Source organism: Flavobacterium sp. YO12 (genome assembly GCF_004119495.1).
Lineage (GTDB): Bacteria > Bacteroidota > Bacteroidia > Flavobacteriales > Flavobacteriaceae > Flavobacterium.
On sequence record NZ_NRQU01000023.1, the window covers coordinates 1 to 57,671 of the forward strand.

Sequence of the window (57,671 nt, forward strand, 5' to 3'; positions counted from 1 at the left end):
ATGCTTTTTTTTGGGTTTAATTTTTCTTCTTAAATAATCCATTCAATAAGTCGCTGGCTTTTTTAGTAACCTCTTGAGTTTTTTGTTCTTTTTCAGTTTTTGCAGCCTGAGTCGTATCTTTTGCTTTAGTGTTTTTATTGATTAAATCAGTCAAAGCAGCAGTACCCTTTTGCGTCAGCTTTTCTTTCTGCTGATTTGCTACTTGTGTGGCTAAACTAGAAACTGCAGTTTTCATATCTGTAGTAATTTTTGGATTAGAAAAATTACCAGTAATCATTGCATTTATTGGTATGTTTTGCAGTTTTGCAGCATCTGCAGGAGACATTTTAGCAATAAAGGCATTTGCTTCATTTCCTAAATATTTAGCAGGAACATCAAGTTTTAAGTTGTAGTTCATCGTTTGATCAAAACCGTGAGTTCCGCCAACGGTAATTTTTATGTCTTGATATTTAATGTCAAATGGTTTTACGTTTACTTTTCCATTATCAAAAGTCAAAGCCGCTTTAATATCATTCAAATTGACTTTATTCATGTCAATAAATTTGATGTTTGAACCTAAAGCATTCAATAAAGTAGAGTTTTTGGAGTTTATTGTAGTCGAAAGCAACTGCCCTAATAAATCTCCTGAAATTGATTTTAGATCTGGAGTAAGTTCATTTGCATCAAGATTACCGTTTAGTTTTACAGTCGAATTTAATTTTCCATTTATGATTCCTGCAATTGGAGCAATTTTTTTCATCATGTCCAATTGCGTAAAAGTCTGCGCAATATCAACTTGGTTAAAGCCTAAATTCATATCAAATGTGGGAACTTTAGTTTTAGTCGAAACAGCACCAGTTAAACCAATTGTTCCGCCAAAAATTGATGTTTTAAAGTTTTCCAATAAAGCTTTTTCATCTTTGATGATTAATTTTCCAGAAACATCTTTAAGCTTCAAATTGTCGTATAAAACAGTTGTTGCTTTTGCATTCAAAGTACAGTTTAAAAAAGCTGGAATTTTCATTGCCTCTGCTGGTTTTGCTGCAGTTTTTGTTTCTGCTTTTGCAGGTTCGCCCGCAGTCATAAAATCATCAACAGCCAATTGATTTGAACTCATATTAAAGTTTCCTTTTAATTCCTGTTTTTTGAACATAAAACCATAGAAGTTTTCAAGAACACCATTTATTGCAAGATCACTTTTTCCAGTAGTTGCATTAAATTGTTTCAAATTAATCGTACTTGGATTGAACTCAACTAATGCTGTGCTGATATTCATCGATTTATTGTTTTCATCAGTATATTTAAATCCTGATAAACTCATTGTTCCAGCATTTTTAATGTTTTGATACTGACTTTTTTCTACAGAAGCCATATCAAATTGTGTAGTAACATCCGCTTTTAAAATACCAGCCAAAGGTTTATCCATCTTAATAGGATATGCTTTTGATAGATTAGCTAAGTTGATTGTTCCTTTTAAAGCGGCATTAACAAAAGGGTTTACAGTAATATTTCTGATATTTGCTTTAGCGTTAAAAACATCCTGATCAATTCTAAACGATAGTTTGTCTAGATTAACATAAGTATCATTTAAAATCCCAGTTTCATTTATAATTTTAGTATCGATTACAATATTTTGAACTGATTTTGGCAAGTTAGGATATTGAAATGAAGCATTATTTGACGCGATCGCAATATTAAATTTTGGTACAGTTGTATCTGTTAATTGCCCTTTTGCAAAACCTGCAACCGTAAAGTCTCCCGTTGTTTTTACACCATCAAGACTTGATGAATAGGCTGACGGAATTAAACCTAAGAAATTAGTAAACGATGAGGTTGGTGTTTTAAATTTTAAATCATAAATCTGTCCCGCTTCAACCATTTGTATAAAACCGTCAAACTCTAATGGCAATTGATTAATTAAAGCTTTGTTTTCTTTAAAAGTGTATTTGCTTTGGTCTAAATCAATTCCTAAAACTGCGTCTAAAGTCAATTTCACATTTTTCATGTAATTGATTTTATCCATATCTAAAGATACTTTAGCAGTCGATTTTGTTGTTAAATCCAATTTGGAATTGGTAAAATCACCAGTTCCTTCGTGGTTTAAGCTGTCAATAACCATTTTTATTTTTGATCCTTGATCAATGTATCTGAACGTGAAGTTTTCGATTTTATAATTTTGAATTTTTAACGAAAGCGGTTTGCTTGCATTATCCTTAGCAGTTTCTTTCTTGTCTTTCAAAGCAATATCAAAGTTTCCTACGCCGTCTTTATTAAAGATGATATTTACTAAACCATTTTCAGAAGTAATTCCCTGAATGTTCAATGGTTCATCTTTTCCTTTAAAAAGTTCTTTAATGCTCATTTTTAAATTCAACTCGCCTAGCGAAACAAGCGTATCACCTTCAAAAGGAGCTTTGTTAATGATTACTAGTTTTTCAATTCCTACCGCTGCATTTGGAAAGTTTTTAAACAAACTCAAATCAGCATCAGCAAAACTTACTTTAGCATCTACACTTTCATTTATAGCATCGGCAATTTTTGCTTTGATTTGATCTTTAAAGAAATAAGGAATGGCGAATAATGCGGCAACAAAAAACACAATTACAATGGCGCTTATTTTTAAAATTTTCTTTAACATATTTATAGATTTGAGATTGAATTTGAAATTAGGACTCTTGCAAAAATAGTTTTTTTGAATGAGACAGACGATAAAGTTTTCTTAAAAACTGTAAGAAATAGCTGTAAAACGGAAATAAAAAAAATCCGTCTGATAATTTTCAAACGGATTTAAATTTATGATATTGCATTTATTTTTTAATAAAGGAGACTATTTTTTCAATCAACACCTCCGAAACTGGCAGGGTTTCATTATTGTAACTGTCCATATTTGCCTGCTTATCGCCGTCAATAATTTTCATAACATGATTCATTTTATCAATGATTGCCAATTGCGAGTTTTTATTGGCTTGAGCCAAACTTTCGGCATCTTTAACGCCTACTTGCATATCGTTGTTTCCTTGTAAAACTAAAACAGGAACGGTTAATTTTTTAATCTCAGTTTGAGGATCATATTTAAACCATGAAATTAAGTAAGGCTGAATGCTTGGTCTAAAAAGAGAATTTAGAAGCGGATCAACTTTATTTACTTTATTGCCGCTTTTTAAACTGTCAATAATAGGAAACGTCATATCCTCCAATTGCTTATTTGATTTAGAAGCTATTTGAGATTTTATAAGTTTATCTGCAGATTCTCCTGCGCCTGCAATAGAAACAAATTTATTCGCTTTTGCTCCCGCAATCATTCCAATTAAGGAACCTTCGCTGTGACCAATAACAGTAAGTTGTGTAAAACGTTTGTCAAGTTTCAAAAAGTTAATCCAGCTTTTTACATCTTCAGTATAGTTTTCAAAAACCAAGCTCGATTCTGTTATTGCAGAAGCTTTACTTTCTCCAATTCCTCTTTTGTCAAATCGTAATGATGCAATTCCGTTTTTTGCCAAAGCTTCTGCCAGCATTTTTAAGGAATTATTTTTCATCATCGGATTGTTCCCATTTCGGTCAGTTGGCCCTGAACCTGCAATTATCAAAGCAACCTGACATTTTTTGACTTCATCAGGAACAGTCAGCGTTCCGTACAGCTGATCAACATTTATTTTTAAAGTTACATTAGTTTCTTTAAAAGTATGCTGCGTTGTACTTTGTGCATTTGCAATTGTCAGGAATAAAGCGGAAAAAAAGAGAAATATAGTTTTCATTTTTTTAGATAGCATTACTTAATGTTTATTCCAAACGGCATCATTGCCTGTACACCTTTTTGTCTTTGAAATCTTTTAACTTGCTCGATAAGCAGATAATTTTCTTCTCCGATTTCTTCTTTTATAAACGCCTCTTTTGATTGTGCAAAAGGAAGATTAGCCATTAAATCGCTAAAAGTTTTTTCGTACTCAGGATAATTTTGTGTGCTGTAATTTTTAATCTTAGCAATTTTAGCAGCTTCAACAATAGCGTCATTAAGACCGCCAATTTTGTCTACTAATCCAATTTTTACAGCCTCAGATCCAGACCAAACTCTTCCTTGAGCAATAGAATCAACCTGTGCAAAAGTCATTTTTCGACCTTCGGCAACATGCGTAACAAAATTTTTGTAGATCTGTTCAACTCCTTCAAGCGTAAAAGCTTTAAATTTTTCATCAAGCGGCACAAACGGACTGTAATTTGCTGAATTTTCGTGGGTTTTGACCTGTTCTGTATAAATTCCTAATTTAGTAGCCAACGGCGTGAAATTTGGCAATACTCCAAAAACACCTATAGAACCCGTAATCGTGTTACTTTCGGCAAAAATCTTATTTGCATTACAAGCAATATAATAACCTCCAGAAGCGGCATAATTTCCCATTGAAACCACAACTGGTTTTACCTTTTTAGTGATTTCAATTTCTCTCCAAATTAAATCTGAAGTTAAAGCGCTTCCGCCTGGACTGTCAATTCTAAGAACGATAGCTTTTACATCTTCATTTTTTCGAGCTTCTTGCAGCGAACGACGCATTGAGCCTTCGCCAATTACAGTTACATCACCTTCGCCGCCAATAATTTCTCCTTGAGCATAGATAATCGCAATTTGATTATCAGCAGTATTTGTTAATGCAGTAGTAATATTGTTTTGAGTATAATCTAGAATAGAAATTTTGTTATAGTCATCATCTCCAGTCACTTTCAAAGCTTTTTTGATGGCATTATGATAAACATCTTCATAAGCAATAATGTCAACTAAACGTTCTGCTTTTGCCATTGCAGGAGTTCTAGCTAATAAACCATTTGCTATTTCATTTAATTTCGCAACAGGAATATTTCTGCTTTTTGAAATATCGCTGCAAACCGTTGTCCAAATAGAATTTAAAAGTGCAGTAACTTGTTCTCTATTTGCATCGCTCATTTTATTTTCTAAAAATGGCTCAACAGCACTTTTATATTTTCCGTGACGGATAACTTCCATATGAATCCCTGATTTTTCCTGAAAATCTTTAAAGAACATAACTTCAGACGAAAGTCCTTTAAAATCTAAATCTCCGGCTGGATTCAAATAAACAGTATTAGCAACAGAATTTAAATAGTATTCTTTTTGAGAATAAGTATTGGCATAAGCCCAAACAAATTTTCCTGATTTTTTGAAGCTTTCAAGAGCATTTCGCAAATCTTTATATTGAGCCAATCCTAAAGATGATTCATCATTTAAAATCGAAATTCCCTTAATATTACTGTCTGTTTTTGCTGCTTCAATAGCATTAATAACATCCGTTAAACCAATTCCTTTTTTTTCTGAAAAAACAGTTACCCACGGATCTTTATACTTACCTGCATAATCATTATTGATTTGTTTTAGATTTAATTCTATAACTGAATCATTTTTTACAGAAACCTTGTCTTCTCCTCCAAAAATGGCTCCAATTAGAATAACTCCAAAAAAGAAGATCATAATAAATACAAAAATACCAATAACAGTGGCGATTACATTTCCTAAAAATTTCATATGTATATTTTTTTAATAAGTAGCAAAAAGACGGATTTGTTACAAATATAATCTAAAATCGATTTAACTTTTGTATCCGCATCAGCGAAATATTTGTAGTTTTCACATTTTTAATCGTCTAATTAAAGATAGCATAATTTGTAAGATAAGTATGGTTTGAGGTTGGAATATTTTATATTTGATAAAAATAAATACTGCAATATGAAAGATAAAATTGCCTTGTTGAGCCTTTTTTTTCTCGTTGGTTTTTATGCCGAAGCACAAAAAGTACAAACTAAAAAAGTGGTGGTTGATAAAATGACAAAACTGCCATTGGAAAAAGTAAATGTTTATAATCAAAAAGATAACTCTATAACAAATGAAGAAGGTTATTTTTCTTTTATTACAGATTATAATGAATTGAATTTTAGCTTGATTGGTTATGAAAATCTAAAACTTAGTTTTGAGGAAGTAAATAAACGAGATACAATTTTTTTACAAAGCAAAACAATTGAACTTGAAGAAGTGGTAGTAGGCGGTGAAATGGCTATAATGAAAAAGGCATATGCTAAAATGAAGGAAAATTATATACTCGAACCTTATAATGAAAATTTCTTTCTGCGATGTGTTTTGAAAAGAAATGACGAATTAGTCAGGCTGCAGGATATTTATGGAAAAGTATCAAGAAAAAGTATTTTTAAAACCAAAACCCAGCCGGATAATAAATGTGAAGTTGAGATTTTGAATATGAGAAAAGTTGGAATTAAGGATAAAGAAGATTTTATTTATTTTGAATTTCAAAGCTTTGAAAAATTATTTGATATCAATGCAATGATATCTATAAAGTTGGAAGACTTCGAACTTACACAGGAAAAAAATGCAGCGAATAATTTTTTTAAAATTAGTTTTAGTAAAAAATTAGATAATGCTGTCGGGCAAAAAACAAGCGGCTATTTTATAATTAATAAGGAAGATTATGCAATTGTCGAAACACACTTTGATCTTTATGATGATGGAGAAAAAGTGCCGTTTCAAAAAAAGGGTAATGTAGAATATCGAACAACGATTTTTAAAACAACATCAAATTATAGAAAGAACAGCAGTACCAATAAATATTATTTAAATAATGCAAAATCAGATGTTAGAGTAGAGCTGCTTGGTAACGAAAAGGTTCCAAAAGCTTTTTATGATTATTCGACCAATTTTTTTGTAACGAATAGTTTTATTGCCGAGAAAGCAAAATCAAATTTGTCTATGGATAAAGATATTTTTAAAGTAAAATATCCATATTCAGAACAATTTTGGAAAAGTCAAAACCAATTACCTCTAACGAGCGATTTAAATGCATTTTTAAAACGTGTTTCAGAAAATAAAGACAATAAGAAAGAGTTTGAAGTGGTTGGAAACTTCTAATTCTTGAAACAAATAATGTGGTTAATTCTAAAATAGTTTTAGTTAATTTGCATTTATTATGAAGTCACAGCATCAAGTCGTTTTATCTATAGGCAGCAATCAAGGAAACAGGTTAGAAAACATCGAAAGCTGTATCAATTTGATACATCAAGAAGTGGGAACAGTAATCAAGGTTTCAAAATTGTATGAAACACCTGCCTGGGGTTTTGAGAGCGATGCTTTTTATAATTGCGCTTTACTTTTGCATACGGCTTCATCTGCACAAAAAATACTAAATCAAGTTTTAAAAGTCGAAAAACAATTAGGCAGAATTCGATCTAATAAAGACGGATATCAATCTAGAATTATTGACGTTGATTTGATTGTTTATGATGATGAAATTATCGAATCTGAAAAACTTCAGGTTCCGCACCCATTAATGCAGAACAGAAATTTTGTTTTATTACCAATATCAGATTTAAAATTGGATTGGAAACATCCGGTTTTTCAGAAATCAATTTCGGAGTTAATTGCAGTTTCTCCAGATGACAGCGTTTGTACAGTAGTTCAGGATCTAAAAAATCCTTTGCAGGAAATTGCACTTGAAAACTATAATTATATTGCTTTCGAAGGTAATATTGGCGCAGGTAAAACTACTTTGGTACATAAAATTGCCGACGATTTTAATGCGAAAACAGTTTTAGAGCGTTTTGCGGATAATCCGTTTTTACCCAAGTTTTATAAAGACCAAAACAGATATGCGTTCCCGCTCGAAATGTCTTTTCTAGCCGATCGTTATCAGCAATTGTCAGATGATTTGGCACAGTTTGATTTGTTCAAAGACTTTATCGTAGCCGATTATCATATTTTTAAATCGCTGATTTTTGCTAAAATTACATTGGCAGAAGATGAATATCGCTTGTACCGAAACTTGTTTGATATTATCTATAAAGAAATGCCTAAGCCGGATTTGTATGTTTATTTATATCAAAATACAGAACGACTTCTTCAAAATATAAAGAAACGAGGCAGAAGCTATGAACAAAATATAGAAGCCGAATATTTAGATAAAATCAACAATGGTTATTTAGAATATATTAAATCCCAGTTTGATTTGAATGTTTTGATTATTGATGTTTCTAATCGTGATTTTGTAAAAAAACAAGAAGATTATTTATTTGTTTTAGACGAAATTAGAAAGAAATTGAATTAAGATAATTAGAAAATGTGCCAATTAGATAATTTTCTAATTGGTACATTTTCTAATTGACATATTCTTTCTAATTAGAAATTATCTTTTCAGTGAAAAATGACCTCTTAAAATAGGTTGTGTATTATCTATTTTTAAAGCATACCAATAGTCAGAAGCAGGCAAGAGAGTTTTGTCGAATGTTCCGTCCCAGCTCATTTTAGATGCATTTAGCTGTGCAATCAACTTCCCGTATCGGTCAAAAATAGTAACCTGCGCCTCAGGATAATTTTCCATTCCAGTAACTTCCCAAGTGTCATTATAAGAATCATTGTTCGGAGTGAAAAATGCTGGAAAAATAAGAACAACAAAATTTTGCATATCCAATCCACAACTATTTTTATCTCGAGTATACGCCGTTTGCAATCCGCCCGGAACATCATAAAAAGTATTTGAGTCCTGAAAGTTTATTCCATCAACAGAATATTCAAAATAAGCAGTTTCTTTTTTAAGATAAATCACAACTTTTGTTCCACTGACGCCAATTCGATCTATTTGTGGAATCTCATGTTCTTCAACCGTAATTGTCTTTCGGCTTGTACAATTTTCAGGAGCGGGACTGCTTACATCAACAGTGTAAATACCGCCTTGAGTAATGTCCGTAGTCTGCGTTGTTGCTCCATTAGACCATAAATAACTCATTCCTGTAATTCCAGCATCTAATGTTATAGTTTGAAATTGGCATAAAGGCAAAGTTTCATCTGTAACAACAGGAGGAGTGTAGATAGTAATGGCAACTGGAATACGATTCGTGTTAATGCAGCCGTTATTTGAAGCTTCTGCGTAATACGTTGTATTTGTAGAAATAGCAGGAGTTTGAAAACTATTGCCTGTAAAAATACTTGTGCCGCCAGTTGAGTTTGCATACCAATTAATAAGCCCAATATTTGAACTGGCTTGCAAAGTTACACTTCCAACACCACATCTTGAAACATTCGAAGAAACAGCAGTTGGGATATTTGGAGTTTGATTAACCGTTGCAATTACCGATTTTCTATTTATTTCACAGCCCGCATCGGCATAATAAGTTGTAGTTACTGTTATTGGTGATGGAGTTGTGTAACTGTTTCCTGTTCCTAATAAAGTTCCACCTGTAGCTGAATCGTACCAGCTAATAGTGGCGCCTGCAGTTGCAGTCGCATTAAAAGTAAAGTTTCCTGAGTCACAAACTGGACTTGGAGTAAGTAAACTTGCGATTTCAGGAATTGTGATTTTTGTGCTTGAGGCAATTTGTAAAGGAGCCTCTCCAGGCATTCCGCCATATTCAACAACATAGCCTTTAGGTTGATAAGCATCACCTGTAGTTAATGATCCCGTATTTGATAAATCGTTCCAAGAACCTTTTATTCCTACGCCAGGCTGCGTAATATGCGCATAATCTTCATTTCCTTGATTGTTTGGTTCTCCAGTGTTCCAAAAAGCAAAATTTGGTGTTGAGCCATTTGCAGTTCCGTTCCAGAAAACAGTGCCTGCTTCAGGACCGGTAACCCATTTCCAAACACCTTCTGTTTCTGCATCGCTTCCTCCAATCCATCCCGTTCCAGAGGCTTGTTCACCAATTAATTTAGCTTCGTCAGCAGATAAAATAGTTGCAAGATAACCTTGTAATCCATAATAAGTACTTGATTCGGCTGCTGTTTTTGCACTCGACCACGTGATGCCAATACTTGGTACAAATAAATAAAAATGTTGTGTTGAAGGAAGGTAATTGGCTTGGCCAATCGTTATAGAAAAAGTTCTAGTGCCAGAGGCTGTAGCTGAGGAATTAGAATATACAACATCCTTAATTGCATTAACAAAATCAGAGTATAAGATATTCGCTCCTGTTGAACTGTATAATCGTAATTTTCCAGCAGTCGCATCCCAGCTTGTTGTAATTGCAGGATGAGAAGCTGGGTTTGAAAGTTCTAGTTTGTCAAGACCACTTGAATAACCAGATGAAATTTGAATGTAAACTGCCTGAGTTGATGGTTCAGCAGGATCGTGAGTTATGCTAATAGTCTCAACAATTTTTATAGTGCTTTGCGGACAGTAAAATTGATTTCCAGTTGCAGTTATAACGGGAGGTGTGATAGCAAAATCTAAGGCTGTATTTCTTTTTTTATTCGTTTTAAGACTGTCATGTAAGCATATGTCTGCATACTTATTTTTAGTTTTAAAATTCTCATTTGCATGAGTTTTTGCCACATTTAAAAGAAGTAGTAAAAGCGTTATTTTGAAGAAATTAACATTTTTCATTTTATAAAAGTATCAATTTTATAAGAATAAAAAAATATATTTAAAAATCTAACATTTACAGCTGTTTTTCGATTTAAAAATCACAGTTTTTTGTAAAAGAATAATTTCTTAATCGTTATTTGGCCAGTTTAGTTTTTGAAACAAATCCCAAACTACAATTCCTGCGCTAACTGCTATATTCAAAGAATGTTTTGTGCCTAATTGAGGAATTTCGATACAGCCGTCGCAAATAGCTACAGCTTCTTGTGCAACACCGTATACTTCATTCCCAAAAACCAAAGCATATTTTTGATTTTTTTCCACTTTAAAATCTTGAAGAAAAATAGAGCTTTCCACTTGTTCAATGGCTAGTGTTATTACATTTTCTTTTTTAAGATTCTCGATAACTTCTAATACATTTTCGTGGTGTTCCCAAGCAACAGTTTCAGTAGCGCCAAGAGCTGTTTTGTGAATCTCTTTATTTGGAGGTGTTGCAGTGATACCGCATAGAATGATTTTTTCGATCAAAAAAGCATCCGAAGTTCTAAAAACAGATCCAATATTGTGCAAACTACGAATATCATCCAAAACTAATATTAAAGGAGTCTTGTCTGATTTTTTAAAATCTTCAATTGATTTGCGCTCTAGTTCGCTGTTTTCTAGTTTTCTCATTTGTATAAATTCAGGTCATAAAAAAAGCTTCCAAAGATAAGGAAGCTTTTTCGATTATTTTATTGTTTTTCAGATTAGCTTTTTACGGGATCTGGTAAAACTGTACCTTTAATAGTAAGTACTTTTGTAGGTTGTCCTTCAGCGTTAGAAGTAACAGTTACTGTTTTTGTAAAAGCACCAACTCTATCAGTAGCATATTTTACACCAATAATACCTTTAGCACCAGGAGCAATCGGCTCTTTTGGAGTTGTTGGCACAGTACATCCACAAGATCCTGTTGTGTTTGTAATGATTAACGGTTTTGTTCCGTTGTTAACAAAAACAAACTCACGTTTTCCATCAGCATTGTGAGCGATAGTTCCGTAATCAATAGTTTCAGTTTCAAAAGCCATTCCAGCTCCTTCAATTTTAGCTACTTTGGCAGCTTTAGCAGCAGCTTTTTTTGTGCTTTGAGCGTTAGAAGCTGTAATACCAACAACTGCTAACATAGCGAATAAAATTATTTTTTTCATCTTTTTAGATTCTTAGTTTAAATGATTGAACAAATCTATATAAAATTCTTAAAAGTGAGCTTAAAAATAGCTTAAAATATTTTAATTTTTGAAGTCTTCAATATGCCGTTAAAAAATTATAAATTCGCTGTCTTAATTTTCATTTAAAATATATCAATTTTGGCAGCTAAAGAAAAAGTAGTGAAGGAAACACCTTTAATGAAACAGTACAACGAAATCAAGAGAAAATATCCTGATGCCTGTCTGCTTTTCAGAGTAGGAGATTTTTATGAAACATTTGGAGAAGATGCCATTAGAGCTTCAAAAATTCTTGGCATTACTTTAACAAAAAGAGGCGCGGGTTCAGATACAGAAACAGCGCTGGCAGGTTTTCCTCATCATTCTGTTAACACCTATTTGCCAAAATTGGTTAAAGCAGGACTTCGTGTTGCAATCTGCGATCAGCTGGAAGATCCCAAAATGACAAAAACTATCGTAAAACGTGGTGTTACAGAACTTGTAACGCCAGGAGTTTCTTTAAACGATGAGGTTTTGCATTCTAAAACAAATAACTTTTTAGCGTCAGTTTATTTTGCTAATAAAAATATCGGAATCTCTTTTTTGGATGTTTCAACAGGAGAGTTTTTAACAGCTCAAGGAAATGCTGAATATATCGATAAGTTATTGCAGAATTTTAATCCGAGTGAAGTTCTAGTTCCTAAAAATAATAAAAGCGATTTCAGAGATGCATTTGGCGATGATTTTCACAGTTTTTACTTAGAAGATTGGATTTATAAAGAAGATTATGCACTCGAAACGCTTACCAAACATTTTCAAACCAACTCTTTAAAAGGTTTTGGAGTAGAAGAATTAAAAGAAGGAATTATTGCTTCTGGAGCGATCTTGTATTACTTGTCCGAAACGCAGCATAATCGTGTGCAGCACATAACGGCTATTCAGCGAATTGCAGAAGATGCCTATGTTTGGATGGATCGTTTTACAATTCGTAATTTAGAATTGTATCATAGTTATAATCCAAATGCTGTTACGCTTTTAGATGTTATAGACAGGACGCTTTCTCCAATGGGAGGGAGATTGTTGAAGCGTTGGCTGGCTTTGCCTCTTAAGGACAGTAAAAAAATAAAAGGACGCCATGACGTGGTTTCATATTTGAAATCAAATCCAGAAGTTTTACATAATATTCAATATCAAATTAAACAGATTTCAGATTTAGAACGTTTGATTTCTAAAATAGCAGCGGGAAAAGTTTCTCCTCGCGAAATTGTTTATTTAAAAGAATCTTTAGATGCGATTATCCCAATTAAAACCTTAGCGCTGGAAAGTAAACAAGAAGCGGTAAAAATTATTGGAGACAGTCTGCATGCTTGTGATTTACTGCGAGAGAAAATCAAAATAACTTTAAATCAAGATGCGCCAGTTGCGATTGCAAAAGGAAATGCAATTGCTAAAGGTATAAGTGAAGAATTAGATGATTTACGTGCTATCTCAACTTCAGGAAAAGAATATTTAGAAGGAATTGAAAGAAGAGAGTCGGAAAGAACGGGAATTTCGTCTTTAAAAATTTCATTCAATAATGTTTTTGGGTATTATATCGAAGTTAGAAATACGCATAAAGATAAAGTTCCAGAAGAATGGATTCGTAAGCAGACACTTGTAAATGCGGAACGTTATATTACTGAGGAATTAAAAGAATATGAAACAAAAATATTAGGTGCAGAAGAGAAAATTCATAAAATTGAAACAGAGCTTTTTGAGCAATTAATCGCTTGGATTGCAACTTATATTAAGCCTGTTCAAATGAATGCAAATTTGGTGGCGCAACTAGATTGTTTATGTTCGTTCACTCAGTTAGCTGTAGAAAATCAATATGTGTGTCCAGAAATTGATGAAACTTTTGAACTTGATATAAAAAACGGAAGACATCCTGTAATCGAGAAACAATTACCGGTTGGAACACCTTATATTGCAAACGATGTTTTCTTAGATAGAGAAACGCAGCAGATTATTATGATTACTGGTCCTAACATGTCTGGTAAATCGGCTATTTTAAGGCAAACCGCTTTAATTGTCTTACTTGCTCAAATGGGAAGTTTTGTTCCTGCAGACAGCGTAAGAATGGGAATTGTCGATAAAATTTTTACCAGAGTTGGAGCTTCTGATAATATTTCGATGGGAGAATCTACTTTTATGGTAGAAATGAATGAAACAGCTTCGATCTTGAATAATTTATCAGATAGAAGTTTAGTGCTTTTGGATGAAATTGGAAGAGGAACTAGTACTTATGATGGAATTTCAATTGCGTGGGCGATTGCTGAATTTTTGCACGAGCACCCTGGCAGAGCGAAGACTTTGTTTGCAACGCATTACCATGAATTGAATGAAATGACAGAATCTTTGTCTAGGATTCAGAATTATAATGTTGCTGTAAAAGAGCTAAAAGATACTGTTCTTTTTGTTCGTAAGCTTGTAAAAGGAGGAAGCGCACATAGTTTTGGAATTCACGTAGCAAAAATGGCGGGAATGCCGCAAATTGTGATTTTAAAAGCACAGAAGCTTTTAAAGAAGTTAGAAAAAAATCATTCTAATGAAGCTTTAAATGGAGTGAAAGAGGTTAATGATGAAATGCAGATGAGTTTCTTTAATTTAGATGATCCTTTGTTAGAAGAGATAAAAGAGGAGATTCTGGGGCTTGATATAAACGCGATTACGCCTGTTGAAGCACTGATGAAGCTTAACGAGATAAAAAGAATGTTGGTTAAAAAATAATTTCATATTTAAAGTTTAGGTTATCAGAAAGTTATAAAATAAGTTGATTTTTTTTTGAAAAAACGCTTGTGTAATTGAATAAATGTCCTAAATTTGCACTCGCAATACAAGACAAGTCAAGTGTTGCGGTTCTTAATTAGAATTTGAAATGCGAAAATAGCTCAGTTGGTAGAGCGCGACCTTGCCAAGGTCGAGGTCGCGGGTTCGAGCCCCGTTTTTCGCTCAAAACCATACAATGCTCGGATGGTGAAATTGGTAGACACGCTGGACTTAAAATCCAGTGAACAGCAATGTTCGTGCGGGTTCAAGTCCCGCTCTGAGTACTAAAGCCTCTTCTTTTGAAGAGGCTTTTTTTGTGGTGTAAACTCAATGATAAAATCAGTTTACAGAGTAGATTGATTTTGAAGATTCTAAGGAAATCTAAAATCAATAATTTAAAATCTAAAATCAACAATCAAAATATGGGGGCTTTTGTAATTAGCAAGCGGTTTAATGATGAGTATAAGTTTGTGTTTACATCTAGGAAGGGAAAGGTTATTTTTACGAGTTTGAGTTATGAGTTGAGGTTTGAGTGTGAAGAAGATATTGAGAAGTTTAAAAAGACAATTGAGCTTTCGAGGTTTTTAAAATTTAAAGGCTCGGGAGGGAAGTATTTTTTTAAATTGATGCTGGGTGATGTTCACTTTGCAACAAGTCGAAAATACACTACGGAATTGCTTCTTCAAAAAGGAATTAAGGAAATTGTGACTTATGCTTCGAGATCGGAGATTTTAGATTTCTCATCGGGCGAATCTATTTTTGGGGATGAAGAGATTCCGGTTGAGGAAGAAGTAGAAGAATAAAAAAAAAGCGTTCACCAGGGTGAGCGCTTTTTTTTAGTTGTAAAATCCAAAGGTTGAATTTTGGTCAAAAAAAACCATCGAATCGATGGTTTTAAAATTTTTAGAATTTAGGTTCTAATTATTTTTTACTTCTTTAGCAGCTTCTTCTACTTTAGTAGCAGCAGAATCAACTTTAGCAGCAGCAGAATCAACAGTTGCAGCAGCAGAATCAACTACAGTAGCAGCAGAATCAACAGCAACAGCAGTAGAATCTACAGCTTCAGTAGCTGCAGCGTCAGCTTTTTACAAGATACAACAGTTAAAACAGCAACAACAGCTAAACTTAAAAATACTTTTCATCTTACTTTATTATAAAAGGTTAATTATTAATTCGTGGCAAAGATATAAATTTTTAATATGTAAAATATTTTTATTTTTTAAATATTTTCATCGCTCACGTTTATCTTAGTTAACAAATAATGTGCCAGAATGATAAAGTTATCTTAAATTGTTTATTTTTCTGTGCAAATTATTATTTGCTGAATATTCTTTATGGAAATAGGTGGTTTTGATCCTCTTGGTTAAAGTTTATTTGTTTTCTTAGTGAATTTATAAGATGGTAAAAAAGAACAAAATGGGTAAATTGGTGTATGATGTGAAAATAAGAGCCATAATAATGAATAAAGAAAAAGATTGTTTATGAAACGATCCTCATTATAGTATCTGTTGCGCCTTTGTTTTCTTGAATAAACGACTTGCAGATTTTGCTTTTTTCTTTATAAAAGATATCATCATTTAATAAACGATCAAAAACAGTCTTCAATTCGTTAAAAGTAGATACAGATATGCATCCTTCAAGTTCTACTAAAGAAACAGCTTCTGCAAAATTTGCAAAATTTGGTCCAATCACAATTGGAATTCCAAATGTGGCTGGTTCTAGAATATTATGAATTCCTGGATTTCCAAAACCGCCGCCCACATATGCAATTGTAGCATAGCTATAAATCTTTGTTAGAAGTCCAACAGTATCTATTATAAAGACATTGTAATTTAATAGGTCTTTCTCTTCTTTTTCAGAATACAAAATAGTAGATTTTGTAAGGAGCGATTTCAATGCATTAATTTGATCGGTCTTAATATTATGAGGAGCAATAATGAATTTTATATTGTCTGGTGCTTGATTGATATATTCGGCTATTAAAGCTTCGTCTTTTGGCCAAGAACTTCCTATAACAATCGTTGGCTGATTGTTTTTGAAATTTTCGATATAATCAAGTGTGTTATCTCTTTCTAAAATTGCTGCGACTCTGTCAAAACGAGTATCGCCGGAGAGAATTACATTTTTAAAACCAATTGTTTCTATTTTTTGTTTTGAACTTTCGTTTTGAACAAAAAAGTAGGTAAAAGCTTTGAGAGCATTTCTATAAAAACTTCCATACCATTTAAAGAACATCTGACTGTCTCTGAAAATTCCCGAAATCAAATAAGTTGGTGTTTTGCTTTTCTCCAGTTCTTTTAAATAGTTCAACCAAAATTCATATTTAATGAAAAAGACAAATTCAGGATGAACGAGTTTTAGAAAACGTTTTGCGTTGCTTTTAGAGTCTAATGGCAAATAAACAGTAACATCGGCAACAGTGTTGTTTTTACGCACTTCGTATCCTGAAGGCGAAAAAAAGGTTACAACAATTTTGTGAGATGGATATTTTTCTTTGATTTTTTCAATTACAGGCAGACCTTGTTCGTATTCGCCAAGTGATGCAGAATGGAACCAAATAGTTTTGTCTGAAGGTTTTATTTTTTCTTCTAAAATTGAAAAAACGTTTTTTCGTCCCTCAATGAAAAGCTTAATTTTCGGACTAAAAAGGGCGGCAATTTTCAGAAAAAAGCCCGCAATAGAAATAACTAAATTATATAGAAAAAGCATCTGTTTATTTTTGTGGCTAAAATACATTTCTTTCGACTATTTTCATGGTTTGAAGTTATTAAATAACTATTTTTGTTCCTCCTTTTAGAGAATCTGATAGCAAAACAGATCTTTAATTTTAAAATATATTGAAAATGAAAAAAATTCAAATGGTTGACTTAAAGAGTCAATATGAAAAAATAAAAACTACTGTTGATGCTTCGATTCAAGAAGTTTTAGATACTAATACTTATATAAACGGACCTTTAGTACATCAATTTCAAAAAAATCTTGAAGATTATTTAGGAGCAAAACACGTAATTCCGTGTGCAAATGGAACTGATGCTTTGCAAATCGCTATGATGGGATTAGGTCTACAGCCAGGAGACGAAGTTATTACTGCTGATTTTACTTTTGCAGCAACTGTTGAGGTTATTGCACTTTTGCAATTAACACCAGTTTTAGTTGATGTTGATATGGTAAATATGAACATCGATATTGAAGCAATTAAAAAAGCAATTACGCCAAAAACAAAAGCAATTGTTCCAGTACATTTATTTGGACGCGCAGCTAATATGGATGCGATTATGGAAATTGCAGCTGAGCATAATTTATATGTAATTGAAGATAATGCTCAGGCGATTGGCGCTGATTACATTTCTAAATCAGGAACAAAAAGTAAAGTTGGAGTAATTGGTCACGTTGCCGCAACTTCATTTTTTCCGTCTAAAAACTTAGGTTGTTATGGAGACGGTGGAGCAATCTTTACAAACGATGATAAATTAGCACACATAATCCGCGGAATTGTAAATCACGGAATGTATGAGCGTTATCACCATGATGTTGTGGGGGTAAATTCACGTTTAGACAGTATTCAAGCTGGAGTTTTAAATGCAAAACTGCCTTTGTTGGACGAGTATAATAAAGCACGTCGTTTAGCGGCAACAAAATACAATGCAGCTTTTGCTGGAAATGCACATATTATTACGCCAGATTTTGATGCAAACGAAAACGATCACGTTTTTCATCAATATGTATTAAGGATTTTAGATGCTGATAGAAATGCTTTGATGCAGCACTTATTAGATAAAGGAATTCCATGTGCAATTTATTATCCAATTCCGCTGCACTCTCAAAAAGCATATGTAGATTCTCGTTATAAAGAAGAGCAATTTCCAGTTACCAATCAATTAGTAAAAGAAGTTATTGCTTTGCCAATGCATACAGAACTTGATGACGAACAAATTAAATTTATCACAGATTCTGTTTTAGAATTTTTGAATAAATAAAATAATTAAACCAAATAAACAACAGCGCAAAACAACCACAAAATGAAAGTATTAGTAACAGGAGGATTAGGATTTATTGGTTCTCATACCGTAGTCGAATTGCAAAATGAAGGCTTTGAAGTTGTGATAATTGATAATCTTTCAAACTCTACCGAAGATGTTTTAAAAGGAATTACGACAATTACAGGAATAACGCCTTTATTCGAAAAAATTGATTTAAGAGAAAAAAGTGCTGTTCAGGATTTCTTTAAAAAACACAACGATGTTACAGGAGTAATTCATTTTGCAGCGTCAAAAGCAGTTGGAGAAAGTGTTGAAAACCCATTGCTGTATTATGAAAACAACATTAACACTTTAGTTTATCTTTTACAAGAATTGCAGCAAAAACCAGAAGCGAGTTTTATTTTTAGTTCGTCTTGTACGGTTTATGGTCAAGCCGAAAAAATGCCAATCACAGAAGATGCTCCAGTGCAAACCGCGATGTCTCCTTATGGAAATACTAAGCAAATTGGAGAAGAAATTATTTCAGATACAGCCAAAGTAACTAATATCAATGCTATTTTATTACGTTATTTTAATCCAGTTGGAGCACATTCTACAAATGAAATTGGCGAATTACCAATTGGTGTTCCTCAAAATTTAGTGCCGTTTATTACACAAACTGGAATAGGGCTTCGTAAAGAATTGTCTGTTTTTGGAGATGATTATCCAACTCCTGACGGAACTGCTGTTCGAGATTACATTCACGTGGTAGATTTAGCAAAAGCACACGTAATTGCATTACAGCGTTTGTTGAATAAAAAGAATTTAGCAAAAGTAGAAACTTTCAATTTGGGAACAGGAAAAGGAAGTTCAGTTCTAGAAGTAATTCATAGTTTCGAAAAAGTAAGCGATAAAAAACTGCCTTATAAAATTATGCCGCGTCGTGAGGGTGATATTACCGAAGCTTATGCAAATACAGATAAAGCAAACAATGTTTTAGGCTGGAAAGCTGAATTAAGTCTAGACGAAGCAATGGCAAGTGCTTGGAAATGGGAACAAAAAGTTCGTTCTTAAAGAAAGAACTAGAAGAAAGATATATATTGTCGAGACGCACAACAGTGTGTTTTAATTAATAAAAAATACCAGATAATCGATTTTTGATTATTTGGTATTTTTTTTAAATGGTATTTCACATTTATGAAACAAAGTTTAGATTATAAATTGATTTTTGCTCTTGCGGCGGTTGGAATTATTTGGGGGACAACATTTTTAGGAATCCGTGTTGCCGTTGAAACCATTCCGCCTTGGTTTGTAACTTCAATTCGTCAAGGACTAGCAGGATTTGTAATGATGGCTATTTTGTTATTTAAAAAACAACTAACATGGATTGGCTGGAAAAATTTAAAACAACAACTTATTCCGTCAGTTTTAATGATTGTAATTGCAAATGGTTTTACGACAATTGCAGAGCAAACACTCCCTAGCGGATTGGCTTCTGTAATAAGTGCGTTGTCTCCTATACTTATTTTTTTAGGAAGTATTTTATTCGGATTGCAAAAAATGAGTTTAAGAGGATTTGTTGGTGTGATTATTGGGTTCTCTGGAGTTGTTTTTATTTTTAAAGACGGACTCGGATCCTTTTTAGATGCAAATTACAAAACGGGAATGATGTTCATGGGATTTGCAATTCTAGCTTGGGCAGCGGGAACAATTTATACAAAAACACATGCCGTAAAATCTAATAATATTACGCTCAATTTGTTTTATCAATTTACGATGGCTTCTTGTATTCAGCTGGTGTTGGCATCTATTTTTTCGCCAAATCCAGATTTCAGTTCGTGGAGTTCAAGAAGTGTTTTTGCGGCTTTGTATTTGTCAATTTTTGGATCTGTAATTGCTTTTTTTAGTTATAGTTATGCTTTAAAACATGTTACAGCGGTTCAAGTTTCTATTTTGGCGTACATAAATACGATAATTGCAGTTTTTCTTGGATGGTTGCTTTTAGATGAAGTTATTACAATTGATTTTATTATTGCTACAGCGTTGATTATACTTGGAGTTTTTATTGTGAATTATAAAAAGAAGGAAAAGAAAGTTGTATAAATTTTGATTCATTTTATTTCGTAAATTTGTAAGAATTAAAAGTGTAAGAATAATGGATTCCGATAAAGAAAATAAAAAGAAAGATAAGGTTGAAGAACCAAGAGTAGAATACGAAGTTCAAAAGCCAAAATTTAAAGGGATAGATCCTGAAACTTTTGATTTTGATGCTGAGTTTGCAAAAGGATTGACCCCAGAGGAGTTTAAAGCTGAAATGTCTAAAAGGATAAAGGCATATCCTTGGAAAAAGTAATTTTTAAAAATGCTGTTCTGGAGTATTTTGATGATTTAGTTTATATTCTTTTTAAGGACGAATATTTTGGTTTTGCTGAATCGGCTCAAAATTATGTTGATAAAATAGTAGATTTTGTCATTTTAAGTATTTCGAATTTCCCTCACAAGAAAACCCCAAAATCACTTCAATATTTAGGTTCGTATTATATTTTTTATAAATCAAATGCCAGAACAACTTGGTACGTGTTTTTTGAAAAAAGAAATCAAAATTATCTAATTACTGGAATTATAAATAATTATAGTGAAGAAATAAAAGAATTATAAAAACAAAATCCTCATAAACTGAAAAGTCTATGAGGATTTTTTGTATGTAAAGTTTTTAACTGATTACTAAAAACTGAATACTGACGGCTTAAAAATTAAGCATTCGCAGTAACCGCTTCTTTGTCAATTTTATTAATCAGACCAGCCAATACTTTTCCTGGGCCAACTTCAGTAAACAAAGTAGCGCCGTCAGCGATCATTTGTTGTACAGATTGTGTCCATTTTACAGGAGCTGTTAGTTGAATGATTAAGTTCTTTTTAATTTCGTTTGCATCAGAAACTGCATTTGCTGTTACGTTTTGATATACTGGGCAAATAGGAGTAGAGAAAGTAGTTGCTTCAATTGCGGCAGCCAATTCTTCTCTTGCTGGTTCCATCATTGGTGAGTGAAAAGCTCCTCCAACAGGTAAAATTAAAGCACGTTTTGCTCCTGCAGCTTTCATCGCTTCACAAGCTTTTTCAACTGCTGAAGTTTCTCCTGAAATTACCAATTGTCCTGGGCAGTTATAATTTGCGGCAACCACAATTCCATCGATAGAAGCACAAACTTCTTCAACAATATTATCCGCTAAACCTAAAACCGCGGCCATTGTAGATGGAGTGATTTCGCAGGCTTTTTGCATAGCAAGAGCACGTTGAGAAACCAATTTTAATCCGTCTTCAAAAGACAAAGTTCCGTTGGCAACTAATGCAGAGAATTCTCCTAAAGAATGTCCTGCAACCATTTCTGGTTTAAAATCTTCGCCCAAAGTTTTAGCTAAAATAACTGAATGTAAAAATACAGCAGGCTGTGTAACCTTAGTTTCTTTTAGTTCTTCGGCAGTGCCTTCAAACATAATATCTGTAATTCTAAAACCTAAAATCTCATTAGCTTTTTCGAATAATTCTTTGGCTAAAGCCGAGTTTTCATATAAGTCTTTGCCCATTCCTGTAAACTGTGTGCCTTGACCTGGAAATACGTATGCTTTCATTTGTCTAATTTGTTTTATTTTTTGGAATTGAAAATTAGCTTCAATTGAAAGGCAAAATAACACTTTTTATTTCGTATAATCTTTAAACATATAAATCCATGCTAACCTAGAGAATCTCAAGTTGAAAGAAGTTAGTAAAGTAATAACAACAGCAATGATTGGAATGATTCTTAAATCGAAATTTTCTCAAAGAAAAACTGTGCAATACAATACGTTGCAATTCCCTGAGCGACTGTTAATCCGTAGTTTACATACATAGCCCCAAAGAAATAACCAGGTTCTTTTTGAAATTTGTAATTACAATGACTGCAGTATTCATTCATTTTTGGAAGTCCGAAAGTCAAAAAAATATTTTTGTCTGTAAATACTTTTCCTTTATGACAAATAGGACATTCGTTGCTTAATATATGAGTTAATGCGCTTGACATGATCTTGTTGTTTTTTATTTATACAAAGGTAATTCAGAGTATTATAAAAGGCTTTTTTATATCTTCGCTGATTATAGCACAATAAAGACATTTTTATGAAGAAATATCCCGTTTATAGTGTTCAGAATTTTAACTGCAATGATATTCATCGTGATTTTTATGTGAATACCTTTAAAGAACATCTAAAAAGCCACAGCTTTGTCGAAGAACCGCATCGTCATGATTCGTATTTAATGGTGTTTTTTACAAAAGGTTCTGGATTGCATGAAGTCGATTTTGATCAATTCGAAATAAAAAGAGGTAGCTTGTTTGTGCTGCAGCCTGGGCAAATGCATCATTGGAGTTTGTCTGAAGATGTCGAGGGTTTTGTAATTATTTTTTCTCAGGAATTGTATAATTTATATTTCGGACAAAAAAATATCAACGATTACAATTTTTATCATTCCATTCATAATCGTCCTGAAATGGTTTTTGAAGAAAAAGAAATTCCTAGAATTCTTTCGTATTTTAATTTACTGATTCAAGAAAGTAATGAAAATGCGAAATATCAATTAGATAAAATGCTGAATTTGTTAGACTCAATTCACATTGAAATCGCTCGTAAATACAGCGAAACCTATTCACATCAAACACATTCATATAATATTAAAATCAACAAGTTTGAATCACTTTTAGAGGAATATTTTAGAACAGAAAAACTCCCTTCTTTCTACGCAGAAAAACTAAATATTACGCTAAAACATTTAAACCGAATCTGCAATGAAATTCTACAAAAAACCGCCACAGAAGTAATTACAGACCGCGTAATCCTTGAAATAAAAAGAATGTTAATTGATAAGCAATTAGCCGTAAACGAAGTAGCATTTAAAGTAGGTTACGAAGATTACTCGTATTTCTCCCGATTCTTCAAAAAACAAACCAGAATGTCGCCAACTGAATTTAGAAATACAGCGCGCTGAGTTTTTAGGTTTGCCACGACTCGAGCGATAGCGAACAGGCGAAGCAATTACCCGAATTGCCAAGAATTTTTTCTCACAATGCCGAAATTTTTGCCACAGATTAGAAATCCAAATAATCTTTTTAATCTGTGGCAAAAAAAAATAATTCGTGGAAATTCGCGTAATTCGTGGCGAATAAAAAAAGCCCTGCATTTGCAGGGCTTCAATAACCAATCAATTAAATTCGAGAATGCTTGATTATGCTTGTTTTACAAATTGTAATTCAATGTTTAATTTCACTTCTTCACCAACTAAAACACCTCCAGTTTCAAGAGCCGAGTTCCAGTTTAAACCCCAATCTTTACGATTAATTTTTCCTTCTATGTTAAGACCTACTTTTGTGTTTCCCCAAGGATCAGTCATAGTTCCGCTAAATTCTACAGGAAATTTTACAGTTTTAGAAATCCCCTTAATATCTAAATCACCAGTTAATTCATATTCTCCATCATTTACTTTTTTGAAAGAGGAAGCTTTGAATGCTAATTTTGGATGATTTTCGGCATCAAAGAAATCCCCGCTTCTTAAGTGACCATCTCTGTCTGCATTTGCAGTATCGATTGAAGCGATATCGCCAGAAAACTGGATATCTGCATTTTCGAAATTATCTCCGTCTGAAGTAATTGTTGCATCATAAGTTCCAAATTTGCCTGAAACATTTGTAAACATCATGTGTTTAACTTTAAAACCAATTTCTGAGTGTGTTGGGTCAATTGACCATTTTGTAGTTGCCATAATTTTATTTTTTAAATAATTAATTTCATTTTGATAAGACAAAGTTACGGTGGGAGTAAGCGTAACACACTTAACCTAGATTAAGAAATAAAAAATGTGATTTTTTTTGTCGCAGATTACACATATTAAAAAGATTAAAAAAAATATGACGCCACGAATTACACAAATTTTTAACCCAATTTAATTAGTGAAAATTTGTGTAATTCGTGGCGACTAAGAATCACTTTAATCTGCGTAATCTGTGGCGAAAAAACTAATGTGTAAAGTTTAGCTTTTCTTATTCATATAAAATGTCAAAGCTCCAGATGGACATTTTTTTACAGTTTCTATAATTTTATCAGAAGTCGAAGCTTCGGCTATAATCCATGGTTTTTCTTTTGGACGAAAAACATCTGGATTGTTTTTTACACAATTGGTCGAATGTATGCATTTTCCAGATTGCCAAACAATCGTTACTTCGCCATTTGTATATTCTTTAGTTAGGTTATTTGGATTCATGATTGAAAATTTTAAACAGTTAGTTTTAAGTAAATTAAGACCAGTTTCTATCTAATAAAATTACGTTTTCTTTTTGAGTTTTGATGGAATTTGAGCAAAAAAAGAAACGATAATAAGTTGAAAATCAACTTAAATATCGTTTCTAAAAAAAATAATTGTAATCTTTGAATTAATAGTTCATCGGGATGTCCATCAATAAAAATTCAGCGTCAGTGTTGGCTTTAATGTTTAAAACGTCTGTTCCTGAAATTCCAACTGCATCGCGAGTGTTCAATTCTTGATCGTTGATGGTAACATTTCCTTTCAAAACAAAAGCATAAACTCCGTTTCCTTCTTTTTTGATTTTATATTCCGTTGCAATTCCTGCATCAAAATTTCCCATATTAAACCAAGCATCTTGATGAATCCAAACACCTTCATCATCAGCATTTGGTGATAAAACCTGAGCTAATTTATTGTGTCTGTCAGCAACATCTAAAGTAATTTGTTGGTAACGTGGCGTAACATTTCTTTTATTCGGAAACAGCCAAATTTGCAATAATTTAGTCTGCTGATCTGCATTTGGGTTAAACTCACTATGTTGAATTCCGGTTCCGGCACTCATTACTTGAATATCACCATTTTTGATAATTTCAGTATTTCCCATGCTGTCTTTATGAGCCAAATCACCTTCTAATGGAATTGTAATAATTTCCATGTTATCGTGAGGATGTGTTCCAAAACCCATTCCGCCTGCAATTGTATCATCGTTCAAAACACGAAGCGCTCCAAACTGAATTCTGTCCGGATTGTACCAGCTCGCAAAACTAAAGCTGTGATAAGCGTTCAACCATCCGTGATTTGCGTTTCCTCTTGTTTCTGCTTTGTGCAATACTATATTTTCCATGATTTTGTATGTTTTGTTAATTTTATAGTACAAAGATACTATCAAGGTAAAGGAAAAGCACTTAATGTAGATTAAGAAAGATTCTGAGGTTCTGAGAAGCTAAGGTTTTTTGAAATTTTTGCGATTCAGTAAAATTATCTAATTATTTTTTTGAAGCAGAAGTTTGGGTTTTCAAAAGACGTTTAGTCCCGCTATCCGTTTCAATCTTTTATGGTGAACCCCACCATAAAAGGATTTCCACTTTTATCGGGGCTAATTTAGAAGTTTTTGTTTTCAGAAGTTGAATAGACGTAAAGGAAAAACGTTCCGAAGGAACAAAATATATTCTAGGGATGGATTTTAATCCATTCTACGTATGAAGCTCTACAAAGATTGGTGTAGATTATTCTTGTAAATTTCCATCAGGGTATTTATAAAACTCTAAGTCCAAGAGTTCTAATTTTGTGTTTATTTTTTCATTGTTAAGTTCTTCGACTTCTCGATTTCGGAGTTTTTTAATCAAATCTTCATTGGATAGTTTTTTTGGATTAATTAAATTAATTGCCGATTCAAGAATTTTTGCGGTTTTAAACTTTTTATTTTTCTTTAATGATTTTAATGTTTCAAAACAATTTTGACCACTTGAATTAAAAAAGTATTGATTAAATCCTCCATTATTTACTTCCATTTCTAATTCTTCAATATTAGCTGTCGGTTTTGAAATATTAGTTTTCTCTTTGTTTGAACTAACTTGGCCTAAGCAACTTGAAAAAGTCATTAGAAGTAAGAGAAAAATGGAGTTGAATAATTTCATTGCTTACGGTTTTGGGATTTTAATGCTTTGTCAAGTTACTTACGGAGATCTCTCCTTCGTCGAGATGACAAGATTGCGTATAATATCTAAGATCAACTATATTGACTTATAAACTGCTGCACAACAGCATCAGTATTTTCATGACGTTTTTTCTTTTCCAATTCAATTGGCGGAGAAGCGCGTTCCAAACAATCTTTTACATCGCAAGTCTCACAAGTAACACCAACAATTCTCTTTACTAAAGGTTTTCCTTCAATGAATTTGAATTTCTTTTTCATAGTCGACGTAATCAAAATTCCAACAGAGATACTTCGAATAGTATCATGCAAAAAAGGATCTTTAGTTGCCGATGAGAAAACCAGATACTCGTTTCCGCTATGAACGTAACTCGAAATTTGTGCATCAAAAAAATGTGGTTTATTTTGTTTGATGGCTTCGTCGATGGTTTTTACTGAAACCCATCTTCTGCAATAATGTTCGTTCGTTTCGTTGGCATGCGGTTCTTGTTGGTTCGTTATGTGTAGTTCTTTTTTAATATGATAAACATCTGAACCAATTTTATGCGACATTCTTAAAAAGAATAAATTTTTAAGCTGAAAATCTTTCGGCAACAAATTCGTTAATCGTTGGTAAAACGATTCTGGAGAAACTTCAAAACTTTCAATCAACGCTACAAATTCTTCCGGATTTGGTTTTTCATTGATTAAAAAAGCATTCACTTTGTCTACAACCAATTGTCTAGGTAATAATAAAGCACCAGCGAAATAAGAAGCATAAAAATTATTTAAAACCTGATCAAAATTTTCAAATTTAATCCAACTGAAAGTCAGTAAGCGATCCGAAATTTTTAAGTAGTTATAAGCGATCTCTTTAGCTAAAATAAAAGCTCTTTGTGGCGCATCGATTTCTGTTGAAAGCAATAAAGTTTTGCTTTTCGGAACATAAATAGAACGCAAATCGCCCAAAGCTTCTTGATCTGTAAAAGCGATTTCTTGAATTTTGTATTCGTATTCTTCTTTTAAAATTGCCTCTAATTCTTCAATTGTGATTTTAGAATCCAGATTTATCTGAAATGATTTAGAAAACGTAATTACTTTTTCTTCTAAATCTTCAAAATAATTACTGTGTGCTTCCTGATACGAACGTAAAGCTGCTAAAAAGAAACTTTCGCGACTTAGATTATAATGCTGAGCGATTTCGATAATAGTACTAATAAACGCATTGACTTTTGCAGGAGCATTAGCAATAATATCAATTAAATCTGCTTCCTGAATGCCAAAAAGCTCTAACGGAATCTCTTTTAAAATTCCGGATTTCAAAATTTCGCCAATTGGAGCGAGATTATTATCGAGTTTTAATGACACCATTTGGTCATAAGTAACATCTAAATGTTCGCAGAGAAGCAAAATTTTATCTGTTTTTGGATATTTTTTCCCCTTTTCAATTTCATTTAAATACGATTTTGAAAGATTTGTCAGTTTGGCTAAGCCAAAAAGTGACAGATTTTTTTGAGTACGAACTTGCTTCAATTTTAGTCCGAAGATCAGCTTTATATAGTCTTTTTCGATATCCATGAACCAAATATAACTATTATAAAAATAATCGCCAAAAAATTATTTTTAATATTTAGCGAACGTTCGCTTGTTTTGTAAAAAACTTTTTTTTAATATTGTCATGTAGAAATTATTAAAAATCAAAACGTTATGATTTTTATATTCTGAAATGAATAAATGATAATCTAACGAAAAGATTTTTTTCTAATAAAAAAATAAAACCACAGCTATGAAAAACCAATTAGAAATTACCGAAACGGCAATGGAATTTTTAGCCGAAAAGAAGCTTCGTTATCCAAAAATCTGGACAGAAGAAGCGATTGTTTTTATAACCGAATTGCATCGAAAATTCGAATCGCAACGAAAATTATTGCTTTTGCAGCGAGAACAAAAACAAGTCACTTTTGATCAGGGAGTCCTGCCAGTTTTTATTCCGGAAACCAAAAGCGTAAGAGAAGGCAATTGGACAGCTGGTGAAATCCCAAAAGATTTATTAGACCGAAGAGTGGAGATTACCGGACCAGTTGATCGAAAAATGATTATCAATGCGTTGAACTCGGGAGCTAAAACTTTTATGGCCGATTTTGAAGACAGTACTTCGCCGACTTGGCAAAATTTGATGGACGGACAAGTGAATCTAATCGATGCAGTAAATAAAACAATTACATACACTGATTTGGTAAAACAAAAATCCTATCATTTAAATGAAAAAACTGCAATATTAATCGTTCGTCCGAGAGGTTTGCATTTGCCAGAAAAGCATGTTTTGATTGAAGGAAATGAAGTTTCGGGTTCGTTGGTAGATTTTGGTTTGTATGTTTTTCATAATCATAAACGACTTTTAGAAAATAATTCTGGACCGTATTTCTACATTCCGAAATTAGAACATTATCTGGAAGCTCGCTGGTGGAATAATGTAATTGATTTTACCGAGGATTATCTGAAACTAAAACGAGGAACAATAAAAGTGACGGTTTTAATTGAAACCATAACAGCAAGTTTTCAATTGGATGAAATTATTTACGAATTGAAAGAACATATCGTGGGATTGAACTGCGGACGTTGGGATTATATTTTCTCTTACATTAAAAAGTTTAGAAAAAATCCAAAATTCATAGTTCCAGATCGCGATCAGGTAACTATGACTTCGCCTTTTATGAATGCTTATTCGAATTTAGTTATTCAAAGATGTCATAAAAGAGGAATTCATGCAATTGGCGGAATGGCAGCACAGATTCCGATTCGAAATAATGAAGAAGCTAATGCTGTTGCTTTCGCGAAAGTAAAAACGGATAAAGAACGAGAAGTTCGAAACGGACACGACGGAACTTGGGTGGCTCATCCAGATTTAGTTGCACTGGCAAAAGAAATTTTTGATAAAGGAATGCCAACTCCAAATCAGATTCACATTAAAAGAGAACATCGAAAAATTACAGAAGAAGATTTAATTGAACCACCAATAGGAATCATAACTGAAAACGGCGTTCGAAAAAATATTAATGTTGGAGTTTTGTATTTAGCTTCATGGCTAAACGGACAAGGAGCTGCTGCATTACATAATTTGATGGAAGATGCCGCAACAGCCGAAATTTCGAGATCGCAATTGTGGCAATGGCTTCAGAACAAAGTGATTTTGGATAATGGACGAAAATTAGATTTGGCTTATTATCACGAATTGGCTTTGGATGAATTCAGAAAAATAAAAGAAAAATTAGGAGAAGAAAATCACGAAAAACAACAATTTCCGTTAGCTGAAAAAGTACTGGAAAGATTAGTAGTTAATCCTGATTTCGTTGATTTCTTGACAATTCCGTGTTACAAATATTTATAAGATAAAAATCCGCTTAATCTGTGAAATCTGCGGGCGAATAATTTTTTTCACGCAGATTTTGCAGATCAGGGAGATAAAATGAGAATGAAACTTTGGCTTAAATTATCTAACACATAGAAACATAGATTTTAGGTTTTAAATAAAAAGGAAGAAGAAAAAAACAAGTTTTTCACACATAGCTATGTGTATTGAAACAAGTGAAACGCCTTTTACCACAAAGTATAACTATGTCTCTATGTGTTAAAAAAAATGTCCAGTTAAACTGAATACTTTTAACTGTGAACTGAACACTATTACTTACTAACCACTTTAACTATACTATTTATGAAAACAACAGAAGACAGAATTCAGGAATTGATTAACGATTGGATCACGAACCCGAGATGGAAAGGTGTTGAGCGACCTTACACTGCGAGTGAAGTAGTTACACTTCAGGGTTCGTATCATATTGAGCATTCTATAGCCAAAATGGGAGCGCAAAAATTATGGAGAAAGTTAAAAAGTCAGGATTTTGTCGCTGGTTTGGGGGCGTTGACTGGAAATCAGGCAATTCAGGAAGTTGATGCGGGTTTAGAGGCGATTTATTTAAGCGGATGGCAGGTTGCTGCAGATGCAAATCTGGCGGGAGAAATGTATCCTGATCAATCACTTTATCCAGTAAACAGCGTTCCGATGGTGGTAAAAAAGATCAATAATGCATTATTACGTGCTGATCAAATTCAGACTGTAAATAATATTGAAGATAAAAAAGATTATTTGGTTCCGATTGTGGCTGATGCCGAAGCAGGTTTTGGGGGAAACCTGAATGCTTTCGAATTAATGAAATCGATGATTGAAGCTGGAGCTTCTGGAGTTCATTTTGAAGATCAATTAAGTTCTGCTAAAAAGTGCGGGCACTTGGGGGGAAAAGTTTTGGTTCCAACTCAGGAAGCAATTAATAAATTGATTGCAGCGCGTCTGGCTTCGGATGTTATGGGGGTTTCAACTTTAATTGTAGCAAGAACAGATGCCGAAGCAGCAAATTTATTAACTAGCGACGCAGATCCAAGAGATAGAAAATTTTTAACTGGCGAAAAAACAGCTGAAGGTTTCTTTTATGTAAAAAATGGAATCGAGCAGGGAATTGCAAGAGGTTTAAGCTACGCGCCTTACGCCGATTTAATTTGGATGGAAACCAGTAATCCAGATTTAGAATTTGCGAGAAAGTTTGCAACAGCAATGAAAAAAGAATTTCCAGATAAAATGCTGGCTTACAATTGTTCTCCGTCTTTCAATTGGGCAGCAAAATTAACAGTTGCCGAAATGGAAACGTTTAGAGAAGATTTAGCAGCAATGGGGTATAAATTCCAATTCATTACTTTGGCAGGATTCCATGCTTTGAATACGAGTATGTTTGAATTGTCAAGAGCGTACAAAGAACGCGGAATGGCAGGATATTCTGAATTACAGGAACGCGAATTCGCGTTACAAAAAAACGGATTCAGAGCCGTAAAACATCAGGCCTTTGTAGGGACTTCTTATTTTGATGCCGTTCAAAATACCGTTATGATTGGAAAATCAACTATAACAGCGATGGAACATTCTACAGAGGTTGAGCAATTTTAATTCAAAAGAAAAGCCAGTTCATCGAACTGGCTTTTTTTTTGTCACAGATTTCACAGATTAAAAAAGGTTGCTACGAATTACACAAGTTTTCGCGAATTTTATTTTAATTTTTAAATCAATTAATTTGTGGAAATTTGTGTAATTCGTGGCTAAAAAAAATCACTTTAATCTGTGAAATCTGTGGCGAAAAAATTATTTCTTTAAAAGGCGAGCTTTCATTTTGCTGAAAAATTCTGGAGTTACTCCGATAAAAGATGCGATTTGTTTTTGAGGAACTTTATGAACTAACGTTCCGTACTTTTTGCAGAATTTATCAAAACGTTCTTCAGCCGGTAAACTTAAGTTATCCATTAATCTTTGCTGATTGGCAACGAGTGAATTTTCGATCAGAATTCTAAAAAAGCGTTCCAATTTTGGAATCTCAAGAAATAATTGTTCCTGGTTTTCTTTGGATAAAGAAACAACTTCTGCGTCTTCCAGAACTTCAATAAAAAGCTGTCCCGGTTTTTGCGAAAAGTAACTGTACATATCGCTCATCCACCAGCCTTCGCAGGCAAAAGAAAGAACGTGCTCCACAATATTATCGTTGATATTGAAACTTCTTAAAATTCCAGAGTTTACAAAATACGAATGTTTGCAAACTTCTCCCGCACTTAATAAAATAGTTTTGGCTTTATAAGTCTTAGTTTCTGTTTTAGACAAAAAAAGAGCTTGTTCTTCGGGTGTTAATGAAACGTGCTTGGCAATATTTTCAAGAATTAATGCCATTATTTTTCGTTTACTAAAGTGAATGAAGTAGCTTTAAAACGATTTTTTTCGATTGTTCCGGTTACTGTTGCTTTTTTGACTGCATTGCAAAATCCGTCTTCAGCATGAGCATCACCATGATCATCGATTTTTGTTCCGTCAACGAAATAGGTTTTTCCATCAATACGAACGGCCAAATCACAGCTTTTGCCTTTCATTCCAAATTGACATTCTCCACAAGCAGCTTCTACAACTGTTGGTTTGTCAATTACTTTTTTACTTTGAGCCTGAGTTGAAATACCAACAAATAGGAAAATTACGAATATAAGTTTTTTCATTTTTTAAGAGTTTACAGTTATTAATTTTGCCGTTTCTTTGGCACGTTCTATTACTTCAATTATTGGAGTTGCAAGTGAATCGTGGCTTAAAACAACTCCCATTCGGCGATAAGGTCTTGAAGTCGGTTTTCCAAAAATCCTGAAATCAGTTTTTGATAATGCTGCTACTTTTTCGATTCCGTTAAACGTTGGATTTGTAGAATCTTCTGATGCTAAAATTACAGCGCTTGCTCCAGCTTTTTCTAAAGTGATTTCAAAAATTGGAAGACTTAAAATAGCTCTTAAATGAAGTTCAAATTCGTTGAAATTTTGCGTTCCAGCCAAAGTTACCATTCCGGTATCGTGCGGACGAGGAGAAAGTTCAGAGAAGTAAACGCCTTCTTTAGTAAGGAAAAATTCAACACCAAAAAGTCCGGCACCTCCAAGTGCTTCGGTAATTTTTTCGGCCATATCCTGCGCTTCGTACAGATCTTTTTCTGAAACTAAAGCTGGTTGCCAGCTTTCTTGATAATCACCGCGTTCTTGTCTGTGGCCAATTGGCGCACAAAACAAAGTTGGATTGTTATTTTGAGTAATTGTTAAAAGCGTAATTTCCGAATGAAAATCAACAAAGGCTTCTACAATAACTTCGATAACATCGCCACGCGAACCAGCAACAGCATATTGCCACGCTTTTTCGATATCACTTTCTGTTTTGATTGTCGATTGCCCTTTTCCAGACGAAGACATTAAAGGTTTTACTACGCATGGAATTCCAACTTCTTGAACGGCCTTTTGCAATTCTTCAGCCGAAGTTGCGTATTCATATTTTGCGGTACGTAATCCTAATTCTTTTGAAGCTAAATCACGAATGGCTTTGCGATTCATGGTAAAGTTTGCCGCTTTCGCTGAAGGAACAACTGTAATTCCTTGCTTTTCATAATCGTAAAAACGTTCGGTGCGAATGGCTTCTATTTCGGGAACTATAAAATCCGGTTTGTGTTTGGCTACGATTCTGTCCAACGCTTCGCCGTCGAGCATATTGATGACTTCAAAACCGTGGGCGACCTGCATAGCCGGTGCATTTTCGTAACTGTCAACTGCAATTATGGTTTGTCCGATTCGTTGCGCGGCAATGACAAATTCTTTGCCTAATTCGCCTGAACCTAGGAGTAGTATTTTCATTTTGGAGTGTTGTAATGTTTGAGTAGTAAAAGTACAGAAAAAGCTTTTTTTAACCGCAAAGAGCGAAAAGAAATTCTCACGCAGATTTTGCAGATCGAGCAGATTTAATTTTGTTTTAGATTTTAGTTCTGACAAAGTAATCGCGCAGTTTGTCATTTCGAGGAACGAGAAATCACACTAGAAGCTCGACAAAGATTTGTGATTCACTTTTTGGAATCCCGTATGCGATTTCTCCTTACGTCGAAATGACAATATTGAGGAAATGATAGTGAAAATTTAACCGCAAAGAGCGCAAAGAATTACGAAAAGAACTCAAGGTTTTAACTTTAAGTAAAAAAGGTTCGCAAAGATTGTTTTAAAATCTTTGCGAACCTTGCGTATACCTTTGCGAACTTTGCGGTTAAATAGTAATATTAATGAAAATGATCTTCTTCAATCTCAAATTCAGCATCTTTTTCCCAGATTTCCATTTCGCAGGGTTTACAGTTGAATTTTAGTTTGTATTCAAGTTCTCCCTGTTTTAATACTAATGGCTCTTTTACCTTGACACCAACTATATCTTTTTGGTGTATTGGGCATTTTTTTAATTCGTATTTGATGCAATATTTCGTTGTCATTACACGAGATTTTCCTGGATCCCATTGTAATTCGAATGCTTTTTCGATTTCAGTCACACCATGACGTTCGTAAAATTTACGAGCCGTTTTGTTCGAAACATTGTACATGAAATCCAATTTGGTTTCAGGATACGGATGTGACGTTTTTACTAATTGGTGTTCTTGGCGTTTGTAATTTGCCAAACGAATTTCAGTCAACTGATCGTAAACTGTTCTTCGCATTTCGTTGATTTTTGAAATAGGAAGGAACCAGTTTTGAGAAAACATAATGTTGATTTCATTAGCAGTATAAGGCGTGAAACCTGTTTTAGCTAATTGTGTTTTGATATTTTCTTCGATTGATTCGCCAGTTTTTGTTTGCTCTTTTGCGTGATCTAAATTAACGATACTTACATTTCCGTCTTCATCGGTTGCGATTAATTCAAAACCAGTTTCAGTTTCTGTAAGTAATAAAGTGGTGCTTAATTTACGAACGGCGCTATCTTCTCTTTCAACAATTTTGATGAAAGCGGCGTCATTATTTCTGTAAATGAAAGTTCCGTCTTTTACTTCTTTTAAAACGTTTGGATAAATTTTGCCGTTTTCGGCTTTGTTTACATAGATTCCGTCAGCTTCATTATTTTCGTTGATGAAGCAAAGTCCGTCACCGTTGTTTAATAATTCACCGTTTTCGATTTCGTAAGCGTTTCCAACAGTGCGGATTAATTTACCAATATATTGTCCTTTTGATTTTGGGCTTTCCCAAGAACCAATTGAGGTGTGTCTTTCGTTTACGAAATAATCCGTATAACCACGATTGAAGGTTCTGCTTAAAGAAGAATCAAAAGTATACGTACAAGTTCCAGAAGAAGCTTTCATGTATTTTTCGCTTCCTTCACCTTCTAAATAACTGTCTAGTTTTTGACGTAAATAAGAAACGTTGTTTTTTACATAAACGACATCTTTCAATCGGCCTTCAATTTTAAAAGAAACGATTCCGGCTTCGATTAAATTCGGAATTTGTTCTGAAATATCTAAATCTTTTATCGAAAGCAAGTGGCTGTTTCTGATTAAAGTTTCTCCGTTTCCGTCGATTAAGTTATAAGGCAAACGGCAGTTTTGAGCGCAAGAACCACGATTGGCGCTGCGTTCTCCGTTTGCTACACTCATGTAACAGTTTCCACTGAAAGAGACACATAATGCTCCAGTTACGAAAAACTCTAATTCAACATCAGCTTCGTCGTAAATCGTTTTAATTTGATGCAAGTTCAACTCACGTGCTAAAACGACACGTTTGATTCCAGCATCTTTTAAGAATTTTATTTTATCGGCATCACGATTGTTGGCTTGTGTGCTGGCGTGAAGTACGATAGGAGGTAAGTCCATTTCCATAATCGCCATATCTTGAATGATCAAGGCATCAACACCAATATCGTATAACTCCCAGATCATTGAACGACACGTTTCAAGTTCGTTATCGTATAAAATGGTATTCATAACAACAAAAACCTGAGCATTAAATAAATGCGCATATTGTACTAAAGCTGCAACATCTTCAATAGAATTGTTGGCATTAGAACGTGCACCAAATTGTGGTGCTCCAATATATACTGCATCGGCGCCACTGTTTATTGCGGCCATTCCTCCAATTAAATCTTTAGCAGGTGCTAATATTTCGATTTTCTTCTTCATTTCTAAAACTTTAGACTTTTGTGGTATTCCCGAAAAAAAGTGTGCAAAGGTCTTATAAAATATTCGAGTTTGCTAATGATAGAGGGATTTTTTTGAAATTGTTAACTTAATATGGAATGATGATAAACGAAGTTTTTGTTTATTTGGTTGGTTCGTAAATAAGCTGTACTACTCCAGATTTGAAAATATTGGTTTTAAGTAAGGTTAATTCTAGTCGTTCTTTTAAGTCTTCAAATAATGGCTTACCGCTTCCTAGAGCTATTGGATGGACTGATATTCTGTATATGTCAATAAGATTTAATTGAATAAAGGTTTTAATAAGACTTGCTCCACCATAGAGCCAAATGTCACCTCCGGGTTGTTTTTTAATCTCATTTATTTTTGTTACAATATCTGAGTTTATAAATGTTGCTTTGTTGTCTTGTCTGCTTTGACTTGAAAAAACATATTTCTTTTTTGAATGTACTCCTTTCCAAAGCATTAGTTCTGCATTACTTGCATTTGTTTCTGGCTGATAATTGCCCCAAGAATCATAACTTACCCGACCATAAAAAATGGTATCTATACCTGATAGAAATCGATCAAAATCTATTTCGTCATCCATAATACACCAATCAATTTCTCCATTTGGACCTTCAATAAAGCCATCTAAGGTTACAGCTAAATCTAGAATTACTTTTTTCATTTGTCAAATTTTTATGTTTGTTACAATTTAATAAAAGATAGTTTTTAATTTGAATAAAACCTAATCTAGAGGGATAGAATATCCAATAGCAAATACACTGGTTGACTGTTTTGCAGCAGGATGAAAATATCCAGAAATACCAATTTCCAGGCTGTTTTTTCTGCCCAGCGCTAATCCAATACTAAATGGGATATGCAGTAAAACATCACTTTTGTTAAAATTAATGTTTGGTGTAAAGGTTTCGAATTTACCTATCGAAGTTCCTATACCACCTTCGATAAATGGTGCTACCCATGGAATTGGTGCGCAAATACGAACTTTTCCTCCCATTAAAAAAGCATTAGTTGTTACTTTATATTGAGGTTGGTTTTGTATATTTTGATCTTTATCTACAGATTCAAAAATGGCGCCAGCATAAGGTCTTATACTTAGCCATGATTTTACTCCTAAAACATATTCTGCTTGAAGATAAAGTCCGCCTCCCATAACATCTACTTCTTCCTGACTTCCATAATCTTCGATGTAATATGAACTGCTCGATCCATAACCTATGGATGCTTTAATAAAATTACCCATAGTCTGGGCTTTTGAATGAGACGAAAATAATAGTGTAAACATTATAGCAGTAAAATAGCGTAGAGTTAAGGTCATTGATTTTTTTTTTAGTTTATTAAATGGTGAGGCGAATATAAGAATTTATTTACATGTTTAAACAAAGACAAAAAAACAGCTTAAAGTATAAAAGTGATGAAACTTTTGAACCTTAAGCCGTTTTAATAAAACTTATTTATGTTGTTATGCAGTCAAAGCTTCTTTGATTCTGCGTAATGCTTCTTTTAAAATATTGTCGCTTGTTGCGTAAGAGAAACGAATACAATTTGGATTTCCGAAAGCGTCTCCGGTTACAGTTGCAACGTTAGCTTCAGCTAAAAGATACATCGAAACGTCGTTTGCATCTTTAATTTCAGTTCCTTTTAAAGTTTTTCCGAAGAAAGAAGAAACGTCTGGGAAAACGTAAAATGCTCCTTCTGGAACGTTGATTTTTACTCCAGGAATTTCTTTTAATAATCCAACCACTAAATCTCTACGTGTGTGGAACGCCTGAACCATGTGGTTTAATACACTTGGATCTGCATCTACAGCTGTGATTGTAGCACGTTGCGCCACAGAATTTGCTCCAGATGTTACTTGTCCTTGAATTTTTGTACATGCTTTTGCAATAAATTCTGGTGCTCCAATATAACCAATTCTGTATCCTGTCATGGCGAAAGCTTTTGCAACTCCGTTTACAGTGATTGTTCTTTCTAACATTCCTGGAATTGAACCGATACTGCAGAAAGTTCCTGAGAAATTGATATGCTCATAGATTTCATCTGCAACTACGTAAATATTTGGGTGTTTTTCTAAAACTTTTGCAAGTGCTGTTAGTTCTTCTCTACTGTAAACAGAACCTGAAGGGTTGCAAGGAGAAGAAAACCACATCATTTTTGTTTTTGGTGTGATGGCAGCTTCTAATTGTTCTGGAGTGATTTTGAAATCTGTATCTACAGAAGTTGGAACTTCAATAGGTACTCCTCCAGAAAGTTTTACGATTTCGAAATATGAAACCCAGTATGGCGCTGGTAAAATAACTTCGTCACCATCGTTTAACATTACTTGTGCAATGTTGTATAAAGATTGTTTTGCTCCTGTAGAAACTACGATTTGAGTTGGTTTGTACTCTAATCCGTTGTCTCTTTTAAATTTTCTACAGATTGCTTCTCTTAATTCAAGGTAACCTTCTACTGGAGAATATGTGCTATAATTTTCGTCTACTGCTTTTTTAACAGCTTCTTTAATAAAGTCAGGTGTATTAAAGTCAGGCTCACCTAGGCTTAAACTGATAATGTCTTTTCCTTGTGCTTTTAATTCGCGAGCTAATGCTGCCATTGCTAATGTTTGTGAAGTCGCAAGGTTGTTGATTCTGTCTGAAAGAATATGGTTCATTATAAAAATTTTGAATGTCCTTAATTTTCAACTTTTAATTAAGGAAGGTTATTATTAATAGATTTTTTTAGCTTAAACTGATAATTCAGGTTTCATTCCTAAATCGCGTAAATGCTTAAAGTGTGCAATAATAGCACTTCGCATTGTTTTGTATTCATAATAAGGCAAGTTGCACTCCTTTGCAGTTTCTTTTACGATTTTTGCAATTTTACCATAATGTATATGACTTATATTTGGAAAAATATGATGTTCGATTTGATGATTCAATCCTCCTGTGTACCAGTTAACAATTGCATTTTTTGGAGCAAAATTTGTTGTAGTAAACAATTGGTGAATTGCCCAAGTATTGTCCATTTCTCCTAATTCATTTGGGGTTGGATTTGTAGTATGTTCTACAACGTGAGCCAACTGAAAAACAACACTTAAGATTAATCCTGCAGTGTAGTGCATTACGAAAAAGCCAAGAAGAACTTTCCACCAAGTAATTCCTATTACAATTGGTAAAACAATCCAAATAGAAACATATATAATTTTGGTGATGATTAAAGTTGTCCAAAGAATTTTTGGGCTTTTTGGTTCACCATAAGATAATTTTCTTTTAAGGTAGTTTCTCATTTGCTTAAAATCGGTAGTAATGGCCCAATTAAAAGTCAATAACCCATATAAGAAAACAGAATAATAATGTTGAAAACGATGAAAACTATGCCATTTTGCATCTTGAGTAAAACGGATAATTCTTCCAGCATCTAAATCTTCGTCATGTCCTGGAATGTTGGTATATGTATGATGAAGCACATTATGCTGTACCTGCCAGTTGTAAACATTTCCTGCCAGTACATAAATAGTACCTCCCATAAATTTGTTAATCCAGTTTATATTAGAATACGAACCATGATTTCCATCATGCATTACATTCATTCCAACACCAGCCATACCAATACCAATTACGATCGATAAAAGAAGCATTACCCAAAAAGGCATATTAAGTGTAAGGATTAAAAAATACGGAGTAAGAAAAACCGCGAACAGAATAACAGCTTTTAAGTGCAGCTTCCAGTTTCCGGTCTTCTGAATGTTGTTCTCTTTAAAGTAATTGTTTACCCGAGAGTTAAGTGTTCTGAAAAACTTCAGATTGTCTTGCCTTGCAAAAGTTGGAGCAGTGTTATTCATAATTAATTTAAATAGTTTTCAAAGGTAATTATTATAAATTTTCAATTTGCAAAATTGAGTTAAATATTTCAATCGTAAAGTAGTACTTTTGTTAAAAATTTAGAGCAATGGATGAGATATTGAAATATTTTCCTGATTTGACCGATCTTCAAATCGAACAATTTCAAAAATTAGACTTTTTATACCACGATTGGAATGAAAAAATTAATGTAATTTCTAGAAAAGATATTGATGCCTTATATACAAAACACATCTTGCATTCTTTAGGAATTGCTAAAATCATGAAATTTGAGCCGGGAGCAACAGTTCTTGATGTTGGAACTGGAGGTGGCTTTCCTGGGATTCCGTTGGCGATTCTTTTTCCTGAAACACGTTTTTACTTAATTGATGTAATCGCAAAAAAAATAAAAGTTGTTCAAGGTGTTGTTGATGCATTAGAATTAAAGAACGTAAAAGCGGAACAAAAGCGTGCAGAATTAGTAAAGGGTGATTTTGACTTTATTGTCAGCCGTGCCGTAACCAATATGCCAGATTTTGTTTCTTGGATAAAAGATAAAATTAAAAAGCAGCACAAGCATACTTTGAAAAACGGAATTTTGTATTTGAAAGGAGGAGATCTGACAGAAGAATTAAAAGATTTTCCAAATACAACTCTGTATGACTTATCAGAAATATTTGACGATGAATTTTTTGAAACTAAAAAAGTGGTTCATCTGCCTTTAAAATTTAAAGCTTAAATTAAACATAAAAAAATAACCCGAATGAATTTTCTTTCGGGTTATTTTTTGAATTAATATTAGGTTGGTTAGGATGCCTTTTTAGCAGAATTCAAAAAAGGATTTGCTTTAAGATTTAAATTATCAATAAAATTTTGAATTGCATTTTCTGACGCTTCAAGACTGTATTTAAACTCAGGATCAAAGAAAAAATCGCGGCATATTACAGGCTCATTTGATGAATTGTAAACTGCCTCATCAGATTCGTCTAAATCAATATAACTATAAGTACAAGGATAAAGTGAAACTAAGTTAGCAATTGTGCTGCTAAGCCATTTGTCAAAAGTTTTCTTTTTTGGAGTAATATGACGCGCTAACAATGCTAATCCTAAAAGTTCATTTTGTAAAAAATAAGATCCTTTTCTATATCTAACATCAATCATAGTCACGTTCATTAAAGCAATCCATAATGCACCGTCAACAGGACCTGCGGCAGGAATTTCAAGTTCTGTATCAAACAATAAAGGATTTGTCTGCTCTCGGTTATTAATAGAGCACCAAAGAGCTTCAATTCGTTTTTGGGTGTCATTTGTTGTTTGTGTGAATCCTGTAAAGCGCCAATAAATCCATTCTAACAATGCCGCAGTTAGACCAATAGAGCCTTTATGGTTAATATGGGTTAACGCATTTTCCAACTCTTGATTTTGTTCAAGAGGATCTAAAAATTTGTTTATTTTCTTCCGAGTCCACGTAAAATCAATTGAATGACCAATACTTTTTGATTCTAAAATTATTTTAGGGACATTGTTTAAATTCCTCATTTGATTAATGTGTTAAATTATTTTAGACAAATTTAAAGTGATGTTTTTTTACGAAATGTTATTAGAAGTTTTTAAAACAACAAAATAAGTTTTTTAACAAAGTGTATGATATTGACAATCAATAAAATAAGAAAAGTATTACAATAATTATTCAAAAAATGCCAGTTAAAGTAATGTTAATTTGTGTAAATTTAATTTGGTAAAAATTGTAAGAAATTCTATTTTACTTTGATTGATTATTTGAACCTTTTTTATTATTTAATTTAAAAATATGTATGATGAATAAAATACTTTGTACGATTGGTTTAATGATGTTTTTCGTAGCTTCTTGCGAGAAAAAACAAACAAAAGAAGCGCAAGAGCCTGAAGAATTACATGAAAATGTAATGATCGAAACAGCTTCAAAATTAGTTCCATTAAAAGAAAAAGTTCTAACTGCAGAACAACAAAAAGCACTTACACCCGATTTGGTTATTCAGAGATTGAAAGAGGGAAATAAGCGGTATATGAATAACGACTTAACTTTAAGAGATCATTCAGCATTGGTTCGTGATGCCGTTGAAGGGCAATACCCAAAAGCAGTTATTCTTTCTTGTGTTGACAGCAGAATTCCTGTAGAAGATGTTTTTGATAAAGGAATTGGAGATCTTTTTGTTGGAAGAGTCGCTGGGAATTTTGTTAATGAAGATTTATTAGGCAGTATGGAATTTGGCTGTAAAGTTTCTGGAGCAAAACTCATTTTGGTTTTAGGACATGAATCCTGCGGAGCTATAAAATCAGCGATTGACAATGTAGAATTAGGAAATATCACGGCGATGCTTGCTAAAATAAAACCGGCAATAGCAAAATCTCAAGATTTTAAAGGAGACAAAACTTCTAAAAATGATGAATTTGTAGAGCATGTTGCAAAAACGAATGTGCTTGAAACAATTGAAGATATCAAAGCAAAAAGTCCTATTTTAAAAGAAATGGCAGATAAAGGCGAAATCAAAATCGTAGGAGCTTATTATGATTTACATTCTGGAGAAGTTGTTTTTCTTTAATTCTATAAACATTAAAAATAAAAGCCGAATCTTGAAAATAGATTCGGCTTTTTTCATGCAGATAAAATTCTAAGCAAGAAAATTTCATTTATCACCTATTATTTTTCTTTCATGTACTTTTATTTGTTCGCTCTATATTAGAGAAATACCTTTACGATGTAATAAATATCTTTTACTTTGAAAATGAATAAAACAATATCGACTTATTGGAAAATTCAACTAACAGGATGGCTTACAGCATCTTTATACTGGGGATTTCAGGCTTTTTTCAGCGGTAATTTTATCTGGAAAATTGGTGTTGCCGATTTAATACTAGATGTCTCGATTGGCATTGGACTAACACATCTTTACCGAAATTTTGTTTTAAAAAAGAGATGGAATAAATTAAATCTAAAAAAATTAATTCCAAAAATGATAATAGGGGTTTTGATACTTTCTTTGGTATACACCGTTTTGATTGCTGGTAAATTATATCTCGTTCGTCTCTTTATACTAAAGGGCGATCTTTTACCATTTACGGTATTTTTTAAGTCGATGCAATTACAAATTTTTATTACAGGAACCAGGTTAATGTCGATTTGGGTATTAGCGTATCACCTTTATCACTATTCAAGACTTGAATTGCAAACAGTAAAAGAAAACGCTAGACTGTCTATTATTGTAAAAGAAGCACAACTTAATAATTTGAGTGCGCAACTTAATCCGCATTTCTTTTTTAATTCATTAAATAATATAAAATTTTTAGTATTAGAGAATCCACATTTAGCCAGAAGAGCAATTGACCTTTTGTCTGAATTGTTAAGGAATTCTTTAAGCAGTAATGTTGAGAAATTAATTCTTTTAAGTGATGAAATTAATCTTGTTAGAGATTATCTCGAATTAGAAAAAATGCGTTTTGAAGAACGCTTGCAAATCAAAATTGAAGCAAATGAAAAAGAATTAACGCATTTGATTCTGCCTTTTAGTATTCAGTCATTGGTTGAAAACGCTGTTAAACATGGAATTGAAAAAAGAAAAAACGGCGGATTTATAGAAGTAAAAGTAAAAGCTGAATATGATTTAATCAAAATTACGGTTCAAAATTCAGGTAAACTCAGCAAAGAAATAAAGGATTCGGGTATTGGATTAAAGAATCTAAAAGAGCGATTGCTGCTGCAATATAATGGGCAAGCTTTTTTTGAAATTAAAGAGATGCAGGATGAAACAGTTTTGGCAACCATTTTAATACCATCGAAATGAAAAAGATAAAAGTTGTAATAGTTGATGACGAACGTTTGTCGAGAGAAGAACTTAAACGAGCTTTATTATTGTATGAAGATTTTATTCTAATTGGTGAGGCTGAAAATGCGTATGATGCCAAAGATCTGATTGAAAATAAAATGCCTGATTTGATTTTTTTAGATATTAAAATGCCTGAAAAATCTGGATTCGATTTATTAGAATCCTTAGAGAATGTTCCAGAGGTATTATTTATTACAGCCCATAATCAATTTGCAGTACAAGCATTTGAGGTAAATGCATTAGACTATTTGCTGAAGCCCATAAGAGATGAACGTTTTTTGAAAGCAATTGAAAAAATAAGAAATACCATAAGCATGAAATCTGTTTTGAGCAATGCAATAGAACAAGATCGAAGGATTTTTATTAAAGATGGCGAAAAAAGGTTTTTCATTCCATTAGATGAAATTTATTTAATTGAATCTCTAGAGAATTATACGAGACTTTATTTTCAAGATAAAAAAGCGATGCAAAGGCGATCACTCAGACAATGGGAAGAGATGTTGGATGGAACTGTTTTTTTTAGAATAAACAGAACCGAAATTGTAAATATTAAATACATACAACAAGTTAATAGTACAATCGATGGCGGACTTGAAGTAAAACTTAAAACAGGAGAATTATTAAAGGTGTCTAAACGTCAATCTGCAAAATTTAAAAAAAGTAATGGGATTTAATAAAGCTATTCAATGAAAACAATTTTAAATTTTGTATTTCTTATTTTAATAGTATCAAATACATTTTCGCAACAAACCAAGAGAATAAAATCTGAAGATTTAAAAAGTGCTTACAATATTCAAGACAGTGTAATGATTAAAACACGAGATGGCGCTTATATTTCGGCAATAGTTGTTCGGAAAAAAGAAGTTTCTAGTCCAAAACCAGTAATATTTCAATTTACGATTTATGTTAGAGATAAAGGAAGAGACATTAAATCCTTAAAAGAAGCTGTTGATAATGGCTATGTAGGTGTAATTGCCTACACAAGAGGAAAGCGATTTAGTCAAAGTGATATACTTCCTTATGAAAATGACGGCAATGATGCATATGATGTTATTGATTGGATCAGTAAACAAAAATGGTGCAACGGAAGTGTAGGAATGTATGGCGGCAGTTACAACGGATTTACACAATGGGCGGCTTGTAAAAAAATGCATCCAGCACTTAAAACGATAGTTCCGTATGTTGCTAACAGACCCGGAATGGGTTTGCCAATGGAAAACAATGTATTTATAAATCCTAATTATGAATGGTCATTTTATGTTGGTAATAATAAATATTTGGACACAATTGCTGGAAATGACAGGCAGCGTTTTAGAAAAATGCAATGGAAATGGTGGGAAACAGGCGAAGCTTACAAAAAACTAGACAGTCTCGATGGAAGTCCGAATCGACTTTTTCAGCGATGGATTAAGCATCATTCATTTGATGAATATTGGCAAAAAATGGCACCCTATAAAAATGATTTTGCACAAATAAATATTCCCGTATTAGTATTTGATGGTTATTATAATGATTCTCAAAATTCAAGTTTATATTATATAAGAGAACTTCAAAAATACAATTCCAAAACTCCAGTCTATGCAGTTATTGGACCCTACGATCATTTTGGGACTCAGGTTGGAGGTGAAAAAGAATTGTATGATTACAAAGTTGATCCAGTGTCAATAGTCAATATTAAAAAAATAACTTACCAATGGTTTGATTACATTTTGAAAAATGGTTCAAAACCAGAAATACTCAAAGACAAGATTAATTATGAAGTAATGGGTGCAAATGAATGGCGAAGCGCTCCCTCTCTCGATAAGATGGCTAATGGTTTTCTTAAATTGTATTTGTCAGATAGTAAAAGAGGAAAATTCTATTCTTTAAAAGAAAAAAAAGCAGCTCAAAAAAAGTATCTGTACCAAGAAGTTGATTTTGCTGACCGACAAATCCAAAATAATGACTATTATCCAGATCCTATTATCAGAAAAGAAATTGACACAACAAATGGCTTTGCTTTTGTAAGCGAACCGTTGAAAGAGCCGATCTTGATTAATGGTTCGTTTTTAGGCGAAATAAAAGCCAGTATCAATAAGAAAGATATGGATATAGGAGTTACTTTGTATGAAGTAATGCCAAATGGGGAATATTTTCATCTTTCATACTTTTTAGGACGTGCGAGTTATGCTAAAGATATTACTAAAAGAAATTTACTGAAACCAAATGAAATTGAGTCAATTCCTTTTTCAAATACGCATTTAGTAAGCAAACAATTAAGTAAAGGAAGTCGTTTGCTGGTAGTTATTAATGTTAATAAAAATCCGTTTTCTCAATTAAATTATGGATCAGGAAAAGAAGTTAGCTACGAAACAATTCAAGATGCAAAAGAACCATTAAAAGTAAAATGGTACAATGACAGTTTTGTAAAAATTCCAATTTGGAAGTAAAGAAAAAACAAAATCCGAATCTCGATAAAAAGATTCGGATTTTTGTTACGTGATTGTATTTAAATGAATTAACCAGTTTTCTTTGTAGCTATTCCCAATTGGAATTTCGACAGAATTTATTTCAATTTCATTTTTAGAATAAGAGGTTAATTTTTTTGTCTGAATAATGAATGAGCGGTGAACACGAACAAAATCTGGATTTAATAACTTTTCAAAAACAGAAATATTTTGTTTGATGTGATATGACCTGCCATTTTCGAGATGTATTGTTATGTAATCTTTGAGGCTTTCAATAAATAATATTTCATCCAGAATAATTTTAATGTTTTTATTGCCGCTTGTAACAAAAATGTAATTTTCAGTCGTTGAATTACTCTCTTTTTTAGGAGTTTGTAATTGCCTGAATTTTTCAATTGAAGCAAAAAAACGATCAAAAGTAATTGGTTTTAAGAGATAGTCAATTACATTTAATTCATATCCTTCTAACGCATATTCTCGATAAGCAGTAGTGAAAATTACTTTTGGAGGATTTTTCAATTTCTTTAAAAAATCGTTTCCTTTTAATAAAGGCATTTCTATATCTAAAAAAATAAGATCTACAACATTGTTTTCTAAGAAAGTGTAGGCTTTCAGTGCATTTTCGAAAGAATCAATTAGTTCAAAGTTTTCGAAATTTGCTAAATGTGAAGCAATTAATTCTCTTGCTAAAGGTTCATCGTCAACTATAATGCATTTATGTTTCATTTTTTTGAATTTAGTTCAATCACTTTTCTATAGTTTCTCTATTAGTACTTTTGCACAATAAGCTAAATTAAAGAGTAAGGCAGAGTTTTGCAGTATAGTGCGTTTGCGTTTCTCTGATTTCTATTTTATGTTTTTTGGGATACAACAAATCAAGTTGTTTACGAACATTTATTAAACCTATTTTTGACTTGTCAGAAATTGCGGCAAAATCGTTTTGGGGTTTTGTATTCTCAATACTAAAAATAATCTGCTGATTTTTACTTTCTAATTTTAACCGAATTGCAGCTTTTTCTGTTTCATTAACTACACCATGTTTAAAAGCATTTTCGATAAAAGTTAATATAATTAAAGGAGAAATTTTATTACTTTCTTGAATGTCTTTGGTGAACAAAATATCTAATCTGTTTTCGCTGTAGCGAAGTTTTTCCAAAGCAATATAATTCTCAATTAAAGTAATTTCTTTTTCAATAGAAACATAATCGTCATTACATCGATATAATACAAAGTCTAGAATTTCAGATAGTTTAGCAATTACTTCGGGTGCTTTATCGTCTTTTTTTAGTGTTAAAGTGTATAAGTTGTTTAAAGTATTGAATAGGAAATGAGGGTTTAGTTGATTTTTTAACACCTTTAATTCCATTGATTTCTTCTCTTCTTCGAGTTTTAAAAGACGCTGTTGCTTTCTGTTGAAGCTGATAAAGCCTAAAATAATAATTGGATAGGTGATAAAAGAAAACTCTCGTACAATCAATTTTACAGAAGTTAATCTTTGAGGAATGTTCATTTTATGTCCAAGCCAATCATTAAAAAATCCTGGAAATTTTGGTTCTAGATAATAATATTTAAGAATCATCAAAAAAGCAAAAACAATATAGAGCCAGCTTAAAGCAGAAACTATAAAAAGCAGGTATTTCTTTTTGTTAAGCGTCTGGGGAATGATCCAGTAAATTAATCCGTAGCTGGCAGCTGCCTGCGCTAGAATTTTCCAAGTATATACAAACGTAAAATCATAAGTACTGGTGTCATTAGATTTATTTGTAATATAAAAAAATAAGAAGAAAACCCAGTATAAGCAATGAAGAGCAACTCTTTTAAGATCTATTTGTTTAATAAAATTCATAAGATATTTAATTGAGAGCAAGATAGTAAAATATAGAAAAAAGCTTTGTTTAAAGGTGTGAATAATACGTTTTTGCGTTTAAAATGAGGGTTTGAGCATACGAATTCAATAGTTATCAAAAATCGATTATTTGAATGCTGAAGCAGGCTTTTCATTTGTAAGTGAAATTAGATATCTACACTACGATTATATTCGTCTAAAAATAGAAACAATGATCAAATTTATTATTCTGCTAGCAGTAATTTTAAGTAATGCATTAAAATAAAAACCTTTTAACCAAGAAACAAGTAAAACTAAAACAAATGAAAAAAGCAATTAAAACTGCCATTGGGATTCTAATTTTATTCAATGCCTTGAATTTATTTTCACAAGCAAGCAATCAAGAAATTACATATAGTAAGACTTCAAAAGTAATAAAACCAACTTTATTTGCAGATTTGGGAGAAACCTGCCAAACACCTGATGGTATGGCTTTAGATAAAAAAGGCAACTTGTTTTTATCGATTACAAATCCAATTTCATTTGAAAAATTTGGGAGTAAAATTCTAACTTTTGATAAAAATGATAAACCAGTAGTTTGGTTTGATAAATTGCCATTGCACCCAATCACAAAAAAGGTGCATCCGATGGGAATGGAGTTTGGTCCTGATGGTAATTTATACATAATGGATAATCAGTTTTTTGCTGGAAAAGAGAATTTTTCCAGATTGATTAGAATTATTGTAAAAGAAGGAAAACCGTTGAAAGCCGAGGTCTTAGTGGAAGGATTTAATTTTGGAGAAGCTGTAAGATGGTCAAAAAATAGAATTTATATAACAGATGCTTTATTTGAAAATAGAAGAGAAAGCGGAATTTATAGTTTTTCGTTAGATCAATTAAACAAGAAAAATATTGTTCTGGATTCATCAAATAAAAAAGATTACCTGATTGCAACTTTTACCTTAAAACCCGAAGTCACTAAAAATACAATTGGTATTGATGGAATTGCTTTTGATAAAAAAGGAAATTTATATGCAGGAAATTTTGGTGATGGAGTAATAACTAAATTAGAATTCTATAACGATGGAAAAGTAAAATCTCAAAAAGTTGTTTTTGATTCGGATAAATTGAAATGTTGCGACGGCTTTTTTTATGATGAAAAAAGAAATTCCATTTTTATTGCCAATTATGAGAATAACAGTGTACATCAACTCAATTTAAACACGAACACAATTTCTTTAATTTGGGAAAATGACGCCGCCGATGGTTCTGATGGGAAATTGGATAATCCGTGTGAAACTATTATTTATAAAGGAAAATTATTGGTTGTTAATTACGATACTTTCCCAGGAGAAAAAAATAAAGAAGCGGATGCCTTTCATACTATTTCAAGTTTTGATTTAGGGAATTAAAGGTGAAATTATGTCGAAAAACAAAATTTAAACAAATAAAGAAGCCGAATCTTAATGAAAAGATTCGGCTTTTTTATAATCTAAAATTTGAACTCTAAATCAGATTAACCTAAGAAAGGATATCTGTAATCTTCTGGAGTTACAAAAGTTTCTTTGATAGTTCTTGGAGAAGCCCAACGCAATAAGTTCAATGCAGAACCTGCTTTATCGTTAGTTCCAGAAGCTCTTGCTCCACCAAAAGGCTGCATTCCTACAACTGCTCCAGTTGGTTTATCGTTAATATAGAAGTTACCAGCTGCATTTTGCAATTTAGTAGTAGCTACTTCAATAGCATAACGATCTTGGCTGAAAACAGCTCCAGTTAAAGCGTACTCAGAAGTAGTGTCAACTAATTCTAAAGTTTCTTCCCACTTAGCATCTTCGTAAACATAAATTGTGATAACTGGTCCAAATAACTCAGTTTCCATTGTAGTATATTTTGGATTTGTAGTTACGATAACCGTTGGCTCAACAAAGTATCCAACTGATTTATCGTAATTTCCACCAACGATGATTTCTGCGTCAGCATCTTTTTTTGCTTGGTCAATATAACTTGCTAATTTATCAAAAGAACCTTCGTGGATAACTGCAGTAATAAAGTTTCCAAAATCTTCTGGAGAACCCATTTTCATAGATTTTACATCAGCAATTAATTGTTCTTTTACAGCCGGCCATAAACTTTGCGGGATATAAGCTCTTGAAGCTGCAGAACATTTTTGACCTTGAAATTCAAATGCTCCACGAGTAATTCCTGTAACTACTTGTTTTACGTTTGCGCTTGGGTGAGCAATGATAAAATCTTTACCACCAGTTTCTCCAACGATTCTTGGGTAAGTTTTGTAATTATGGATGTTTGCACCAATTTTTGCCCAAATATCTTTAAATACGTGAGTTGAACCTGTAAAGTGAACACCTGCAAAATCGCGGCTTGCTAAAACAGTATCAGTAATCATTAAAGCATCTCCAAAAACTACATTGATAACTCCATCAGGAACTCCAGCTTCTTTGAAAACTTCAAGAATAATTTTTGTAGAGAATACTTGGCTGTCACTTGGTTTCCAAACCACAACGTTACCCATCATTGCAGCACTTGCAGGAAGGTTTGCAGCAATAGCAGTAAAGTTAAAAGGAGTAATTGCGTAAACAAATCCTTCAAGAGGTCTGTATTCTAAACGGTTCCAAACAGAAGAATCTGATTTTGGCTGATCGTTATAAATTTGAGTCATGAATTCTACGTTGTAACGTAAAAAGTCAATTAATTCGCAAGAAGCATCAATTTCTGCTTGGTGAATATTTTTAGATTGACCAATCATAGTAGCAGCATTAATGCGTGCTCTGTATGGCCCTGCGATAAGTTCAGCAGCTTTTAAGAAAATAGCAGCACGTTGTTCCCATGCCATGTTTGCCCATGCTGTTCTTGATTCAAGAGCATTTGCAATTGCTTTTTCGATATGTTGTTTTTCAGCTAAATGATATTTTCCAACGATATGTTTGTGATCATGAGGAGCTGTAATGTTTCTAGTGTTTCCAGTTTTGATTTCTTCACTTCCAATATATAAAGGAACATCAATTTGAGAGTTCCACATTGTAGTGTAAGCCGCCTGAACAGCTGCTTTTTCTGGAGAGTTAGGTGCGTAGCCTTTTACGGGTTCGTTTACCGCTTTTGGTACATGAAAGAATCCTTTTAGCATGTTATTTAAAATTAGATAATTAGACAATTTGCAGGTTAGATGATTTGATTGTTACGAATAATCTAACGTCGCACAAAAGTACAAAGGATAAATTAATAATTTGATAAATTTATGATTTAGATAACGATAAAAAGAAGACAGCCTTTAAACTATGATTTAGTTTAAAGCAAAAGGAGCACACATTCTAAAAGTAGGTACAATAACCTTGAATGTTTTTGTTGTAGTAAAATTGATCATATTAAAATGACCTTTCATAGCACCATATGGCGATGATAATAAACAGCCTGAACTATAAGTGTGATTTTCTCCCGGTTTTAAAACTGGTTTTTTACCAATTACACCTTCACCGTCAACAACTTCCAAATCATTTAGAGAGTCAAAAATTTCCCAATGACGAGATGTTAACTGAACAGAATCTTTACTATGATTTTCGATTGTAACTACGTAACTAAAAGCAAAGTGAATTTTGTAGTTTTTGAAGTAAGTTCCTTCAAAACTAGTCAAAACAGATATTTTTATGCCTCTTGTAATTTGAGAAACCATACTAACGTAGTAAATATGTGTATATTATATATGCAAATCTACAAAAAAAAATCTTTTGTCCTAAAACCTTAACAATGTTTTAATTTACGATATTTATTGAGTTTGCATTTCCTTTTCCTATAACTCTTTGATAACGATCTATGCTTTCTTTATAGTAAACCAAAATTGTATATTCGTTTTCTGTTTGATAAAAATTGCCATCAATAGCATTTTCATTATCGATGTTTCCTTTTTTATCAGCTACCGTATATTGAAAATTAGTAAAACCTTGTTTTATCATTACAGCCTTTTCATAAATGCCTTTTTCCGTATTATAATCCATTTTGTATTCTGGTGATAAACTGTAATTATTAAACATTCCTGTTATATAAATATCTTTGTTAAGTCTAAAGGCAGGAGCCGAAAGCGAAAAGTAAACCCACGCATAATCAGCTTCAATATCGTTATTTGATCCGTTAATGTTTTTAACTACAAAATTACCGTTAACGTCTTGGTATAAAGTATAGATCTGATTGCCTCGAGCGCGATTCGTGTACAAATATGAATTGTAAACATCGTTGCTGGTTCCCACTTTTCCAACATTATTATTGGCAGCTCGAATGTCTTTGTTTTCAAAATATAAAAATTCATTCCCGCCCCAAAACTGAGTTTCAGCATCGTATTTGTAAACAAGTTGATTTCCAATTGTATATTGTGGTGGAACATTTTTTATTGCAGTATTAAAATTTCCGTTTTGCAATAAAAGAACTTTTACATTTTGTGTCGGCGTTTGAAAAACAATATCATTTGAAACTATTGCAAAATCAAGATTCTGTTTAAAATCAATGTTGCTGAGGTTACGGCTTCTTTTTACTTGAGCTGCAACGGTACAATGATTCTCAAACAAAATAAACTTTCTTGCAAGTACAACTTCTTTATCTTCATTTAAAATTTTTAAAATGTAGTTTCCAGAAATTCGCAGCTGCGTAGTAAACTGATTAGGAAACGGAAGTCTATAATGTGAATATATTTGAAGCGTATTAAAAGAATTAGAATAATCAGTTATTCGCTGACCATCAAAACCACGTAAAAAATCTGTTTTTGGAATGTCTGACGGAATCCAATTGTAATCGCAATGAGTAATTTCGAAGTAATAATTGGCTTCGCTTCCAAATAAATCATCAAATTGAAATTCAAATGTTGATCCTAATTCAAAAATAGGAACAACATTACTGCCATTTTGTACAAACGAAACAGTTTTGATATTGTAAGGCGGATCAATTTCTTTTTGAACATTTTGGGCTTTCGCCAAAGTGAAAATTAGAATAAAAAATAAGCTTGTATATAAAAATTTTGGCATCTTATTACGTTGTAAGATTGTAAATATAACAATTTTATGTAACGAAAAATAGACTGTTTTATTGGTTTAACGTATTAAGAATTTAAAATGTACTCTAAATTAGCTTCGATTTCGTCATTGATATAACTTTCTTCTAAAAGCGAATCAGATAACAGTTTTTTGTTTTCCTGCAGTTTGATTATTTTTTCTTCAACCGTATTTTTCGAAATAAATCGTATAACATTGACTTTGTTAAGTTGTCCAATTCGATGCGCGCGGCCAACTCCTTGTTTTTCAGCAAAAGGATTCCACCACGGATCTAAAAATAAAACATAAGAAGCTTTGGTAATATTCAATCCAACGCCGCCGGCTTTTAGTGATATAAAAAACAACAAAGGATTTTCTTTTTCCTGAAACAGTTTTACCTGCTGTTCTCTTTTATGAGCAGGAGTTTCGCCCGTAATTTCGCAATACTCTATTTTGTTTTCCTTACACCAATCAGTGTAGAAACTTAGATTAGTAACAAATGAACTAAAAATGATCGCCTTTTGTTTTCCTTTTACTAAAGTTTCTAAATAATTTGTAACGGCGATATATTTTCCAGAATCGATTTCTGAATCTTGATCTACCATTTTTGGGTGATTACTTAATTGTCGCAGCTTCATCAACGTATTGATAATACTGATTTTATCAGGACTAGAACCATCCGTTTTAAGTAAAAAATTACGCGCTTTTGATTTTTCTTTTTCGTATAATTTCTCCTGTTCAGGATCCATAGTACAGTAATAAATCTGCTCCGATAACTCAGGTAAATCTTTTAAAACCTGTTCTTTAGTTCTTCTTAGAATATAAGGCTGAACAAGATTTTTTAGTTCAAACAAAATATTTTCATCTTGTTTTTTTTCTATCGGAATTTTAAAATTGGCGGCAAAGAAATTGTAACTGCCCAAAATATCTGGATTTATAAATTGCATCTGCGACCATAAATCGTCCAAAGAGTTTTCAATTGGAGTACCGCTCAAGGCAATTTTGTGAGCCGTGTCAATTTTATTTATAGCTTTAAAAATCTTAGAATCTTTGTTTTTTATGTATTGACTTTCGTCTAAAATCAAATAACGGAAATCATACTTTTCTAAAATCGATATATCACGATGAATAATGCTGTAGCTCGTAAAAATTAAATCAGTTGAAGCTAGTCTGCTCGCTAATTGCTTTCGATCATTACCCACATATTGCATTTTTGAAAAGTGCGGAGTAAATTTTGCAGATTCGTTATACCAGTTAAAAACCAATGAAGAAGGTAAAACAATCAAAGCTTTAAGCGGTTCTCTTTCTATCGTAGTTTCATTAGCAAACAAATCAAAATTTGTCGTTTTTGTTGTAAAACCTAATTGTTCCTGAACGGCAACAAGAACAGCGAGCGTTTGCAAAGTTTTTCCAAGTCCCATATCATCCGCAAGACAAGCGCCTAAATTGGAGTTGTGATGACCTAAAAGCCATTTTACGCCGTCAATTTGATAAGGTCTTAAAGTTGCTTTCAGTAACTCAGAAGAGGTATATTCAGCTTTTTGAATAACTTCATTTTTGATTTCTGTAATGGTGTCTAAGGCTGCAAAATTGCTTTTTCGCAAAAGCAGATTTCCATTTTCTGTTTTAGCTAGTTTTGCCAGCGAACTGTATTTGCTGAACCATTCTAACGGAATCAAAAAATAGTTTCCGTCAGGCAGTAAAAAGAGTCTTTCTTTGCTTTTTATATTGGGAATAATTTCACTGAAATTGATCGTATACGACCCAATCGTGATGATTATTTTAATGTCAAACCAGTCTCCAGCGGTTTCTTTTGATGTTAAAACGGAATGGTTTTCGGTAATAATTTCTTTGCTTTCTAGTTTTAGATTTTCAATTGTAAAACCCAAACTTTCAAGTTCTTCTTTGTGATCAATAATGAATTGAATATTGAGATAAGGATCTGGAGTTTCTACTGCGGCATTTAATCCAAATAATTCGTTTTTGATTTTTATTAAACCAATTTCAAGCAGTTTTTCTGTATATAAAGTTTCATCAGAACTTCGTTTAAACTGAATAATTTTAGGTTCGCCTGCAGCGTTGAAATCTACAAATGAATGTGTTTTTTTTGTTTTACCTGAATCAAATGTATAACCATTGTAGTCAAAATAAAGGTTGAGGTAATAACAGTTTTTAAAGAAATCATAAACGGGCTGAATCGTATAGGAAATAATCTTGTCACGATTTTCAACCTCAAAACCAGTTGCTTCTATGTCAATTTTTTTAGCTATTTCAGGAATGAAATTTTTGAAAAAATTATCGACTAATTTTGAAGGTATTTCTATAGATTTTTTAGTTAAAAAGGGCTGTAACTTTTTAGTGTTAAGATCTTTCAGCTGTCCTAATTTTTTATTGATAATCAGCCAGCCCGGTTCATTTAAAAGAATATCAATTTTACTGTTCATCGGTAGAAAAACAGTTTCATTTTCTTTTAAAGAAAGGGTATAAGTGATTCCTTCAGAATGTTTGTCGAACTGAATCAGCGGTTCAAAATGCAGCGGATTTACATCAACTCTGGAACGATAAAAATCCTTCTCAGGTCCAATGTCAATAGACAGCGGAAATTGTTCTTTTGCAATTAGATTATAAAATGAACTTAAATTAAAGTTTAAATATTGACGAATAGCAAAATCAATTTTGGAATCTTTTTGCAAATCAGCAATGGTTTTTGCCGATTTTACTTTTGCACTGAATTTTTTAAAAATGAACTCCAATTTTAAAGATTCGCAGGCAGTCAATATTTTTTTTGTGTTAGAATCCAAGCTTTCAAATGCGATTCCAAAACTTTCAAGTACTTCAGCGCTTGCTTTTTTGTTTAAGTATTTAATTTCATCAGTGTTCTCAACAATGTATGCGGTCGGGATGTGAGTGTTTAGGTTTTTTTCAAAACTGATGTCAAAACAAAATTGATATGATTTTGCAGGTTCCAAGATTTAAGATTTGGTTTGATTTGATAAGGCGTATAAAAATTAAAAAGTTTTCAAATTATCGCTATTTTGAAAACTTTTTAAATGAACTTATGTTACTATATTGGGGGAAAAATTAGTTCTCTGGTTTAAAGCAAAGCGGGATGATTTCTCCTTTTGCTAAACAATATTTTTCTACCAGTTCTGGTGCAATTTTATTAGTATAATCTTCTTCAATTACAATAAAGCCAATACTTCTTAATTTGTCGAAATAATCACGTCCGTAAATGCGAACATGATCGTATTGTCCAAAAATTCTAGCACGTTCTTTTTGATCTGTAATCGAATCATCAGCAAACGTAACTTCACGAGATAAATCTTGCGGAATTTGAAGAATCGCCATTCCGCCAGGTTTTAAAACTCTAAATAATTCCTGCATTGCTTTTGTGTCGTCTGGAATATGTTCTAAAACGTGATTACATAAAATCACATCGTATTCGTTGTCTTTGAAAGGTAAATTGCAGATATCTGCTTTTACATCTGCCAAAGGCGAAAACAAATCGGTTGTTGTATAATCAAGATTTTTCTGCTTACGGAAAAGTTTATAGAAAGCTTGTTCCGGAGCAAAATGAAGTACTTTTTTAGGTGCTGTAAAAAAATCAGTTTGGTCATTTAAGTACAACCAAAGCAAACGGTGTCTCTCTAACGAAAGTGTACTTGGTGAAAGTACATTATTACGCTGTTTTCCATATCCGTAAGGCAAAAACGATTTGAAACTTTTTCCGTCAATAGGATCAGTAAATTTGCTTCCTTTCAGCGATAAAGCTAAAATTGGACGTGCCACGTAACTCAAACGAATTAATATCGGTCTTGGAATAGTATTTAAAACTAATTTGAAAAGTTTTTTCACAGTTAAATAAATTTGAACACGAATTTCACAAATTGACACGGATTAGTGTTATGGTGAAATTTCACGAACTTTTAATTTGGGTTAAAGTATTATTCTTTTGTATTTGAGGCTGTCTTCGCCAAAATTGACTAGCAGACCTAATTTGTTTTTTGATGCAGCTAAATAATTTAAGGTCTGCTTAATTTCACTTGTTGTTAAAGCTGCGATTGCTTTGAGTTCTAAAATAATTTCATCGAAAATAACAAAGTCTGCAAAATAATAACTAGGTAATATGATGTCTTTGTATGTAATATTATATTTTAATTCACGATTATAAGGAATCTCGTTTCGTTGAAACTCATATTCTAAAGCATCACCATAAACCTTTTCACTGTGTCCTTTTCCTAAAATTTTATGGACTTCCATACAGATTCCAATAATTTTATAAGACTCATCCTTTAAATATAATTCACTCATCATTCATCAATCCTTTTTTTCTGTGAAATTTCGACAAAGTATATTTCGTGCTAATTTGTGAAATCCGTGTTATAAAACAAGCGGCACTTTTCTAAATTCATCTTCTTCATTGCTTTTGATTCCTAAAGCTTTGTAGATGTATTGAAAAGTAGATAATAATTCAGGTTTACCATCAACTAGTGCTACGTCATGTTCGAAATGTGCACTTGCTTTTCCATCTGCAGTTGTAATGGTCCAGCCGTCCTTATGTTGCTTAATGTTTCTGGTTCCAAGGTTAATCATTGGTTCAATTGCAACTACCATTCCTTCAACGAATAGTTTTCCGCGTCCGCGTTTTCCATAGTTTGGCATTTCTGGTTCTTCGTGCATTTTTTGCCCAACACCGTGTCCAACTAGTTCACGAACAACTCCGTAACCATGTGCTTCTGTGTATTTTTGAATCGCATTTCCAACATCTTCAACGCGATTTCCTGCTTTAAATTCTCTAATTCCAACATAAAGAGATTCCTTAGTTACCTGCAAAAGTTTTTTAACTTCCGGTGCAACTTCTCCAATTTCGAAACTATACGCATGAT

The 57,671-nt window shown here is 32.7% G+C and carries 50 protein-coding genes, 2 tRNA genes and 1 pseudogene (1 of these 53 running past the window's edge); 20 read left to right on the forward strand and 33 right to left on the reverse strand.

Annotated elements, in window-relative coordinates; genetic code table 11:
• Positions 1-16: 16 nt before the first annotated feature.
• From BOW55_RS09470 to sppA, 3 genes are all read right to left on the reverse strand, one after another.
• The gene (locus tag BOW55_RS09470) at positions 17-2,617 is read right to left on the reverse strand and encodes an AsmA family protein (RefSeq protein WP_129023919.1); all 2,601 of its coding nucleotides are present in this window, start codon (positions 2,615-2,617) and stop codon (positions 17-19) included.
• A gap of 169 nt (positions 2,618-2,786) precedes the next feature.
• Positions 2,787-3,734: an alpha/beta hydrolase gene (locus BOW55_RS09475; protein WP_129023920.1), complete on the reverse strand. Its 948-nt coding sequence runs from the start codon at positions 3,732-3,734 to the stop codon at positions 2,787-2,789.
• A gap of 14 nt (positions 3,735-3,748) precedes the next feature.
• Positions 3,749-5,506, reverse strand: coding sequence for a signal peptide peptidase SppA (gene sppA / locus BOW55_RS09480; protein WP_129023921.1), 1,758 nt, complete (start codon positions 5,504-5,506; stop codon positions 3,749-3,751).
• A 201-nt stretch (positions 5,507-5,707) separates the two neighbouring features.
• Between sppA and BOW55_RS09485 the strand changes: the two genes are divergently transcribed.
• Both BOW55_RS09485 and folK read left to right on the forward strand, forming a co-directional pair.
• Positions 5,708-6,898: a carboxypeptidase-like regulatory domain-containing protein gene (locus BOW55_RS09485; protein WP_129023922.1), complete on the forward strand. Its 1,191-nt coding sequence runs from the start codon at positions 5,708-5,710 to the stop codon at positions 6,896-6,898.
• A 58-nt stretch (positions 6,899-6,956) separates the two neighbouring features.
• Positions 6,957-8,090 carry a 2-amino-4-hydroxy-6-hydroxymethyldihydropteridine diphosphokinase gene (gene folK, locus BOW55_RS09490; protein ID WP_129023923.1) on the forward strand — a complete coding sequence of 378 codons (1,134 nt, stop codon included), beginning with the start codon at positions 6,957-6,959 and terminating at the stop codon, positions 8,088-8,090.
• A gap of 78 nt (positions 8,091-8,168) precedes the next feature.
• Here the strand turns inward: folK and BOW55_RS09495 are convergent, their stop codons facing one another.
• The 3 genes from BOW55_RS09495 to BOW55_RS09505 all read right to left on the reverse strand — a co-directional run bounded on the left by BOW55_RS09495 (position 8,169) and on the right by BOW55_RS09505 (position 11,527).
• Positions 8,169-10,364: a T9SS type B sorting domain-containing protein gene (locus BOW55_RS09495; RefSeq protein ID WP_129023924.1), complete on the reverse strand. Its 2,196-nt coding sequence runs from the start codon at positions 10,362-10,364 to the stop codon at positions 8,169-8,171.
• Positions 10,365-10,472: 108 nt separating this feature from the next.
• Positions 10,473-11,015 (reverse strand): RNA methyltransferase, encoded by a 543-nt coding sequence (locus tag BOW55_RS09500; RefSeq protein WP_129023925.1) that lies wholly within the window; start codon positions 11,013-11,015, stop codon positions 10,473-10,475.
• Positions 11,016-11,089: 74 nt separating this feature from the next.
• Complete coding sequence (locus tag BOW55_RS09505) at positions 11,090-11,527, reverse strand: DUF1573 domain-containing protein (protein WP_089054493.1); 438 nt, start codon at positions 11,525-11,527, stop codon at positions 11,090-11,092.
• A gap of 159 nt (positions 11,528-11,686) precedes the next feature.
• Between BOW55_RS09505 and mutS the strand changes: the two genes are divergently transcribed.
• The 4 genes from mutS to BOW55_RS09525 all read left to right on the forward strand — a co-directional run bounded on the left by mutS (position 11,687) and on the right by BOW55_RS09525 (position 15,135).
• Complete coding sequence (gene mutS / locus BOW55_RS09510) at positions 11,687-14,293, forward strand: DNA mismatch repair protein MutS (RefSeq protein ID WP_164975021.1); 2,607 nt, start codon at positions 11,687-11,689, stop codon at positions 14,291-14,293.
• Positions 14,294-14,443: 150 nt separating this feature from the next.
• A tRNA-Gly gene (locus BOW55_RS09515) sits at positions 14,444-14,516 on the forward strand.
• A gap of 14 nt (positions 14,517-14,530) precedes the next feature.
• Positions 14,531-14,616 (forward strand) — tRNA-Leu (locus BOW55_RS09520).
• A gap of 138 nt (positions 14,617-14,754) precedes the next feature.
• Positions 14,755-15,135 carry a DUF1508 domain-containing protein gene (locus BOW55_RS09525; RefSeq protein ID WP_129023926.1) on the forward strand — a complete coding sequence of 127 codons (381 nt, stop codon included), beginning with the start codon at positions 14,755-14,757 and terminating at the stop codon, positions 15,133-15,135.
• A gap of 114 nt (positions 15,136-15,249) precedes the next feature.
• Here BOW55_RS09525 and BOW55_RS21310 read toward each other — a convergent pair.
• Together BOW55_RS21310 and BOW55_RS09535 are read right to left on the reverse strand one after the other, a co-directional pair.
• Positions 15,250-15,470 (reverse strand): annotated as a pseudogene (locus tag BOW55_RS21310) (hypothetical protein); the annotation flags it as partial.
• A gap of 341 nt (positions 15,471-15,811) precedes the next feature.
• Complete coding sequence (locus tag BOW55_RS09535) at positions 15,812-17,041, reverse strand: 3-deoxy-D-manno-octulosonic acid transferase (protein ID WP_129023927.1); 1,230 nt, start codon at positions 17,039-17,041, stop codon at positions 15,812-15,814.
• A 134-nt stretch (positions 17,042-17,175) separates the two neighbouring features.
• On the opposite strand from BOW55_RS09535, the gene BOW55_RS09540 reads away from it, so the two are divergent.
• The 5 genes from BOW55_RS09540 to BOW55_RS09560 all read left to right on the forward strand — a co-directional run bounded on the left by BOW55_RS09540 (position 17,176) and on the right by BOW55_RS09560 (position 20,949).
• Complete coding sequence (locus tag BOW55_RS09540; protein ID WP_129023928.1) at positions 17,176-18,309, forward strand: DegT/DnrJ/EryC1/StrS aminotransferase family protein; 1,134 nt, start codon at positions 17,176-17,178, stop codon at positions 18,307-18,309.
• A gap of 42 nt (positions 18,310-18,351) precedes the next feature.
• The gene (gene galE, locus BOW55_RS09545; RefSeq protein WP_129023929.1) at positions 18,352-19,365 is read left to right on the forward strand and encodes a UDP-glucose 4-epimerase GalE; all 1,014 of its coding nucleotides are present in this window, start codon (positions 18,352-18,354) and stop codon (positions 19,363-19,365) included.
• 123 nt (positions 19,366-19,488) lie between these two features.
• The gene (locus tag BOW55_RS09550; protein WP_129023930.1) at positions 19,489-20,394 is read left to right on the forward strand and encodes a DMT family transporter; all 906 of its coding nucleotides are present in this window, start codon (positions 19,489-19,491) and stop codon (positions 20,392-20,394) included.
• A gap of 52 nt (positions 20,395-20,446) precedes the next feature.
• Entirely contained in the window at positions 20,447-20,644 is a 198-nt protein-coding gene (locus BOW55_RS09555) for a hypothetical protein (protein ID WP_129023931.1), read from the forward strand.
• Positions 20,632-20,949: a hypothetical protein gene (locus BOW55_RS09560; protein ID WP_129023932.1), complete on the forward strand. Its 318-nt coding sequence runs from the start codon at positions 20,632-20,634 to the stop codon at positions 20,947-20,949. The genes BOW55_RS09555 and BOW55_RS09560 overlap by 13 nt, the downstream gene beginning before the upstream one ends.
• A gap of 95 nt (positions 20,950-21,044) precedes the next feature.
• Here the strand turns inward: BOW55_RS09560 and fabD are convergent, their stop codons facing one another.
• Both fabD and BOW55_RS09570 read right to left on the reverse strand, forming a co-directional pair.
• Entirely contained in the window at positions 21,045-21,920 is an 876-nt protein-coding gene (fabD, locus tag BOW55_RS09565; RefSeq protein WP_129023933.1) for an ACP S-malonyltransferase, read from the reverse strand.
• A gap of 170 nt (positions 21,921-22,090) precedes the next feature.
• The gene (locus BOW55_RS09570; protein WP_241686524.1) at positions 22,091-22,348 is read right to left on the reverse strand and encodes a hypothetical protein; all 258 of its coding nucleotides are present in this window, start codon (positions 22,346-22,348) and stop codon (positions 22,091-22,093) included.
• A 95-nt stretch (positions 22,349-22,443) separates the two neighbouring features.
• Between BOW55_RS09570 and BOW55_RS09575 the strand changes: the two genes are divergently transcribed.
• Positions 22,444-23,307: a helix-turn-helix domain-containing protein gene (locus tag BOW55_RS09575; RefSeq protein WP_129023934.1), complete on the forward strand. Its 864-nt coding sequence runs from the start codon at positions 22,444-22,446 to the stop codon at positions 23,305-23,307.
• Between the two features lie 237 nt (positions 23,308-23,544).
• On the opposite strand, the gene BOW55_RS09580 is transcribed toward BOW55_RS09575, so the two are convergent.
• The 5 genes from BOW55_RS09580 to BOW55_RS09600 all read right to left on the reverse strand — a co-directional run bounded on the left by BOW55_RS09580 (position 23,545) and on the right by BOW55_RS09600 (position 27,829).
• Positions 23,545-24,078, reverse strand: coding sequence for a YceI family protein (locus BOW55_RS09580; RefSeq protein ID WP_089054976.1), 534 nt, complete (start codon positions 24,076-24,078; stop codon positions 23,545-23,547).
• A 267-nt stretch (positions 24,079-24,345) separates the two neighbouring features.
• Positions 24,346-24,576: a (4Fe-4S)-binding protein gene (locus BOW55_RS09585; RefSeq protein ID WP_129023935.1), complete on the reverse strand. Its 231-nt coding sequence runs from the start codon at positions 24,574-24,576 to the stop codon at positions 24,346-24,348.
• Positions 24,577-24,745: 169 nt separating this feature from the next.
• The gene (locus BOW55_RS09590) at positions 24,746-25,462 is read right to left on the reverse strand and encodes a pirin family protein (protein ID WP_129023936.1); all 717 of its coding nucleotides are present in this window, start codon (positions 25,460-25,462) and stop codon (positions 24,746-24,748) included.
• 382 nt (positions 25,463-25,844) lie between these two features.
• Entirely contained in the window at positions 25,845-26,255 is a 411-nt protein-coding gene (locus tag BOW55_RS09595) for a DUF4375 domain-containing protein (RefSeq protein WP_129023937.1), read from the reverse strand.
• Between the two features lie 92 nt (positions 26,256-26,347).
• Positions 26,348-27,829, reverse strand: a complete 1,482-nt coding sequence (locus BOW55_RS09600; protein ID WP_129023938.1) for a helix-turn-helix domain-containing protein — start codon at positions 27,827-27,829, stop codon at positions 26,348-26,350.
• 208 nt (positions 27,830-28,037) lie between these two features.
• Here BOW55_RS09600 and aceB point away from each other — a divergent pair, with 208 nt between their 5' ends.
• A complete protein-coding gene (gene aceB, locus BOW55_RS09605; RefSeq protein ID WP_129023939.1) occupies positions 28,038-29,639 on the forward strand; it encodes a malate synthase A in 1,602 nt (533 codons plus the stop codon).
• Positions 29,640-29,963: 324 nt separating this feature from the next.
• Positions 29,964-31,244 (forward strand): isocitrate lyase, encoded by a 1,281-nt coding sequence (gene aceA / locus BOW55_RS09610; protein ID WP_129023940.1) that lies wholly within the window; start codon positions 29,964-29,966, stop codon positions 31,242-31,244.
• Positions 31,245-31,436: 192 nt separating this feature from the next.
• Here aceA and BOW55_RS09615 read toward each other — a convergent pair whose 3' ends face one another.
• The 8 genes from BOW55_RS09615 to BOW55_RS09650 all read right to left on the reverse strand — a co-directional run bounded on the left by BOW55_RS09615 (position 31,437) and on the right by BOW55_RS09650 (position 39,622).
• Positions 31,437-32,012: a Crp/Fnr family transcriptional regulator gene (locus tag BOW55_RS09615; protein ID WP_129023941.1), complete on the reverse strand. Its 576-nt coding sequence runs from the start codon at positions 32,010-32,012 to the stop codon at positions 31,437-31,439.
• Entirely contained in the window at positions 32,012-32,329 is a 318-nt protein-coding gene (locus tag BOW55_RS09620) for a DUF6370 family protein (protein ID WP_089054968.1), read from the reverse strand. The genes BOW55_RS09615 and BOW55_RS09620 overlap by 1 nt, the downstream gene beginning before the upstream one ends.
• Positions 32,330-32,332: 3 nt before the next feature.
• Positions 32,333-33,493, reverse strand: a complete 1,161-nt coding sequence (gene purT, locus BOW55_RS09625) for a formate-dependent phosphoribosylglycinamide formyltransferase (protein WP_129023942.1) — start codon at positions 33,491-33,493, stop codon at positions 32,333-32,335.
• Between the two features lie 413 nt (positions 33,494-33,906).
• A complete protein-coding gene (locus BOW55_RS09630) occupies positions 33,907-35,781 on the reverse strand; it encodes a U32 family peptidase (RefSeq protein ID WP_129023943.1) in 1,875 nt (624 codons plus the stop codon).
• Positions 35,782-35,920: 139 nt separating this feature from the next.
• Positions 35,921-36,466 (reverse strand): dihydrofolate reductase family protein, encoded by a 546-nt coding sequence (locus tag BOW55_RS09635; protein WP_129023944.1) that lies wholly within the window; start codon positions 36,464-36,466, stop codon positions 35,921-35,923.
• A 60-nt stretch (positions 36,467-36,526) separates the two neighbouring features.
• Entirely contained in the window at positions 36,527-37,117 is a 591-nt protein-coding gene (locus BOW55_RS09640) for a hypothetical protein (RefSeq protein ID WP_129023945.1), read from the reverse strand.
• Between the two features lie 144 nt (positions 37,118-37,261).
• Positions 37,262-38,452, reverse strand: a complete 1,191-nt coding sequence (locus BOW55_RS09645) for a pyridoxal phosphate-dependent aminotransferase (RefSeq protein ID WP_129023946.1) — start codon at positions 38,450-38,452, stop codon at positions 37,262-37,264.
• A 72-nt stretch (positions 38,453-38,524) separates the two neighbouring features.
• Positions 38,525-39,622 (reverse strand): acyl-CoA desaturase, encoded by a 1,098-nt coding sequence (locus BOW55_RS09650; RefSeq protein ID WP_129023947.1) that lies wholly within the window; start codon positions 39,620-39,622, stop codon positions 38,525-38,527.
• A 107-nt stretch (positions 39,623-39,729) separates the two neighbouring features.
• Between BOW55_RS09650 and rsmG the strand changes: the two genes are divergently transcribed.
• Positions 39,730-40,359 (forward strand): 16S rRNA (guanine(527)-N(7))-methyltransferase RsmG, encoded by a 630-nt coding sequence (gene rsmG / locus BOW55_RS09655; RefSeq protein ID WP_129023948.1) that lies wholly within the window; start codon positions 39,730-39,732, stop codon positions 40,357-40,359.
• Positions 40,360-40,427: 68 nt separating this feature from the next.
• Here the strand turns inward: rsmG and BOW55_RS09660 are convergent, their stop codons facing one another.
• A complete protein-coding gene (locus BOW55_RS09660; protein WP_129023949.1) occupies positions 40,428-41,159 on the reverse strand; it encodes a hypothetical protein in 732 nt (243 codons plus the stop codon).
• A gap of 278 nt (positions 41,160-41,437) precedes the next feature.
• Here BOW55_RS09660 and BOW55_RS09665 point away from each other — a divergent pair, with 278 nt between their 5' ends.
• From BOW55_RS09665 to BOW55_RS09680, 4 genes are all read left to right on the forward strand, one after another.
• Positions 41,438-42,202, forward strand: a complete 765-nt coding sequence (locus BOW55_RS09665; RefSeq protein WP_371414516.1) for a carbonic anhydrase family protein — start codon at positions 41,438-41,440, stop codon at positions 42,200-42,202.
• A gap of 183 nt (positions 42,203-42,385) precedes the next feature.
• Positions 42,386-43,441: a sensor histidine kinase gene (locus BOW55_RS09670; RefSeq protein WP_206733602.1), complete on the forward strand. Its 1,056-nt coding sequence runs from the start codon at positions 42,386-42,388 to the stop codon at positions 43,439-43,441.
• A complete protein-coding gene (locus tag BOW55_RS09675; RefSeq protein ID WP_129023951.1) occupies positions 43,438-44,157 on the forward strand; it encodes a LytTR family DNA-binding domain-containing protein in 720 nt (239 codons plus the stop codon). Before BOW55_RS09670 ends, BOW55_RS09675 begins: the two co-directional genes overlap by 4 nt.
• A 12-nt stretch (positions 44,158-44,169) precedes the next feature.
• A complete protein-coding gene (locus tag BOW55_RS09680) occupies positions 44,170-45,912 on the forward strand; it encodes a CocE/NonD family hydrolase (protein ID WP_129023952.1) in 1,743 nt (580 codons plus the stop codon).
• 45 nt (positions 45,913-45,957) lie between these two features.
• Here BOW55_RS09680 and BOW55_RS09685 read toward each other — a convergent pair whose 3' ends face one another.
• Positions 45,958-46,656: a LytTR family DNA-binding domain-containing protein gene (locus BOW55_RS09685; protein ID WP_129023953.1), complete on the reverse strand. Its 699-nt coding sequence runs from the start codon at positions 46,654-46,656 to the stop codon at positions 45,958-45,960.
• Between the two features lie 67 nt (positions 46,657-46,723).
• Complete coding sequence (locus BOW55_RS09690) at positions 46,724-47,776, reverse strand: sensor histidine kinase (RefSeq protein ID WP_129023954.1); 1,053 nt, start codon at positions 47,774-47,776, stop codon at positions 46,724-46,726.
• 302 nt (positions 47,777-48,078) lie between these two features.
• On the opposite strand from BOW55_RS09690, the gene BOW55_RS09695 reads away from it, so the two are divergent.
• A complete protein-coding gene (locus BOW55_RS09695; RefSeq protein WP_129023955.1) occupies positions 48,079-49,167 on the forward strand; it encodes a hypothetical protein in 1,089 nt (362 codons plus the stop codon).
• A 104-nt stretch (positions 49,168-49,271) separates the two neighbouring features.
• On the opposite strand, the gene pruA is transcribed toward BOW55_RS09695, so the two are convergent.
• From pruA to map, 7 genes are all read right to left on the reverse strand, one after another.
• On the reverse strand, positions 49,272-50,897 hold the full coding sequence (gene pruA, locus BOW55_RS09700) for an L-glutamate gamma-semialdehyde dehydrogenase (RefSeq protein ID WP_129023956.1): 1,626 nt from the start codon (positions 50,895-50,897) through the stop codon (positions 49,272-49,274).
• Between the two features lie 156 nt (positions 50,898-51,053).
• The gene (gene apaG, locus BOW55_RS09705; protein WP_008467225.1) at positions 51,054-51,440 is read right to left on the reverse strand and encodes a Co2+/Mg2+ efflux protein ApaG; all 387 of its coding nucleotides are present in this window, start codon (positions 51,438-51,440) and stop codon (positions 51,054-51,056) included.
• A gap of 79 nt (positions 51,441-51,519) precedes the next feature.
• Entirely contained in the window at positions 51,520-52,779 is a 1,260-nt protein-coding gene (locus BOW55_RS09710; RefSeq protein ID WP_129023957.1) for a DUF5103 domain-containing protein, read from the reverse strand.
• A 74-nt stretch (positions 52,780-52,853) separates the two neighbouring features.
• Positions 52,854-55,754: a DEAD/DEAH box helicase gene (locus BOW55_RS09715; protein WP_129023958.1), complete on the reverse strand. Its 2,901-nt coding sequence runs from the start codon at positions 55,752-55,754 to the stop codon at positions 52,854-52,856.
• 112 nt (positions 55,755-55,866) lie between these two features.
• Positions 55,867-56,640: a class I SAM-dependent methyltransferase gene (locus BOW55_RS09720; protein ID WP_129023959.1), complete on the reverse strand. Its 774-nt coding sequence runs from the start codon at positions 56,638-56,640 to the stop codon at positions 55,867-55,869.
• Between the two features lie 81 nt (positions 56,641-56,721).
• On the reverse strand, positions 56,722-57,096 hold the full coding sequence (locus tag BOW55_RS09725; RefSeq protein ID WP_129023971.1) for a GxxExxY protein: 375 nt from the start codon (positions 57,094-57,096) through the stop codon (positions 56,722-56,724).
• 69 nt (positions 57,097-57,165) lie between these two features.
• On the reverse strand, positions 57,166-57,671 hold the 3' portion of the coding sequence (gene map, locus BOW55_RS09730) for a type I methionyl aminopeptidase (RefSeq protein ID WP_129023960.1). It continues 313 nt past the right edge of the window; the window shows 506 of its 819 coding nt (coding positions 314-819); its start codon lies off the right edge, out of view; its stop codon occupies positions 57,166-57,168.

Bases quoted from the DNA above. Each gene is read 5' to 3' on its own strand.
- BOW55_RS09470 (WP_129023919.1), bottom strand. From the start codon at position 2,617: ATGTTAAAGAAAATTTTAAAAATAAGCGCCATTGTAATTGTGTTTTTT.
- BOW55_RS09475 (WP_129023920.1), bottom strand. From the start codon at position 3,734: ATGAAAACTATATTTCTCTTTTTTTCCGCTTTATTCCTGACAATTGCA.
- sppA (WP_129023921.1), bottom strand. From the start codon at position 5,506: ATGAAATTTTTAGGAAATGTAATCGCCACTGTTATTGGTATTTTTGTA.
- BOW55_RS09485 (WP_129023922.1), top strand. From the start codon at position 5,708: ATGAAAGATAAAATTGCCTTGTTGAGCCTTTTTTTTCTCGTTGGTTTT.
- folK (WP_129023923.1), top strand. From the start codon at position 6,957: ATGAAGTCACAGCATCAAGTCGTTTTATCTATAGGCAGCAATCAAGGA.
- BOW55_RS09495 (WP_129023924.1), bottom strand. From the start codon at position 10,364: ATGAAAAATGTTAATTTCTTCAAAATAACGCTTTTACTACTTCTTTTA.
- BOW55_RS09500 (WP_129023925.1), bottom strand. From the start codon at position 11,015: ATGAGAAAACTAGAAAACAGCGAACTAGAGCGCAAATCAATTGAAGAT.
- BOW55_RS09505 (WP_089054493.1), bottom strand. From the start codon at position 11,527: ATGAAAAAAATAATTTTATTCGCTATGTTAGCAGTTGTTGGTATTACA.
- BOW55_RS09525 (WP_129023926.1), top strand. From the start codon at position 14,755: ATGGGGGCTTTTGTAATTAGCAAGCGGTTTAATGATGAGTATAAGTTT.
- BOW55_RS09535 (WP_129023927.1), bottom strand. From the start codon at position 17,041: ATGCTTTTTCTATATAATTTAGTTATTTCTATTGCGGGCTTTTTTCTG.
- BOW55_RS09540 (WP_129023928.1), top strand. From the start codon at position 17,176: ATGAAAAAAATTCAAATGGTTGACTTAAAGAGTCAATATGAAAAAATA.
- galE (WP_129023929.1), top strand. From the start codon at position 18,352: ATGAAAGTATTAGTAACAGGAGGATTAGGATTTATTGGTTCTCATACC.
- BOW55_RS09550 (WP_129023930.1), top strand. From the start codon at position 19,489: ATGAAACAAAGTTTAGATTATAAATTGATTTTTGCTCTTGCGGCGGTT.
- BOW55_RS09555 (WP_129023931.1), top strand. From the start codon at position 20,447: ATGGATTCCGATAAAGAAAATAAAAAGAAAGATAAGGTTGAAGAACCA.
- fabD (WP_129023933.1), bottom strand. From the start codon at position 21,920: ATGAAAGCATACGTATTTCCAGGTCAAGGCACACAGTTTACAGGAATG.
- BOW55_RS09570 (WP_241686524.1), bottom strand. From the start codon at position 22,348: ATGTCAAGCGCATTAACTCATATATTAAGCAACGAATGTCCTATTTGT.
- BOW55_RS09575 (WP_129023934.1), top strand. From the start codon at position 22,444: ATGAAGAAATATCCCGTTTATAGTGTTCAGAATTTTAACTGCAATGAT.
- BOW55_RS09580 (WP_089054976.1), bottom strand. From the start codon at position 24,078: ATGGCAACTACAAAATGGTCAATTGACCCAACACACTCAGAAATTGGT.
- BOW55_RS09585 (WP_129023935.1), bottom strand. From the start codon at position 24,576: ATGAATCCAAATAACCTAACTAAAGAATATACAAATGGCGAAGTAACG.
- BOW55_RS09590 (WP_129023936.1), bottom strand. From the start codon at position 25,462: ATGGAAAATATAGTATTGCACAAAGCAGAAACAAGAGGAAACGCAAAT.
- BOW55_RS09595 (WP_129023937.1), bottom strand. From the start codon at position 26,255: ATGAAATTATTCAACTCCATTTTTCTCTTACTTCTAATGACTTTTTCA.
- BOW55_RS09600 (WP_129023938.1), bottom strand. From the start codon at position 27,829: ATGGATATCGAAAAAGACTATATAAAGCTGATCTTCGGACTAAAATTG.
- aceB (WP_129023939.1), top strand. From the start codon at position 28,038: ATGAAAAACCAATTAGAAATTACCGAAACGGCAATGGAATTTTTAGCC.
- aceA (WP_129023940.1), top strand. From the start codon at position 29,964: ATGAAAACAACAGAAGACAGAATTCAGGAATTGATTAACGATTGGATC.
- BOW55_RS09615 (WP_129023941.1), bottom strand. From the start codon at position 32,012: ATGGCATTAATTCTTGAAAATATTGCCAAGCACGTTTCATTAACACCC.
- BOW55_RS09620 (WP_089054968.1), bottom strand. From the start codon at position 32,329: ATGAAAAAACTTATATTCGTAATTTTCCTATTTGTTGGTATTTCAACT.
- purT (WP_129023942.1), bottom strand. From the start codon at position 33,493: ATGAAAATACTACTCCTAGGTTCAGGCGAATTAGGCAAAGAATTTGTC.
- BOW55_RS09630 (WP_129023943.1), bottom strand. From the start codon at position 35,781: ATGAAGAAGAAAATCGAAATATTAGCACCTGCTAAAGATTTAATTGGA.
- BOW55_RS09635 (WP_129023944.1), bottom strand. From the start codon at position 36,466: ATGAAAAAAGTAATTCTAGATTTAGCTGTAACCTTAGATGGCTTTATT.
- BOW55_RS09640 (WP_129023945.1), bottom strand. From the start codon at position 37,117: ATGACCTTAACTCTACGCTATTTTACTGCTATAATGTTTACACTATTA.
- BOW55_RS09645 (WP_129023946.1), bottom strand. From the start codon at position 38,452: ATGAACCATATTCTTTCAGACAGAATCAACAACCTTGCGACTTCACAA.
- BOW55_RS09650 (WP_129023947.1), bottom strand. From the start codon at position 39,622: ATGAATAACACTGCTCCAACTTTTGCAAGGCAAGACAATCTGAAGTTT.
- rsmG (WP_129023948.1), top strand. From the start codon at position 39,730: ATGGATGAGATATTGAAATATTTTCCTGATTTGACCGATCTTCAAATC.
- BOW55_RS09660 (WP_129023949.1), bottom strand. From the start codon at position 41,159: ATGAGGAATTTAAACAATGTCCCTAAAATAATTTTAGAATCAAAAAGT.
- BOW55_RS09665 (WP_371414516.1), top strand. From the start codon at position 41,438: ATGAATAAAATACTTTGTACGATTGGTTTAATGATGTTTTTCGTAGCT.
- BOW55_RS09670 (WP_206733602.1), top strand. From the start codon at position 42,386: ATGAATAAAACAATATCGACTTATTGGAAAATTCAACTAACAGGATGG.
- BOW55_RS09675 (WP_129023951.1), top strand. From the start codon at position 43,438: ATGAAAAAGATAAAAGTTGTAATAGTTGATGACGAACGTTTGTCGAGA.
- BOW55_RS09680 (WP_129023952.1), top strand. From the start codon at position 44,170: ATGAAAACAATTTTAAATTTTGTATTTCTTATTTTAATAGTATCAAAT.
- BOW55_RS09685 (WP_129023953.1), bottom strand. From the start codon at position 46,656: ATGAAACATAAATGCATTATAGTTGACGATGAACCTTTAGCAAGAGAA.
- BOW55_RS09690 (WP_129023954.1), bottom strand. From the start codon at position 47,776: ATGAATTTTATTAAACAAATAGATCTTAAAAGAGTTGCTCTTCATTGC.
- BOW55_RS09695 (WP_129023955.1), top strand. From the start codon at position 48,079: ATGAAAAAAGCAATTAAAACTGCCATTGGGATTCTAATTTTATTCAAT.
- pruA (WP_129023956.1), bottom strand. From the start codon at position 50,897: ATGCTAAAAGGATTCTTTCATGTACCAAAAGCGGTAAACGAACCCGTA.
- apaG (WP_008467225.1), bottom strand. From the start codon at position 51,440: ATGGTTTCTCAAATTACAAGAGGCATAAAAATATCTGTTTTGACTAGT.
- BOW55_RS09710 (WP_129023957.1), bottom strand. From the start codon at position 52,779: ATGCCAAAATTTTTATATACAAGCTTATTTTTTATTCTAATTTTCACT.
- BOW55_RS09725 (WP_129023971.1), bottom strand. From the start codon at position 57,096: ATGAGTGAATTATATTTAAAGGATGAGTCTTATAAAATTATTGGAATC.